This is a genomic window from Streptomyces sp. NPDC025833 (genome assembly GCF_055558055.1).
Window position 1 is genome coordinate 1 of record NZ_JBVHNF010000029.1, and the last position, 56,083, is coordinate 56,083.

The 56,083-nt window shown below is 71.9% G+C and carries 49 protein-coding genes and 5 pseudogenes (1 of these 54 cut by a window edge); 22 read left to right on the forward strand and 32 right to left on the reverse strand.

All coding sequences use genetic code 11. From position 1 onward, the window contains the following. Positions 1-976, forward strand: a 976-nt coding sequence (locus ACZ4K2_RS34710) for a cytochrome P450 (protein WP_467481145.1), incomplete at its 5' end; no start/stop codon positions are given. Positions 977-1,038: 62 nt separating this feature from the next. Here ACZ4K2_RS34710 and ACZ4K2_RS34715 read toward each other — a convergent pair. The 4 genes and pseudogenes from ACZ4K2_RS34715 to ACZ4K2_RS34730 form a co-directional block, all read right to left on the reverse strand. Then, positions 1,039-2,265 carry a cytochrome P450 gene (locus ACZ4K2_RS34715; RefSeq protein ID WP_467770000.1) on the reverse strand — a complete coding sequence of 409 codons (1,227 nt, stop codon included), beginning with the start codon at positions 2,263-2,265 and terminating at the stop codon, positions 1,039-1,041. Between the two features lie 241 nt (positions 2,266-2,506). Next, positions 2,507-2,690, reverse strand: a pseudogene (locus tag ACZ4K2_RS34720) (IS5/IS1182 family transposase); the annotation flags it as partial. A gap of 1,059 nt (positions 2,691-3,749) precedes the next feature. Then, positions 3,750-4,355 carry a hypothetical protein gene (locus ACZ4K2_RS34725; RefSeq protein ID WP_467480102.1) on the reverse strand — a complete coding sequence of 202 codons (606 nt, stop codon included), beginning with the start codon at positions 4,353-4,355 and terminating at the stop codon, positions 3,750-3,752. Between the two features lie 145 nt (positions 4,356-4,500). Continuing rightward, complete coding sequence (locus ACZ4K2_RS34730; protein ID WP_467480104.1) at positions 4,501-5,520, reverse strand: hypothetical protein; 1,020 nt, start codon at positions 5,518-5,520, stop codon at positions 4,501-4,503. A gap of 214 nt (positions 5,521-5,734) precedes the next feature. Between ACZ4K2_RS34730 and ACZ4K2_RS34735 the strand changes: the two are divergent. From ACZ4K2_RS34735 to ACZ4K2_RS34750, 4 genes and pseudogenes are all read left to right on the forward strand, one after another. Continuing rightward, positions 5,735-6,780 (forward strand): annotated as a pseudogene (locus tag ACZ4K2_RS34735) (S66 family peptidase). A gap of 78 nt (positions 6,781-6,858) precedes the next feature. Continuing rightward, positions 6,859-7,311 carry a hypothetical protein gene (locus ACZ4K2_RS34740; protein WP_467480106.1) on the forward strand — a complete coding sequence of 151 codons (453 nt, stop codon included), beginning with the start codon at positions 6,859-6,861 and terminating at the stop codon, positions 7,309-7,311. A gap of 204 nt (positions 7,312-7,515) precedes the next feature. Continuing rightward, on the forward strand, positions 7,516-8,187 hold the full coding sequence (locus ACZ4K2_RS34745; RefSeq protein ID WP_467480108.1) for a transposase family protein: 672 nt from the start codon (positions 7,516-7,518) through the stop codon (positions 8,185-8,187). A gap of 693 nt (positions 8,188-8,880) precedes the next feature. After that, positions 8,881-9,042: a hypothetical protein gene (locus tag ACZ4K2_RS34750; RefSeq protein ID WP_467480110.1), complete on the forward strand. Its 162-nt coding sequence runs from the start codon at positions 8,881-8,883 to the stop codon at positions 9,040-9,042. Between the two features lie 106 nt (positions 9,043-9,148). On the opposite strand, the gene ACZ4K2_RS34755 is transcribed toward ACZ4K2_RS34750, so the two are convergent. Both ACZ4K2_RS34755 and ACZ4K2_RS34760 read right to left on the reverse strand, forming a co-directional pair. Continuing rightward, on the reverse strand, positions 9,149-9,940 hold the full coding sequence (locus ACZ4K2_RS34755; protein ID WP_467480112.1) for an ABC transporter permease: 792 nt from the start codon (positions 9,938-9,940) through the stop codon (positions 9,149-9,151). Then, a complete protein-coding gene (locus ACZ4K2_RS34760; RefSeq protein WP_467480115.1) occupies positions 9,937-10,899 on the reverse strand; it encodes an ATP-binding cassette domain-containing protein in 963 nt (320 codons plus the stop codon). Before ACZ4K2_RS34760 ends, ACZ4K2_RS34755 begins: the two co-directional genes overlap by 4 nt. A 208-nt stretch (positions 10,900-11,107) precedes the next feature. Here ACZ4K2_RS34760 and ACZ4K2_RS34765 point away from each other — a divergent pair, with 208 nt between their 5' ends. Then, positions 11,108-11,842 carry a GbsR/MarR family transcriptional regulator gene (locus ACZ4K2_RS34765; protein WP_467480118.1) on the forward strand — a complete coding sequence of 245 codons (735 nt, stop codon included), beginning with the start codon at positions 11,108-11,110 and terminating at the stop codon, positions 11,840-11,842. Between the two features lie 325 nt (positions 11,843-12,167). Here the strand turns inward: ACZ4K2_RS34765 and ACZ4K2_RS34770 are convergent, their stop codons facing one another. Further along, positions 12,168-12,338 (reverse strand): DUF5670 family protein, encoded by a 171-nt coding sequence (locus ACZ4K2_RS34770; RefSeq protein WP_011113206.1) that lies wholly within the window; start codon positions 12,336-12,338, stop codon positions 12,168-12,170. Between the two features lie 1,499 nt (positions 12,339-13,837). On the opposite strand from ACZ4K2_RS34770, the gene ACZ4K2_RS34775 reads away from it, so the two are divergent. The 7 genes from ACZ4K2_RS34775 (at position 13,838) to ACZ4K2_RS34805 (ending at position 17,835) form a co-directional block, all read left to right on the forward strand. Beyond that, positions 13,838-14,056 (forward strand): hypothetical protein, encoded by a 219-nt coding sequence (locus ACZ4K2_RS34775; RefSeq protein WP_467480120.1) that lies wholly within the window; start codon positions 13,838-13,840, stop codon positions 14,054-14,056. Between the two features lie 10 nt (positions 14,057-14,066). After that, positions 14,067-14,300 (forward strand): hypothetical protein, encoded by a 234-nt coding sequence (locus ACZ4K2_RS34780; RefSeq protein ID WP_467480121.1) that lies wholly within the window; start codon positions 14,067-14,069, stop codon positions 14,298-14,300. Positions 14,301-14,307: 7 nt separating this feature from the next. Further along, a complete protein-coding gene (locus ACZ4K2_RS34785) occupies positions 14,308-14,643 on the forward strand; it encodes a hypothetical protein (RefSeq protein WP_467480124.1) in 336 nt (111 codons plus the stop codon). A 77-nt stretch (positions 14,644-14,720) separates the two neighbouring features. After that, positions 14,721-15,035 carry a hypothetical protein gene (locus tag ACZ4K2_RS34790; protein ID WP_467770001.1) on the forward strand — a complete coding sequence of 105 codons (315 nt, stop codon included), beginning with the start codon at positions 14,721-14,723 and terminating at the stop codon, positions 15,033-15,035. 1 nt (position 15,036) lies between these two features. Further along, positions 15,037-16,266: a GNAT family N-acetyltransferase gene (locus tag ACZ4K2_RS34795; protein ID WP_467480129.1), complete on the forward strand. Its 1,230-nt coding sequence runs from the start codon at positions 15,037-15,039 to the stop codon at positions 16,264-16,266. A gap of 585 nt (positions 16,267-16,851) precedes the next feature. Beyond that, positions 16,852-17,538: a hypothetical protein gene (locus tag ACZ4K2_RS34800; protein ID WP_467480133.1), complete on the forward strand. Its 687-nt coding sequence runs from the start codon at positions 16,852-16,854 to the stop codon at positions 17,536-17,538. Positions 17,539-17,598: 60 nt separating this feature from the next. Continuing rightward, on the forward strand, positions 17,599-17,835 hold the full coding sequence (locus ACZ4K2_RS34805; RefSeq protein WP_467480135.1) for a hypothetical protein: 237 nt from the start codon (positions 17,599-17,601) through the stop codon (positions 17,833-17,835). Positions 17,836-18,337: 502 nt separating this feature from the next. Here the strand turns inward: ACZ4K2_RS34805 and ACZ4K2_RS34810 are convergent. After that, positions 18,338-18,814, reverse strand: a pseudogene (locus ACZ4K2_RS34810) (transposase family protein); the annotation flags it as partial. Between the two features lie 71 nt (positions 18,815-18,885). Here ACZ4K2_RS34810 and ACZ4K2_RS34815 point away from each other — a divergent pair. The 3 genes from ACZ4K2_RS34815 (at position 18,886) to ACZ4K2_RS34825 (ending at position 21,704) form a co-directional block, all read left to right on the forward strand. Further along, entirely contained in the window at positions 18,886-19,269 is a 384-nt protein-coding gene (locus ACZ4K2_RS34815) for a hypothetical protein (protein WP_467480138.1), read from the forward strand. 1,422 nt (positions 19,270-20,691) lie between these two features. Continuing rightward, positions 20,692-21,237: a hypothetical protein gene (locus ACZ4K2_RS34820; protein ID WP_467480140.1), complete on the forward strand. Its 546-nt coding sequence runs from the start codon at positions 20,692-20,694 to the stop codon at positions 21,235-21,237. Continuing rightward, positions 21,234-21,704 (forward strand): helix-turn-helix transcriptional regulator, encoded by a 471-nt coding sequence (locus ACZ4K2_RS34825; protein ID WP_467480142.1) that lies wholly within the window; start codon positions 21,234-21,236, stop codon positions 21,702-21,704. The genes ACZ4K2_RS34820 and ACZ4K2_RS34825 overlap by 4 nt, the downstream gene beginning before the upstream one ends. Before the next feature lie 598 nt (positions 21,705-22,302). On the opposite strand, the gene ACZ4K2_RS34830 is transcribed toward ACZ4K2_RS34825, so the two are convergent. Continuing rightward, positions 22,303-22,629, reverse strand: coding sequence for a hypothetical protein (locus tag ACZ4K2_RS34830; RefSeq protein WP_467770002.1), 327 nt, complete (start codon positions 22,627-22,629; stop codon positions 22,303-22,305). Positions 22,630-22,932: 303 nt separating this feature from the next. On the opposite strand from ACZ4K2_RS34830, the gene ACZ4K2_RS34835 reads away from it, so the two are divergent. Further along, positions 22,933-23,655 carry a TniQ family protein gene (locus ACZ4K2_RS34835; RefSeq protein WP_467480144.1) on the forward strand — a complete coding sequence of 241 codons (723 nt, stop codon included), beginning with the start codon at positions 22,933-22,935 and terminating at the stop codon, positions 23,653-23,655. Positions 23,656-23,946: 291 nt separating this feature from the next. On the opposite strand, the gene ACZ4K2_RS34840 is transcribed toward ACZ4K2_RS34835, so the two are convergent. Both ACZ4K2_RS34840 and ACZ4K2_RS34845 read right to left on the reverse strand, forming a co-directional pair. After that, positions 23,947-24,756: a hypothetical protein gene (locus ACZ4K2_RS34840; RefSeq protein ID WP_467480146.1), complete on the reverse strand. Its 810-nt coding sequence runs from the start codon at positions 24,754-24,756 to the stop codon at positions 23,947-23,949. Positions 24,757-24,828: 72 nt separating this feature from the next. Next, on the reverse strand, positions 24,829-25,671 hold the full coding sequence (locus tag ACZ4K2_RS34845; protein ID WP_467480148.1) for a hypothetical protein: 843 nt from the start codon (positions 25,669-25,671) through the stop codon (positions 24,829-24,831). 756 nt (positions 25,672-26,427) lie between these two features. Between ACZ4K2_RS34845 and ACZ4K2_RS34850 the strand changes: the two genes are divergently transcribed. Together ACZ4K2_RS34850 and ACZ4K2_RS34855 are read left to right on the forward strand one after the other, a co-directional pair. Continuing rightward, positions 26,428-27,396: an ATP-dependent DNA ligase gene (locus ACZ4K2_RS34850; RefSeq protein WP_467480150.1), complete on the forward strand. Its 969-nt coding sequence runs from the start codon at positions 26,428-26,430 to the stop codon at positions 27,394-27,396. An 85-nt stretch (positions 27,397-27,481) separates the two neighbouring features. Beyond that, positions 27,482-27,667: a hypothetical protein gene (locus ACZ4K2_RS34855; RefSeq protein WP_467480152.1), complete on the forward strand. Its 186-nt coding sequence runs from the start codon at positions 27,482-27,484 to the stop codon at positions 27,665-27,667. A gap of 205 nt (positions 27,668-27,872) precedes the next feature. On the opposite strand, the pseudogene ACZ4K2_RS34860 reads toward ACZ4K2_RS34855, so the two are convergent. The 7 genes and pseudogenes from ACZ4K2_RS34860 to ACZ4K2_RS34890 form a co-directional block, all read right to left on the reverse strand. Continuing rightward, a pseudogene (locus ACZ4K2_RS34860) lies at positions 27,873-28,268 on the reverse strand (ankyrin repeat domain-containing protein); the annotation flags it as partial. A 70-nt stretch (positions 28,269-28,338) separates the two neighbouring features. Further along, positions 28,339-28,530: a hypothetical protein gene (locus tag ACZ4K2_RS34865; protein ID WP_161204315.1), complete on the reverse strand. Its 192-nt coding sequence runs from the start codon at positions 28,528-28,530 to the stop codon at positions 28,339-28,341. 276 nt (positions 28,531-28,806) lie between these two features. Beyond that, positions 28,807-29,256 carry a hypothetical protein gene (locus ACZ4K2_RS34870; RefSeq protein ID WP_467480154.1) on the reverse strand — a complete coding sequence of 150 codons (450 nt, stop codon included), beginning with the start codon at positions 29,254-29,256 and terminating at the stop codon, positions 28,807-28,809. Positions 29,257-29,287: 31 nt separating this feature from the next. After that, the gene (locus tag ACZ4K2_RS34875) at positions 29,288-30,220 is read right to left on the reverse strand and encodes a helix-turn-helix domain-containing protein (RefSeq protein ID WP_467480155.1); all 933 of its coding nucleotides are present in this window, start codon (positions 30,218-30,220) and stop codon (positions 29,288-29,290) included. A gap of 1,228 nt (positions 30,221-31,448) precedes the next feature. After that, a complete protein-coding gene (locus ACZ4K2_RS34880; RefSeq protein ID WP_467480156.1) occupies positions 31,449-31,640 on the reverse strand; it encodes a hypothetical protein in 192 nt (63 codons plus the stop codon). A gap of 1,122 nt (positions 31,641-32,762) precedes the next feature. Next, entirely contained in the window at positions 32,763-32,948 is a 186-nt protein-coding gene (locus tag ACZ4K2_RS34885; protein ID WP_467480159.1) for a hypothetical protein, read from the reverse strand. 330 nt (positions 32,949-33,278) lie between these two features. Then, a complete protein-coding gene (locus ACZ4K2_RS34890; RefSeq protein ID WP_467480160.1) occupies positions 33,279-33,956 on the reverse strand; it encodes an HNH endonuclease family protein in 678 nt (225 codons plus the stop codon). A 531-nt stretch (positions 33,957-34,487) separates the two neighbouring features. Here ACZ4K2_RS34890 and lexA point away from each other — a divergent pair. The 3 genes from lexA to ACZ4K2_RS34905 all read left to right on the forward strand — a co-directional run bounded on the left by lexA (position 34,488) and on the right by ACZ4K2_RS34905 (position 36,915). Beyond that, positions 34,488-35,180, forward strand: coding sequence for a transcriptional repressor LexA (gene lexA / locus ACZ4K2_RS34895; RefSeq protein ID WP_467480162.1), 693 nt, complete (start codon positions 34,488-34,490; stop codon positions 35,178-35,180). Positions 35,181-35,548: 368 nt separating this feature from the next. Continuing rightward, positions 35,549-35,752 carry a cold-shock protein gene (locus tag ACZ4K2_RS34900; RefSeq protein WP_467480164.1) on the forward strand — a complete coding sequence of 68 codons (204 nt, stop codon included), beginning with the start codon at positions 35,549-35,551 and terminating at the stop codon, positions 35,750-35,752. Between the two features lie 323 nt (positions 35,753-36,075). Beyond that, the gene (locus tag ACZ4K2_RS34905; protein ID WP_467480166.1) at positions 36,076-36,915 is read left to right on the forward strand and encodes a hypothetical protein; all 840 of its coding nucleotides are present in this window, start codon (positions 36,076-36,078) and stop codon (positions 36,913-36,915) included. A gap of 151 nt (positions 36,916-37,066) precedes the next feature. Here the strand turns inward: ACZ4K2_RS34905 and ACZ4K2_RS34910 are convergent, their stop codons facing one another. From ACZ4K2_RS34910 to ACZ4K2_RS34975, 14 genes and pseudogenes are all read right to left on the reverse strand, one after another. Beyond that, complete coding sequence (locus ACZ4K2_RS34910) at positions 37,067-38,851, reverse strand: MSCRAMM family protein (RefSeq protein ID WP_467480168.1); 1,785 nt, start codon at positions 38,849-38,851, stop codon at positions 37,067-37,069. Positions 38,852-38,976: 125 nt separating this feature from the next. Then, positions 38,977-39,117, reverse strand: a complete 141-nt coding sequence (locus ACZ4K2_RS34915; RefSeq protein WP_467480171.1) for a hypothetical protein — start codon at positions 39,115-39,117, stop codon at positions 38,977-38,979. Positions 39,118-39,661: 544 nt separating this feature from the next. Then, a complete protein-coding gene (locus ACZ4K2_RS34920; protein ID WP_467480173.1) occupies positions 39,662-39,871 on the reverse strand; it encodes a hypothetical protein in 210 nt (69 codons plus the stop codon). A gap of 851 nt (positions 39,872-40,722) precedes the next feature. Continuing rightward, positions 40,723-41,088 (reverse strand): hypothetical protein, encoded by a 366-nt coding sequence (locus ACZ4K2_RS34925; protein ID WP_467480175.1) that lies wholly within the window; start codon positions 41,086-41,088, stop codon positions 40,723-40,725. 296 nt (positions 41,089-41,384) lie between these two features. After that, complete coding sequence (locus ACZ4K2_RS34930) at positions 41,385-41,741, reverse strand: SH3 domain-containing protein (RefSeq protein WP_467480177.1); 357 nt, start codon at positions 41,739-41,741, stop codon at positions 41,385-41,387. Positions 41,742-42,000: 259 nt separating this feature from the next. Next, on the reverse strand, positions 42,001-42,240 hold the full coding sequence (locus tag ACZ4K2_RS34935) for a hypothetical protein (protein ID WP_467480179.1): 240 nt from the start codon (positions 42,238-42,240) through the stop codon (positions 42,001-42,003). Beyond that, the gene (locus ACZ4K2_RS34940) at positions 42,237-43,793 is read right to left on the reverse strand and encodes a hypothetical protein (RefSeq protein ID WP_467480182.1); all 1,557 of its coding nucleotides are present in this window, start codon (positions 43,791-43,793) and stop codon (positions 42,237-42,239) included. Before ACZ4K2_RS34940 ends, ACZ4K2_RS34935 begins: the two co-directional genes overlap by 4 nt. A gap of 333 nt (positions 43,794-44,126) precedes the next feature. Further along, complete coding sequence (locus tag ACZ4K2_RS34945; protein ID WP_467480184.1) at positions 44,127-44,312, reverse strand: hypothetical protein; 186 nt, start codon at positions 44,310-44,312, stop codon at positions 44,127-44,129. Positions 44,313-45,859: 1,547 nt separating this feature from the next. Continuing rightward, on the reverse strand, positions 45,860-46,726 hold the full coding sequence (vph, locus tag ACZ4K2_RS34950) for a viomycin phosphotransferase (RefSeq protein WP_467480207.1): 867 nt from the start codon (positions 46,724-46,726) through the stop codon (positions 45,860-45,862). 48 nt (positions 46,727-46,774) lie between these two features. Next, positions 46,775-48,022 (reverse strand): annotated as a pseudogene (locus ACZ4K2_RS34955) (DUF1173 family protein). 123 nt (positions 48,023-48,145) lie between these two features. Beyond that, positions 48,146-52,831, reverse strand: a complete 4,686-nt coding sequence (gene mobF, locus ACZ4K2_RS34960) for a MobF family relaxase (protein WP_467480186.1) — start codon at positions 52,829-52,831, stop codon at positions 48,146-48,148. A gap of 1,299 nt (positions 52,832-54,130) precedes the next feature. After that, positions 54,131-54,586 carry a hypothetical protein gene (locus ACZ4K2_RS34965; RefSeq protein ID WP_467480189.1) on the reverse strand — a complete coding sequence of 152 codons (456 nt, stop codon included), beginning with the start codon at positions 54,584-54,586 and terminating at the stop codon, positions 54,131-54,133. 205 nt (positions 54,587-54,791) lie between these two features. Continuing rightward, the gene (locus tag ACZ4K2_RS34970) at positions 54,792-55,298 is read right to left on the reverse strand and encodes a hypothetical protein (RefSeq protein ID WP_467480191.1); all 507 of its coding nucleotides are present in this window, start codon (positions 55,296-55,298) and stop codon (positions 54,792-54,794) included. A 646-nt stretch (positions 55,299-55,944) separates the two neighbouring features. Next, on the reverse strand, positions 55,945-56,083 hold the 3' portion of the coding sequence (locus ACZ4K2_RS34975) for a hypothetical protein (RefSeq protein WP_467480193.1). Its footprint extends 170 nt past the window's final position; the window shows 139 of its 309 coding nt (coding positions 171-309); its start codon lies beyond the right edge, outside the window — the gene reads right to left on this strand; the stop codon is at positions 55,945-55,947.

Sequence of the window (56,083 nt, forward strand, 5' to 3'; positions counted from 1 at the left end):
GTTGCTGCCATACGTCGGCTACCAGCCATCGGTGCTCTTCACCGAGGGCGCCGAGCACCAGCGCCGGGCGGGCGTGATCACCCAGGCGCTGGAAGCGGTGGACCAGTTCGAGCTGGCCCGCGAGTGCCAGCTGATCGCGGCGCGGCTGATCTCCTCCTTCGCCGGCAGTGGCCGGGCGGAACTGATGAGCATGTACGCGCACGCGCTGCCCGCCCGCGGCGTGCTGTGGATGTGCGGCATGCCGGCTGAGGACACAGACACCGAACGCCTCGTCGACGACCTGCGCATCTCCCTGGACGCCGGTGAAGGCGACGACCCGGTGGCCGCCTACACGCGCGTCAGCGAGCGCATCATGCGGCTGGTGCAGGAGAAGCGCGAGCGTCCCGGCCCCGACGTCACCTCCCGCATGCTGCTCCACCCCGCCGGGCTCAGCGACGAGGAGATCGTGCAGGATCTGATCTCCGTCATCGCCGCCGCGCAGCAGCCGACCGCGAACTGGATCTGCAACACGCTGCGTCTGCTGCTGACCGACGAGCGTTTCGCGGTCAACGTCGCCGGCGGGCGGATCAGCGTCGGAGAGGCGTTGAACGAGGTCCTGTGGCTGGACACACCCACACAGAACTTCATCGGCCGCTGGGCCGTGCGCGACACGCAGCTGGGCGGGCGTCGCATCCGGGAAGGGGACTGCCTCGTGCTGGGCCTGGCGGCGGCCAACACCGACCCGCAGATCTGGCCGGAGCCACAAGCCGGTTCCGGCAACTCCGCACACCTCTCCTTCAGCAACGGAGAGCACCGCTGTCCGTACCCGGCACCGCTCCTGGCGGACGTCATGGCCCGCACGGCGGTGGAGACGCTGCTCGAACACCTCCCTGACCTCGTACTGGCGGTGGAGCCTGGGGAACTGACCTGGCGTCCCTCGATCTGGATGCGTGGCCTGACGTCCCTGCCGGTGGAGTTCACCCCGTCCGTGAACTAGGCACCGCGAACCAGCCCCCTTCGCGCCCGGGCCGACCCCCGGGCGCGGAGGCAGCGATCCCGTCAGGCCGTGACCGGTGTGAAGCGCACGGGCAGCGTCTTCGGGCCCCGGGTGAAGACCCCCTGCTCGACGAGGTCGTGTCCGTCCGCGAGGCGCAGGTCGGGCATGGCGTCCAGCAACTGGTTCAGGCCCACCTCGACCTCCGCCTTGGCCAGGAGCGCGCCCACGCAAAAGTGCCGGCCGAGTGCGAAGGCGAGGTGGCCGGCAGCGGCCGAGAAGGCCGATGTCGTGGCAAGGTCGTCGCGGAAGATGTCGAACCGGTCGGGGGCGCGATAGCGCCGCTCGTCCCGGTTCGCCGCACCGATGAGACAGGTGACCGTGGCGCCCGCCGGTATGGTGCCCCCGGTGACCTCGACGTCGGTCGCCGACTGTCGCATGATCATCTGGACCGGCGGTGTGTAGCGGAGGGTCTCCGCGAAAGCGGCGGGTATCAGGCTCCGATCCGCGCGGACGGCCGCCAACTGGTCCGGGTTGTCGAGGAGGTTCGCCAGAATGCCGGCTATCGCCTTGTCGGTGGTCTCACCGCCCGCCGCGAGCAGCAGGCTGCAGAAGGCCTTGATGTCCTCGTCGCTCATGCGCACACCGTCCACCTCCGCGGCGCACAGGGCGGACAGCAGGTCGTCGCCCGGGCTGGCACGCCGTTCACGGATGACCGGAAGCATGTACTCGGCGAACTCCACGCGGGTGCGCTCACCGGCGGCGGCGACCCCGGGGTCGCCCGAGAGGTTGCCGAGGAAGGCGATGACGGCCGTGTACCAGCCGTGGAACCGGGCGTGGTCGGCCTTGTCCAGCCCCAGCATGTCCGCGATGACGTTGACCGGGAAACGGGTCGCGTAGTCGCTGACGATGTCGGCGGATCCGGAGTACCGGAAGGTGTCGATGAGCTCGCGCGAGTTGCGCTCGATGACCGGCAGGAACTTTTCCTGCAGATCGCTGCCGCGGAACGCAGGGGCGACCAGGGCCCTGCGTACCGCGTGTTCGCGGCCGCTGAGCTGGAGGATCGTCCTGCCGTGGACCGGTTCGAGCTGCCAAGTGTAGTTGTCGGTAGTGAACTCCGCTTTCTTGTCCTTGAAGACGCGTTCAACGTCCTCGTAGCGGGAGATGATGTAGCTCTGTGTGGCCTCATGCCAGATCAGGGGTTCTTTCTCCCGCATCACCGCATAGGCGGGGTAGGGGTTCGCGGCGAACTCGGGTGACAGGATGTCCGGGTGGTGGTGGGCAGCGGACACGGAACTCCTCAAGTCAGATGCGTGACCATCCCCACAAGGCTATGGATCTTCCAGCTCATCAAAGACGTCTGGGATCGGGAAACTCTGCTACCGCCGATTCGACTGGGGTCCAAGCGCGAGGCGTACCACGAAGCCGTCGAGCAAGCCCACGCTGACTTCGCCGCTCCCCAAGCCGCTGGCGACATCCCCCAGCCCCGCCCGGACGTCGCGACGCTCAACTCACGAGCATGATCGTTCTCACCTTCCAGGCCGGGAGTTCGGTCTGACCGCGCTCGCGGCGGTGCGGGATGACCAACCAGACCGGTGCCTCGGTAGCCGCCGTCTGCAAGGACCGGGGTCCTGCCGACAGCGTCCTTCGCGCCGGAAAGTCCCCACGCCTTATACCGCCTGGCGATGGTGGGGCGGGCCGCGGGCACAGGCAGGCGCGCGGCCCGCACGGCGGTCGTCCGGGGTGGAGTTGCCGGCCGGCTCAGCCGCAGGGCGCGCCGAGCGGCGAGCAGCGCGCGCCGGGCGGCGCCCGGCGCGGATCGGGGCCGGGATCGGACGGTGCGGCGGAGTGCCGCGCGCAGTACCGGCGGCGGGTGACGTACGGTCCCCCTGCCCGGCTCGACAGGACGGCCGCGGCCTGCGGTCCCGCGCTTCCTTCGCACGTTGCGCGGGACCGCACTGCCCCAGCGGCGCGCCACCGGGCAGGCATCCTCCGCCGCGGATTCCATGGATCTGTTTCCGCGAACGTGGTCAGTTCCGGGTCCGTGATGCTGCCTCCGCCCGTGTGCTCGGCCCACACCCGCTGGATCTCAGGCTTGATCTCCTCGGCCAGGAGCGGGCGACGGGAGCGCCCGGCAGGGCTGCGGACGCAGCCGGCCTGTGGACGGTGCCGGCCAGGCACGACACGGCCCGCGGACCGGATCGCGGGCCCAGTGGAGCAACGGGAACGCAGGGGACGGATACACGGCGCCGACGGGGCGAGCAGGGTGGTGCGGCAATCCGGCCGGGCAGCCCGGCCGACGGCGGCGAAGAGTCCGAAGTCGCACCGTCAGGAGCACGAACTCCTCGGCCCACGGGTGAACGGCGGCCCGGGGGGGCGGCGCGTGACAGGCCGGTACGACGAGGCAGCGGGACCGGAGCGCGGAACGACGGAGAGCGCGGAACGGTGGAGAACCAGGCACAGCGGACGGCGGCGCGCGGCGGGCCGGCCCTGGCTGTCAGAAGCGCGAGTTCTCCGGGCAGACACGCGGCCGGGTAGACGCGGCGGGACGCAGGGGGGAGTCGGCAGACGGCCGGCCGGCAGGGCTACCAGCGGGCGCGGATGGCCGCGTCGATCCGCTGCTGGATGTTCCTGGGCGGGTGATTGCGCCCCGCGCCGGTGGCGGTTGACGGAGTCGCGGTGACGCCGATCTCTGCCGCCACGGCCTTGGCCGTGCCCAACTGCTTGATCAGGAAGTTGATCTGGCCTGGTCTTGGGCGGGTCCTGGGTGAACGCTCTACAGATCTCCCTCGCACCCAGCGACGGAAGGCGGTGTGACATCGATGATCACTGCCGTGCCGACAACCGGTCTGCCCTCGTGCATGGTGATCACGTCGCCGGGCTGGACATGGCGCCACTGTTCGGGGCTGAGTGGCGCCAAGCGGACCGTCGCGCTTTCTCCCGGTGCCAGGCCGGGCGCGCCTTCCACCCACAGTCGCGCGACGTTCACTGCCTGCCCGCCGTCGGGGGCCTGGTTGCCGATATTCCAGAGCGGCCGCAGCTGCCCCTGCCCGGAAAAGGCGGTCTGGCGTCCGCCTCTCTCCGTGCTCAGCAGGCTCAGCCTGGCCCGGAGGCTGCCGTGCTGCGTCTCCCAGGCCCGCCACTCGCACCAGTCGGCGCTGTGCTCCAGCATCATCTGGCGGGCTGCGTCTTTGAGTAGCGACCAGAATTGCAAGGGAACCGGCTGCTCGTCCGCGATCTCCATCAGGAGGTCGAGGACAAGCTCCCACTCCTGGTGCCATTGATAGTCGCGCACGTCGTCGACCGTCACACCGTTTTCAGTCCGGGCACCCTCGGGGAGTAGATCAGTCGCTCGCCGAAGGAGCGTGAAGGCATCGTCCATGAGGAGCATTCTTCAAGGCCCCAGCGGCGGCTGCCTGCCGTGCCTTGCCAGCAGGCAGCCCGCGGGCGGCCTTGATCGGGGCCGTCCGCGCTGGATGGCGCCAAGGACTTCGGAGCGGCGTCGGCCCGGTGCTGCACGGCACGCCTCACGTGGTCGCAGGGTGCGAACGGACTTGCCAGGCCGGCACGAAGCGGCAGTGGTCCGGCTGCAGTTCCAGCTCGATTGCGCGGTCGAGCGCAGGGTCGGTGTGCCGGCGCAGGGTGGCCGCGGTGGAGGCGGTGTGGGTCCAGTAGGTGCCTGGCCGGTCAAGGACGAGGACGTGGTCGCTGTGTTCGGCCATCCCGGCTGGCAGGTGCGCGGCGGTAATGGGCTCTTCCGGGTGCTGAGTGATCACCCTGGAGGTGACCAGGACGGCCAGGTTGTACTCGGCTGCCAGGGCGTGAAGCTCGGCCATCGTCGCCGCGGTGTCGGGACCGTGGTTCGTGAGGTCGCTGAAGTGCAGGACTGAGTCGACGATCCATAGCCTGAGTTTTCGGTTGGTGCCGGCTGCGGACAGCAGGCCTCGGCGGAGGCTGTCGCGTGCGCTGTTGCGCGCTCGTGCGCCGTGAAGGGACAGGGGCAGGTCCTTCATCTCGGAGAGCACGGTGGTCTTGAAGGCGGCCCAGCCGCCACGTGGTTCCTGATGGCGGACATCGACGCCGTAGCGGGCGGCGAGAACCTTCTGTTGCAGGGAGCGGAAGGAGATCTCCCCGGAGGTGAACAGGGCGGCGGTACCGGCCTGGGCGTTGTGGAGAGCGATGTTCAGGGCCAGCGTCGACCGGCCGGCCGTCGGCAGTGACACCAAGCCCGTCACCGACCCGGGGGCAAGGGAGGCCAGTGCGTCCCCGCCGGTCCAGGGCAGGGCACTGTGCTCTGAGGATGGTTGCGCAGGGGTGCTCTGCGGCGCGACTTGTGTCCGGCTCGCTGCGGTGGTGGCTGCAGCGGTGACGCTATGGGCCAAGAGTTCGACGGCTGCCGCGCGTCCTGCGGCATCCAGCCGGGCGGGCAGCAGTCCGGCGGCGGCGGCCTCCCGGACACGGCGCAAGGCCTCCTGATAGCCGCATCCCACGGTGTGATGGAGGGTTTTGGCGATGCGCTGCTGGTGGGTGGTGTTCGGTTTCGTCATGACTGCTCCAGTGAGCCTCCGCCAACCTGAAGAAGCAGGTCAAAGGGCTGGTGTGGCGGCCCTTCGGGGTACTCGCGCTGGTCGTGGGCGGCATTCCATGAAGTAGATCGACCGTCAGGGGATGACTTCGGTTCCTGCTCAAGGTCGATGAACGGAGAATGCCCGCCTGAAATGAAGATGATCCGTAGTCGATCAGACCTCTAGCCTGACGGTCATGACTTCACCTGCATATCCTCCAAAGCCTGTGCCCGGTGACCGCATAGCGATCATCTCTCCTTCGTCCGGATTGCCCGAGCTCTTCCCTCTGCCGTACGAGCTGGGGCTCAAGCGGCTGCGTGAGGATTTCGGCCTCGAACCGGTGGAGTACCCGACCACTCGCAGAATGGGTTCCACGCCCAAGGAACGCGCCGATGACATCCACGCCGCGTTCGCCGATCGCTCGGTCAGGGCGGTGATGGCCAGTATCGGTGGCGACGACCAGATCACCGTGCTTCCGTTGCTGGACCGCGAGCTGATCCGCGGAAATCCCAAGCCCTTCTTCGGAACGAGCGACAACACCAACCTGCTGGTCTTCCTGCACAACCTGGGCATCGTTGCCTACCACGGCGCCTGCCTGATGACCGAGCTCGGCCGCCCCTACGCACTCCACCCCATGACCGCTGACTCGGTACGCGCGGCCTTGTTCACCTCGGGCCCGTACGAACTCCGCCCCGCCACGCGCTACCGCGACACCGACCGCGACTGGGCCGCCCCGGCCACCTTCGACAGGGAACCGGACTCGCAGCCCGCCGACGGCTGGATCTGGCACCAGCTCGACCAGCTCGTCGAGGGCCGCGCCTGGGGCGGCAATCTGGAAATCCTGTCATGGCTGCTGATGGCCGACCGCGAGATCGCACGCGACCCAGCCGCCTACGAGGGCGGCGTGCTGTTCTTGGAGACGTCGGAGGAGATGCCGAGGGGGAGGAGGTCTTCCGGATCTTGCGCAACATGGGAGAACGGGGCCTGCTGGCGCGCTTCCCGGCCCTGTTGATGGGCCGCGCCAAAGCGTGGTCCTTCCAGCAGCCGAACAAAGCGGAGGACAAGCTGCGCTACGCCGCTGAGCAGCGCGAAGCGGTGCTACGCGCACTGGCGACGTACGCCCCGCACACCATGGCTGTGTTCGATGTCGACTTCGGGCACACCGATCCCCAACTGGTGATCCCTTACGGCGGAACGGTCAGCGTGGACGGTCCCGCGCAGCGGATCACGGTGACGTACTAACGGCGCTGGAGATCCTCAGCTCACGGCAAAGCACCAGAAACAGGCCCTCGCCAGGAGGCACACAGTACGATCCGGTGCATGGATCCCGAATTACTGAAACGGATCACCGTTCGGCGCGCGGAGCTGGACGAACTCGAAGAACAGCTGGCCAAGGAGCTGGCGGACGTACGGGCCGAGCGCGACGAACTCGAGGTCGGCGAAAGGGTCCTTGAGTGCGTGAGCGAGCAGCTCGCCAACGAGCGTGCCTCGGTCATGCCGGTGCCCGGGCAAGTGGCTGGACGGGCCGTGATGCTGATCCCACACCGCGCGCCGGACGTGGAGGAGGCCATACTTCCGCCGGACTACCAGCGCATCCTCGCCGCTGTGCGGCAGGCCGCCGGACCGGTCATGGCCCGTCAGGTCGGCGAGATGCTGGGCGTGGACATCAGTGCGCGGGGCAAGCTGGAGCCGTTGCGCGGGAAGCTGGTCAGGTTGGTCGACCGCGGCTGGCTGCGGAAACTGCCCGACGGCAGGTTCACCACCCGCCTGTGATGCGGGCGTAACCACGGCGCCCCCGGCGGCCGTTGGAATTGTGTGACGCAAACCAATGAACACGCCGAAGACACTTGCCCGCTTGTCCACCAGTGCCGTCTACCGCTGTCCACGGGCACCGTCAACCACCTCGCCAGCCTGCTGCGGCGTCATCTGAAGGCGATTCGATCAAGGTGGCGGATCCTGCCGCCGGGGAAGATCACGGTGATCGTCTTGGCCGTGCTGCGCCACGACCAGCGCCTGGCCGACATGGCCGGCGGCAACAACGTGTCCGAGTCTACCGTCCGCCGCTGGCGCGACGAGCTGATCGGACTGCTCGCCGCCCAGGCCCCACGCCTGAACCGCGCCCTGAAGAAGGTCGCCAAGCAGGGCGGAGAGGTGGTCCTGATCGACGGCACCCTCATCCGAACCCAGCGCCGCACCGGCAAGGCCGACCGGCGGAACTACTCCGGCAAGCACCGCAGCCATGGCCTGCACTTCCTCGCCCTGACCGACGAGAACGGCCGTCTGATCTGGATATCCGCGGCCCGGCCCGGCCGCACCCACGACAACACCGCCGCCCGCCACGACCACATCCTGACCCACCTGCGCGCCGCCGGCCTCGGAGCGTTGGCCGACCTCGGCTTCCGCGGCCTGGACAACGACATCCTCGACCCCGTGATCGTCACCGGCTACATCGCCACTCGTACCCACAAGATCATCCCCGGCCAGAAGGAAGCCAACCGTGTCCTCGCCGTCGGACGGGCACCGGTCGAACACGGCTTCGCCCACCTCAAGAACTGGCAGATCCTCACCAAGCTCCGCACCGCTCCCGCCCGCGCCACCCGCCTCCTGCGCGCCCTGCTCGTCCTGACGAACCTCGAAATCAACCGCTGACGGATGATCTTCTCCGTGGACTCCCGCTCACGACCAGCATGAGTACCCCGAGGACCGGTCACACCAACCCTTTGACCTACTACTTCAAGTTGGCGAAGGCTCAGTGCACCGGCGGTGCCGTCCCACCACGGCGTGCCAGATGCACGGACGTCACGGCGCGTTCGCGAAGCACCATCCATCCTTTTCGTCTTCCGAGCGGCCGCTCAGGTTCGCTTGCGGCCGGGAGGTGGGTCCTGGCCGTGGCACGCGCGAGACGAGGCACGTGGGAATGGAGGATAGCCACCGCCGGGTGGACTGAAAAGACGGCATCGCGTCACCGCCGGTGGACCATGACGCCGTCCCTTCGGGTTCGGTATCTGTCCGACGCTTCCCGGCCTGCCGAGGTCACGGTGCGACGGCCGGGCTGGCTGTGGGCGTTAGCTAACGAGAGCGCCCCTGAAACCGGGGGGCGGACTCTGCGGCGCCACCTCGGACGCAGTACCGGCAGCCCCTTCTCGCCGGGCCCCTGCCCGCTACTGGCAGCTTTGTGTCCGGCGTGCGGGGAGGGCGCTGCGCTGGACACTTCAGGCCCGCGGTTGCTCCGCTCTCGTCTCGGCCCCGGTGTCCTAGCTCAGACACCAGCCGCAAAGTAGGTCGTGGGTAGCCGGACGAGTCCCGTTTCCGTGTCCGGGGCGCCGTCGTTGATCTGATCGAGTGATCGAGGCCAAAGGGGCGCTGTTCTGGTCGAACGTCAACTCGTACGGCACCTTCCGCCTGGACATGGACGCCCGGCTCGACCTGGGACCGGTTGCCGCCGTGCCCCGCCCCCGCACATCTGCCGGCGCTGCCGACCGATCACGCACGCAGCCACGATGAGGGACTTCCGGGTTTAATTGCCTTGGCGCCCGGTCCCGAGCCGGCCTCGAATCCGAGCGGACTCATCTCGACCGGCTAGGTGGTCAAGAATCGCCACCTAAGCCGCTCACTGCGTGGGCTCGCGGTTGTAGAGCTTCTTGGCCCACAGATAGCCGCCCAGGGCGATCAGGGCGCACCAGCCGATGGCGAGAATCGCGTTGTTGCCGATCGGGGTGCCCATCAGCAGCCCGCGCAGGGTCTCGATGAACGGGGTGAACGGCTGGTAGTCGGCGAACCATTGAAGCCCGGCGGGCATCGAGTCGGTGGGGACGAATCCACTGCCCATCATCGGCAGGATCATCAGTGGGGTCAGCATGTTGCTCGCGGCTGCGACGCTCTTGGCCATGATGGCCAGCGCGACCGACAGCCAGGTGAGCGCGAAGATGATCAGCACGAGCACGCCGATCACGCCGAGCCATTCACCGAAGTCCGCGGTGGGATCGAAGCCCACCAGTAGTGCGACGCCGGTGACGATGGCCATGCTCAGCAGGGTCTGGGCCAGGCTGCCCAGCACGTGGCCGGTGAGCACCGAGACCCGGGCGATGGCCATGGTGCGGAACCGGGCGACGATGCCCTCGGTCATGTCGAGGGCCACCGAGATCGCGGTGCCCTGGGCCGCGGTGGCCGCGGTCATCAGGATGACGCCGGGGACGACGTAGTTCACGTAGGTGTCCCGGCCGCCGGACGGGCCGCCGAGGCCACTGCCGAGGATGCCGCCGAGGACGTAGACGAACAGCAGCAGGAAGACCACCGGGACCCCGGCCGCGGTGAGGGTGAGTGTCGGGTAGCGCAGCAAGTGCCGCAACTGGCGGCGCAGCATGGTCATCGAATCGGTGAAGGCGTGGGTGGCGGTGCTCATCGGACGGGCTCCTGTTCCGCGACGGGGTTGCCTGTCAGCGCAAAGAAGACATCGTCGAGATCGGGGGTGTGGATCTGGAGTTCCTCCACGGTGAGCGAGGCGCCGTCGAGCCGGTCAAGGAGTGCGCGCAACGACCGGACGTCGCCCTGGCTGGCGACCTGGAGAGTGAGTGCCTCATCGTTGCGGGACACGACGTCCAGGATCTGGGCCGCGTGGTCGTGGTCGTGTGCGTCGGTGAATGTCAGGGTGATGTGGCCTCCGCCGACCTGCTGCTTGAGCTCCTCCGCCGAACCCTGGGCGACGATCTTTCCCTGGTGCAGCACCGCGATCCGGTCGGCGAGTTGGTCGGCTTCGTCGAGGTACTGGGTGGTGAGGAAGATCGTGACGCCTTCATCGGTCACCAGACGGCGGATGATTTCCCACATGGTCCGCCTGCTGCGCGGGTCGAGGCCGGTGGTCGGCTCGTCGAGGAAGATCACCCGCGGTCGGCCGACCAGCGTCATCGCGAGGTCCAGGCGGCGGCGCATCCCGCCGGAGTACGTCACCGCGGGCTTGCGGGCCGCGTCCACCAGGTCGAATCTCGCCAGCAGGCCGGTGGCGCACTGCCGCCGTTCCCGGCGGGGCAGGTGGTGCAGGTCGGCCATCAGCAGCAGGTTCTCCTCGCCGGTGAGGAAGCCGTCAACCGCGGAGAACTGGCCGGTGACGCCGATCGCGGCACGGACCGCGTCCGGATCACGGACCACGTCGTGGCCGGCGACCCGGATGTCGCCGGCGTCAGCTCGGATGAGCGTGGACAGGATTTGCACCATGGTGGTCTTGCCCGCGCCGTTCGGGCCGAGTAGGGCGAAGACCGATCCTGCGGGGATGTCAAGGTCGATGCCGCTCAGCACCACGTGGTCGCCGTACGCCTTGCGTACCGCGGCCGCCGAGAGGGCTGGGGGACCGAGATGGGTGGTCATGGGTTCCGCTTCCGTCGATGAACTTCAACTGACCTTCACGTCTCGGTAATAGTTGCGTTGCATGCACTAATTCGTCAATCGCACTAACGCGAAGCAATGATGTATATGCAGGTAGAGTAGGTGAATCGTTGCATGGCGGATGCCTGGTAATGCAACGGAGGGCGTTGCACTAAGCTGGTTCGGACGTCGACCAGTGGAGGACGCTCTGATGCCCGGCGACCGACTCACGCTCCAGGACCGTCAGCAGATCGCCGCGGGGCTGCGCGAGGGGCTGACCTACGCCGCCATCGGCCGCAGCGTCGGGCGGCCGACTTCGACCGTCACTCGCGAGGTGATGCGCAACGGCGGGCCGCGCGGCTACCGCGCCGAGGCGGCGCACCGAGCGGGCGCAGGGCACGTGCGTCAGCGCAGGACCGCCGCGCCGGCACTCTCAACGGGAAGGGCCGACTTCGGCGGGCGCGATCCGAGGATCGTGGACGAGGCGGGCGCGCAGAACGTGGAGCTGATGATTCAGGCCGGGCTCCCGCAGATGATGGCCAAGGTGCTCGCCGCGCTGTTCACCACCGACAGCGGCAGCCTCACCTCTGCGGACCTCGTGCGACGCCTGCGGGTCAGTCCCGCCTCCGTCTCCAAGGCCATCGGCTACTTGGAGAACCAGGCACTCATCAAGCGCGAGCGCGACCCCCGCAGCCGCGCCGAGCGCTACGTCATCGAAGACGACGCGGTGTTCACATCCATCATGGCTGGCGCGCGCAACCAGACCCGGATCGCCGAAGCCTGCGCGGCCGGAGCCCGGAAGCTTGGCGTCACCACCCCTGCCGGTGCCCGACTGGAGAACACGAGTCAGTTCCTCCGCCACGTTATCGACGACCTGGTCCGCTCGGCCGAGCACTGGCACAAGGTCTACTCCACCCGCCCTCGGCAGGCATCTGAAACCGACTGAGCGGGCCACGTTGGCCACAGGTCTCGCCGCATTGCTTCCGTCACGATTGACGGCCCTGTTCTCCCGAGGGGTCGACACCCTGACAGTTCCCCAACCGCAAGAGATGCGGGCAGCGGCCCCGCAGACAGGAGGCGCAGAGTTCCGCTGCTGGGCCTGCGGGGCCGGTGCATCACTCACCTACCCTGCGATGCGCCCGATACGCCCGATCCCTCCCAACGGCTCACAGCCCAGGAGACCGTGTCACGCGAGTGGGGCCCGGCCGCATCCGGCCGGGCCCCACTCGTCTCGCATGCGGCGCGTTCCTCACGCCGGGTGTGTCGGTCGTCTACCAGCGGTACCAGCGGCCCTTGCGGCCGCCGCTGTCCGCGGTGCGGACGACGAAGCCCAGCAGCCACACGACGAGCACGATCACCGCGATCCACCACAACGCCTTCAGAGCGAAACCCGCACCGAAGAGGATCAGAGCCAGAAGAAGAACCAGAAGCAGGGGAACCATTGTTATCAACCTCCTGACCAGCAGATGCCCTTACTTTTTTCCGACAACCCCACAAAGCAGGAGTTATTTCCGCGCGGCGCGGGGCATATGCGCGGGCGCCGAGCGCCAGGCCTGCTTCCCCCGGTGTCACTTCCTCACGCAGCACGGGCCGCCTCGTCATCGGCCTCCGCACCGGGCAGTCCACGGTCTAACGCTTCGCGATCGACGCCCAAGCGCGATAGCCGGTGCCGGCTCGTCCGCCGGTCCAGGTCACAGACCTCGATGCACGCGCCAGTGGCCCACGGCGGCCAGCCGTTCACGCCTCCTTCTTGCCGTGCTGGCCGTCGAACTCACGCAGCATCCGGGCCGGAGCGCGTGACGGGGGAACTTCTGCAACAGGGGCGGTCGACGTCACCGGACTCGCCCGGCGCCAGGCCGACCGGCCGTACCTGACGCATCAGACCGGCTTCACGCCCGCTGTCGCAGCCGCCGTCGCCCCTTCCTCGGCGCAGCAGGCCAGTGCCGCTTACCGCGCCCGCTACGAGCCCGCTACGACGAGGAGGGCTTCCTGCGTGCTGCGACCCGGGACGGCGCGCGGCCCTTCGCCGGGCGGGCCGCCCAGATCCAGGCCACGGCCGAACGGCTGCTGCGGGGCCAGGCCGCCCGTGCCCTGGCGATACCCGCAGGACGGATACACAGCGCCGGCGGGGAGACAGCGAACCGCCCCGGCGCAGCGGAGCCCGACGGGACGGCGAGCGGCGGCGCAAAGTCACACCACCGCCAGGAGGAGCGCGAGCTCCCGGCCGGGACGCGACGACACGGTCACCCGGCGCGGCCGGGAGCGGCGGCGGGCAGGGAGCGGCGTGCGCGGCCGGTCCTGGTGGGCGGGCGCGCGGCCCGGGACAGGGCGGGACCGCCCGGCGGTGGTGGGGCGGGCCGCGGGCACAGGCAGGCGCGCGGCCCGCACGGCGGTCGCCCCGGGGTGGAGTTGCCGGCCGGCTCAGCCGCAGGGCGCGCCGGGAGGCGAGCAGCGCGCGCTGCTCGCCGCCCGGCGCGGATCGGGGCCGGGATCGGACGGTGCGGCGGAGTGCCGCGCGCAGTACCGGCGGCGGGTGACGTACGGTCCCCCTGCCCGGCTCGACAGGACGGCCGCGGCCTGCGGTCCCGCGCTTCCTTCGCACGTTGCGCGGGACCGCACTGCCCCAGCGGCGCGCCACCGGGCGGGCATCCTCCGCCGCGGGTTCCATGGGCCGGGCGAGTGTGACCGGTGGCTGGTCTTCTCGCTCGTGTGCTGCAGGGAGGGGGATGCTCAGCCGCGCGCCGAGCCACTCCAGTTCCGCGGGGAGGGGCCGGGGCCGGTCCGGCGGGGCCGAACGTTCAGGGAAAGCGCTGTGTACCGCTCGAGAGGGCGGGGCGGCGAGCGCGGGCCAACGCGCCTGCCGGAGAGTCCTGAGCCGGGTTCGGGCTTGCGACCAGGAGCCGGCAGGCGGGGCGCACTGGCGGGGAAGTGGCCGGAGGGCATGCAGCCACCGATCCAGTCGCAGGGACCCGGGTTCGGAGAGGTGGTCGGCTGCCGGATGCCTGCTGAACTCGTGGACGTCTTCTTCACCGCTGTCAGGAACACTGAAGCGACTGGGGGCGTCGACCCGCACCGTCTCAACGAAGCGGCCGACGCCGTGCACGAGCTGATCGAGGCGTCTAACGCCCCTGTCCGGAAGAAGCGCACCGCCGAGAAGTGAGGAGGCAGTCATGCAGAGCAGAACCCACAAGCAGCAGATCGCACAAGAGCTGATCGACGGCGCTGCTGCGGTCCTGATGCTCGATGAACAGACCATCACCCCCGACCTCGGTCAAGCGGTGGCCAAGCTGCTGCGTTCCTCTGCCGTGTACGCCAACGCGGTCGGAGACGAGCCCCGCACGGTGAGGGACGCGCTGCTGCTGGCGCGTGCTGTGAAGGCCGCGGACCACGACACCGAGAAGTGACAACACGGTGAGCGACTGGCTGGCCGACTACCTGGACTGGAAAGCCGACCACCTCGAACCCTGGCTCCCACCCGAAAGGCACCCGACCATGAACACCCCGAGCGAACTTCGAGGCCGCGCAGCCGAGCTGGAGCAGCGCGTGCCGCCGGTCTACGCCGGTCCGCGTACCGACGACGAGCGGATGTGGCTGGAGAAGGCCACCGCCCTCCGCGCCGAAGCCGACCAGATTGAAGAGCAGGAAGACGACGAGCCGGCGCGCGCCCGGACGGGGGAACTTCTGCAACAGGGGCGGAAGTTCGCCTTGCGGAACAGTCCGCCAGTCCAGGAGAGCAGCCGGTCGTGAACGAGTCGTTGCAGGCAACACAGCCTTCTTACAGTGCCGTCGAGTTGAGTGGGCCGCCGGAGGCGGTCGCCCGGCTCATGGCTGCTCTCGCCACGGCGGGAGAGATCATCTTCGATCACCGCTCGGCGCCCGACGCACGCGGTGACGTGGTGTACAGGGCGAAGGTGGTCACCTACGAGGCGGCCGGCAAGGAGGCGGCGCCCGGGCAGGTCGAGGCGGTCGTGCAGAGCCGCCTGCGTCTGGACCCGGTGCGCCGGCCCGGTCTCGGGCAGGACGCCGGCGGGCGGCGGCTGGAGGAGGACGTCACGGCCGCGCTCGCCGCAGTGCAGGGCGTCGGTGAGGTGGCAGGGAGCAGGCTGGTGGCCGTGGTGCCCTCCGGGGGCGCTCACTAGCGTGGCTGCGGACGCGGAGGGTCTGCCCGAGGAGGGGCTGGCGCTGTGGCTGACGGAGTGGAAGGTCAGCGCAAGGATTCCGTGGCTGGGGCGTCATCTGGTGGCGTCGGTCGGCCCGAGCGTGGCGGGACAGCTCGACTTCTTCCTGCATCCCGACGGGCAGGCGGTGAAGGTGGCCATGTTGCGCGTGCATCCCGATTTCCAGCGGCGCGGTCTGGCCGGCGTGCTGATGGACGCGCTGTATGCGGCGCATCCCACGGCCTGGATCAACCACGGCGGGCGCACCGAGAGCGGTGCGCGCTGGTGGAACGGCTACCGGGAGCCGGCGCCGCAGCGCAACGTCCACAACCGGCCCCCCGAGGACCCCGAGGAGTGGGCGAGCTACTTCGACGCGGTGGATGTCGCCTCGGACAAGGCCCACAACGCGCACCAGAACAGGCACTACGGGCTGGACGGTCACCGAGACGCCGTCTACCGCTACGGCGAGCGTCTGGAGTCGGAAGCAGCCCTGCACGCCAGCGCCTACCGGCCGGTCACGCCGGTGCGGGTGGATCCGGGCGCTCAGCCCTTGCACGGTGCGGTCCGGCTGGTCCTGCCGCCTTCCGTCCACGAGTACGTGCACGACCGTACGCAGGACCCGGGCGCGCGGGCCGCGGCGCTGCTGGAACATCTCGGGCACGGCAACCTGCCGCGCGAGGCGTACTGGAACACCACCCGGCAGGCCGCGTTCGCCGACGCCCATCACGAGGAACTTTTCGAGCGCCAGCCGCCGGGGCCGCCCGTCACGCACGTGGTGTTCACCCTGGCTCCGTTGCCGCTCTCGGCCCTGCATGCGGCCCGCGCGCTGGCGACGAGCGTGGAACTCGAGCACCCCGGTGACGTGGCGGTCGACGTCACCGGGCTCGCCTGGCGCCAGGCCGACCGGCCGTACCTGACGCATCAGGCCGGCTTCACTCCCGCTGTCGCAGCCGCCGTCGCCCCTTCCTCGGCGCAGCAGGCCAGTGCCGCTTACCGCGCCCGCTACGACGAGGAGGGCTTCCTGCGTGCTACGGCCCGGGACGACGCGCGGCCCTTCGCCGACCGGGCCGCCCAGATCCAGGCCATGGCCGAACGGCTGCTGCGGGGCCAGGCCGCCCGTGCCCGGACACCACAGCCACCGCCACCGCAGTCAGCCGTGCCGCAGCCCCCCACCCCCGGACAGCGCCCGCACGGACCAGGCCGGCGCGCCTGAGAAACCGGCCCCGGGAACGCCGACCTTCACGGTGCATACACGGGAGTTCCGTTGGCCTCGTCCGCGCGCCGGGCGACAGCGGCCGCAAGCGCTCCCCAATCGGTGACCTCCGGGGCGGCCCGGAAGTACTGCTGCGCGGCGTCGAAGATCTACGCGCGGTCGACGTGCAGGATCACGCGGCGGCTCCGCCGGCACCGGTCGTGCCGAACGCCTCGTCGAAGGCCGGCCGCCGCGCGGTGAGGGATCCGCCCACGCAGGAAGGCCGAGTCCGACGAAGTCACGTCCAGGAAGCCGGCCACCAGGCAACCGGCGCGCGTCGTACGGGTCGGCAGCAGTGTGCGGACTGACCCTGGCGGTCTACCGTCCCTCGGTAGGCACCGCTGACCCACCGCGTAACCAACTCGGCTGCTTTGTCCGGCAGTTACGCCGCCGTCGTCCACGGCCGGCCTGGGGATAGGGACGGGGGGACGCGCTGCTCCCCGGGCCTGTGGACCGCACACGCGGTGCGCAGCAGGACTGTTCTGTCGGTGGTCGGTGGGGGCGCGTACCGTGAGCCGGCACACCGAACTCGCAGCAGGAATCGCCATGCCACTCACCGCGGAGCAGTCCGTTTCCGTCGCCGTGCCGGCCGCGCGGCAGCGTCGGCCGCGACGGTCGTCGGTCCGCCACGGCCAGGCCTCGTGCGCCGACTACGGCTGCACCCGCGCCGAGTGCCGCCAGGCAGCACTGCGCGCCCGCCGCCGGCGCAACCAGGATCGCGCACGCGGTCGATCCGCCCGTGTCCCACCACATGCCGCCGCCCGGTGGGCGGTCCGGCTGCGCGAACGGGGCATGTCCGCCCAGGACATCGCCGACCGGGCCGGCCTGTCCGTGACCCTGGTCCGCCGCGTGCTGCGCACCCCGGCAGACGGTCAGAGCGCCCGGGAGATCGCCCGCACCTCCGCCGACGCCATCCTCGGCATCCCCCTCCCCCACCGCCGCGCCCCCGGCTCCCCCGGCCTGACCGACTCCGTCGAGGCATCCCGGCTGCTGGCCGACCTGGCACGAGCCGGATGGCCCGCCACCGCACTCGCCCAACGCCTGGACGTCAACGCCCGCACCGTCGCCGAGGTCCGCGACACACGCCCCCGCCTCCACCTCGATCTGGCCCTGCGGATACGCCGCCTGCACCGCGATCTGATCAGCCTCGACCCGGTCGGCTACGGCATCCACCCCACCGACATCGCCCGCACTCGCGCCGCCGCCGCCCGACGCACTGCGAGGACCGTCTAACGGGTAGCTCCAACACGATGGCCAACCCTCGTCGGCTCCGAGCGCAGACAGGAGACGCACGTGACCGCCATACCCCAGGGCCGCGACTGGACCCGGATGAAGCGCGCCGATTTCGACGACTGCGCCCCGCTCAACCTGGTCGACGCGGCGGTGTGCCGGCCGGTGCCCGCCGTGCCCGACGAGTGCGGGACCCAACCACTGTTCGGGAAGGACCCGAAGCCTCCGCGTCCCCGCCGCCCCCGCACGCTGGCCCAGGCATCCGCCGAGGATTCCGAGAGCACTGACACCTTGTTCTGAAGCCGGCACGCCGCGCCCGTTGGGTGCGGGCATGACCGACCCCGTCCCGCTCACCGGCCGCCAGGCCGACCGGCTCATCACCGTTTCCCGGCACGGCCAGGACCTTGACGTTGCGGCCACGGAACTCGGCATCGACCTGCGCGCTGTGTGGGCCGGGGCCCGGTACCGACACCCGGCTGGCGGTCGCTCTCGCCGGCCGGGATCCCGACGTCCCCGAGGAACGCGGCCACACCCTGCGGGACTTGCGGCTACTTGATGGGGTGGGCGTCGAGCCAGCGGTCCAATTCGTGCGCCGACCCGAAGACGTCGTCCCGGTTGGTCGCCTGCGGGAGCGTCGCGGCGCCAGCCGGGGCGCCCAGGTCCCGGCCGGTGCGGGGGCGGGGTTGTACCGGCTCGCCGCCGGTAGAGCCCGCGCCTCACACCCTTTTCTCCTCGATGCGGTCAGCCCCACAGGGCGCCCCGTCGGCGGCGACGGCCGGGGCCCCGGGTCGCGGCGCCGGCGGGCCTTGCAGTCGTTGCGGTTCCCGGCGAGCGGCCGGCCGACCACGACGACCAGGCGGGTGTCGGCGTCGATGACGACCTGGTGGTTGGTGGAGTACCGGTAGTTCTTCGACCGCTCGGCGATGGTGTGGTCGCGGGTGGGGACCAGGGTGCCGTCCACAATGAGCACGGTGTCCTTGGCGAACCGCTTGCGGGGCTGGAGCGCGAGCATCGGTCCGAGGTGGTCGATGATCCGGCCCGCCGCCGACTTGGACACCCCGAACAGCGGGGCGAGCTGGCGCATGGTCAGGTTCGTGCGCCAGTACGCCGCGACCAGCAGTGCCCGGTTCTCCAGCGGAGGGCTCCATGGCCGGCCCCTGCGGACCGCATCCGCACCCTCGCGCCGCAGCACCGTCACCAGCTTCCCGAAGGCACGCGGGCTCAGCCCTGTGAAGGGGGCTATCCAGGAGGGCTCCGACGCCGTGATCACACCAGCCACATCAAGATCATCCCAGTTGCCGAGGCTGTCCCCTGTCCTCGATCCTGTGTGCTCGGCAAGCAGGAGGGCACATGGGGCTGGTTCTTTTCCCGGGCGATGGAGACAACAGCAGTCCGGATGTCTCCTGGTCCTACAGCGGCTTTGCCGCGTTCCGGCGGCGCCTGGCCGAGGCCGAGGGATTCGTCCTCTCCGAAATGTGGGGCTTCGGCGGCGAGCGCCTGTGGAGCGAGGTGTCCACCGCTCTGGAGCCACTCCTCGATCATCCAGATGCCGGCGGTGACGACCTCTCGCCCACCGAGTGCGCGTCCATACTGGTCCGGCTGGAGGCGATCACCGACCAGTGGGCACGGGAGGAAGGCGACCAGCTCCTCCAGCAACACATCGAGGACGCCCGCCAAATGGCGGGCGTCCTACGGCTCTGCATCGAGAAGGACGTCCCGCTGGCCTTCCTCTGAAGCCCGCCATAGGGGTCCTCCCACCAGACCCACGACGCGCAGCATCGTTACCCGCCACCCTTCCCACCGCTCACCGCAGCTCCGATCCCGTCCGCCGTCGACCCATACACCGTGGAGCAGGCGCGGTGCCTGGCGTCCAGATGGAGCGCGCCACTGTATGAACGACCTGGACGCCAGGTGCCGTGTCTGCTCGGCTCTGCCTGGGTCGGCGGTGGACGGGATCGGAGCACCCCGCACACGCCACTACGTGCCCGCAATCGGCGACGGCGCCCCCTCCATCCGGGTGCCGGCCGATCCCCCGCCGGAGGCTCCATCTTGACCGCGGGCCGCTCTATGCGGTGATCGACTCATGGCTCCCGGCCCTATCCACCTGTGGGCGCGCGTCGGCGCAACACGGGCGGAGCGGGCCGAAGGCAGGAGCGGCGCCCGCAGCGAAGCCGGGAGCGCGCCCGGCGGGGCGGAGCGCAGCCGGGGCATGATGGCAGCTTTGGATGCCACGGCCCCTCGTCTCACACATCGCCGCAGGCAGAGGGGCCGTTGCCGTTGATCAGAGCGCGAGCATCCGAGTCTCGTCACAGCTCCCGGGCACCTCTCCGCGTGGGCAGGGCGACACGTGCGCGGCGCAGGTCTCGGGGCGGGACAACCAGGCCCGGAAAAACAGCGGGGCACGGCAGGCATGCCGCGCCCCGGCTAGAAACGCGGGACCGGGTCTACAGAGGTCCGGGGCTGTGCAGGCGGCTGAACTCCCCTTCAGGGAGCAGTTGGCGGCCCAGAGTCCCTGTACGGGCGCTGGCCGCCGGGCTGTCCGTGCTGGCGGGTCCATCGTTTCCGAATGCACGCTCGCTCAGCCGCAGAACGGAAGCTCCGATATGGGCGTGCCGAATTGCAGCGCGCGGAGGTGTCGGAGCCGAACGGCCCCCCAGGGCCGGGCGGCGGAACCACGCACCGGCACCAGCCACGCCTCAATGCTTTTGAGCGTCACGGTCGGCACCACCCGAGACTCAGCAACGCTGATGCCGCCTACGGTCCGCACGAGGCCGCGGAGCCGCGCGCGAAGCCGCCTCAGCCCACGACCGGCAACCGAACCTCAGCAGTCGGCGGCCGTCGGCGGATGGATCCGTGGCCTCACCCGCCCGGGCGCAGCCCTCGCTGCTGTATGCAGGGGTTGGAGGGTGCGGCTCGGGCTGCGGGGGTGCGCCTCTAAAGATCAGATAGTCGCAACGCGCTGACCTGCGAAAACGCGGACGATGCATGCAACCAGGGTGCATGCATCGTGGTCGCGGGCGGTGAGATGCATGCACGTAGGTGAATAGATCGTTCCTGTCCAGGGACACGCCCGCCGCATGCATGGATCCCAGGCATAACATCGCAGATCTGCTATGTTATGCGGCGCCAACGATCATGAAGATGAAGGAGAGGCCCGTGGCCCAGCCCTTGAGGCGCAGCGCGGAGGCGTCACGGCTGGCTCCGGCTCCCCCGCCCTCGGATGCCGTCAACGGCATGGAGTCGGCGCGGGATCTGCTGAAGCGGTTCGAGAAGCTCGCCAAAAAAGGCGGCACCTTCAGCACGAACCCCGAGGTCAAGCCGTACGTCTTCTACGGAACCCAGCACCTGAGCATGGCCCAGGTGATCGAGGACAGCCTGTGGAAGTTCGACCTCAGCACGATGTCCCGCAACGTCCTGGACCACCTGAAGACCCATCACGACGACCAAGCTCTCGTGGAGATGACCCAGAGCGGCCTCGCGGCGAAGTTCGGGTGCTCGCAGTCGAAGGTGTCGCGCGCGATCGGACAGCTCAGCCGTCACAACTTCACCTGGAAGGAGCGGCGAGGGGTGTACCGGGTCCACCCGCTCTACGCTTACCGGTGGGGCAGCGTGAAGCAGCGGCGGCTGGTGAAGTCGCTGGAGAAGGTGCTCTTGGAGCACGAGATCGTCATTCCGACCGTGAGGAACGAGGTCACGCGATGAGCAGCACTGTCCCTGGTTTCCACAACCCGGAGATCTTCGAGGTCCTGCCGAACGCGTGCCTGTCGCCGACGGCCCGCGACGTGTTCGATGTCCTCACCGCCCGCCAGGAGCCCGGCGGCCTGGTCCGCATCCGGCAGCAGGAGATCGCCGAACGCCTCGGGCTGACCCAGCCCGTCGTCTCGCGCGCGATCGGCCAGCTGCGCGACAAGGGCATCCTGAGCGAGCGGCAGCGCAAGGGCACCGTGCTCATCCACCCGCTGCTGGCCGGCTACGAGTCGCTGACCCACATGGTCAACCACCTCAAGGACCCCGACACGTTCGTGTGGCCGCTGAACTTCCCCACCGGCGACATCCGGCCGCCACGGGCCCGAGACGCCCGCACCGGCACCGACTTCGACCCCGACCCGGACGGCGGCGAAGACGCCCCGGTTCCCGAGGCCCGGCCCACCCTTCGGCTGGCCGGCTGACCGCCGCCGACACCGCGCACCATCACGGCGCCCCCCCGACCGGGAGGCGCCGTCGCCGTTAACGCCCTTTGACCGAGCAGCGCACCGGTAGCACTGGCTAAACCGGATCGTTCTGGAGCAGCAGAGCAAACCGGCGCCGGCGACGACACGGTAACCTGGCGCGGCCGGGAGCGGCGGCGGGCAGGGAGCGGCGTGCGTGGCCGGTCCTGGCGGCCCCCGACCCTGCCGCACCCATGTGCTGCGCGGACCCATGTAGTCGACAGCGGGCCTTGGCCTTCGCTCGGGCGAGACGCCGCGACGAGGTCGCCTGGCGCACGACCGCAGCCGGACAGAGCGGAACGCTCGGGCGCAGCCACTTAACCCCTGATTTTACCCTTTTTGCAACCCGGGCGATGGGGAGATCTGTCCTCGCTCGGGGGACACAATGCGCCGGAACGTCAGCGAGACCGACGTATATGTCAGCGTGGCCGACCTATCGCCGCCGTCCACGCGGCATGGGCTCCGGGGAGAACAGCCAGGTGGTCGTCCCAGGATGCCGCGAGCGTGATGTCGAGCCGTCGTACTGGTCAGTTCGACCTGATTCTGTGACGGCTGTACGTCACGCTCGCTGCCGTGCGCGACGAGCCGCGCGGCGGCGCCACGCTCTGGACCGGCAGCGGCCGGAGCAGTACACCGCGTCCTGGCGGCGATCACCGCCGGCGAAAGTAAGCACGCCGCACTCCGGACAGGTCAGCAGCCTGACCATGCGGGTGTCACCGTTCCACTCCGCTTCGGCCAGCATCATCGCGAGGGTCATGATCCGGTCGGAGGCCTGCCGGGCCCGGTATGCCTGAGCCCGGCACACGTCGTCGCAGTACCGGCGCCTGACTGACGCGCTCCTCGGCAGCCGGGCCCCGCACAGGGCGCAGAAACGGATGCGGGCCACGACCTCAGCGTCGCTCGCCGGGGCCTCTTCCGCAGGCGCGTGCCGTCTGAGCGCGTGAACAGTCCGGTCTCGTCACAGCTCCCGGGCGCCTCTCCGCGTGGGCAGGGCGACGCGTGGGCGGCGCAGGCCCCGGGGCGGGACAGCCAGGCCCGGAAAACAGCGGGGCCCGGCAGGCATGCCACGCCCCGGCTAGGATGCGCGAGCGGGGTTGCGCTGGTCCGCCGCCTGTGGAGCCCCGCACTCTCCCCCTTCCCGGACGGCCGACGCGTGTGGGGCACCGGCCGATCGAGGACGTGAGATGTCATGACCGACCGCCGCACCCGGCAGTTCGACCGCGCCGTGCGCGAGTACCAGCGCACCCACCCCGGAACCAGCCTGACCGATGCCCGCGGGGCCGTCGCCGCTCTCGCCGCCGCCCGGCCGCAGGGCGGCCTGCCGGCCCGGGTCCCCGGCGCACCGCTGCCCCGCCCGGGAGAGGCGCTGGACGGCTACACGAAGCGGGTCGCCGCCGCGGCCGGCGTCCACCGGCACCGGGCCATGGAACTCCTCGCCCTGGCGCCCGGCTCCTCAGCCTCCCGGCGTCTGGCCGAGCTCACCCGCGGCCGACTGCCCGACGACGCCGTCCGGGCCCTCGTCGCGGCCACCGGCATGACCCCCGCACAGGCCCGGTCCCTCACCACCGCCCCGGCCCCCGTCCCCAGCGGCACGGCTCCAGCCGCCGCCTACGAGGCTCTCCGGCGCACCTCCCGGGAGGTCCTGAACAGCAAGGCGATCCGGCCTGGCGGGCGGGGCAAATCCCGCACGAGTTTCACGCTCGCCCTGGCCCTGGCGGTTCGTGACGAGCGAGTCCGCCTGATCGACACCGACCCGCCCCGCAGCCTCGACGGCTGGACGGAGCCGGCCGCCCGCCCTGTGCTCGTCGACCTGCCATGGCCGGTCGAGGGCAGCGCACCGCTCGCGGACCCCGACCTCGTCGACGAACTCCTGGAGGAGCTCGGTACCGCGCCCATCGCCCAGGCCGAGTAGTCCGCGACGTCCCCGGTCAGCGCGGAGCAGGGCCGGACGCCGGGTGGGGCGTGCCGGGGTGTCGGTGGGCGGCTGCGGCGTCGTCGTGACGCCATGGCCAGCGGGACGGCGTGGGAAGGGTGCACTCGGCCGCGCGCCCTCCCCGTCGCGCTCTGGCTGCCCGGAGAGCGCGCGGCAGGCCGGTGTTCCGGGTCCGGGCCGGTCGGCTGCTTCTCCCAGGGGTCGTGACCGGTCGGCTGCTCGTCGGTTGAGGAGGGTGGCGGGCGGCCGTTGCGTTCGGCCCGGGAGTTTCTATGTGCGGCCGGGGCTTGGGGGAAGGTGCGGCTGGTGGGCGGCGGACTGCTCCTGGCCGTGGTCGCGGGTGACCGGTTGCGCGGGACGCGGGGCGGGGTAGTCGGCGGCCCGCTGCCTGTGTTGTTCCTGTACTCGCGCGATGCGCCGTCCGAGGTCGTCGAGAACCGCTCCCTGCACCACCTCCGCCACCTCGATGACCCCCTCAGCGCTCACCGGGTCGTGTTCACCCGGAGTCCCCGGACGCTCCTGGCCGCCCTTCATCCCGGCGAACCCGTCCGTGAAGGACGGGTCGGTGGCAGCCTCGAACCTCCCGCGGATTGCGGGGCCCGGGTCGTTCGGAGGAACAGGTGGCCTCGGGGCGAGGGATCTCACCAGGAAGGGAAGGCCGGGAAGGGTGTTGAGCACGCGTTGGTCGCTCTCGGTCCAACCGGCCATGATGAAGCTGTCGGCCGTGCCGACCCGCGCAAGGAGCGCCTGGCGAGTACCGGGGTCGTGCAGGAGGTCGGCGTGAACGACCAGGACGCCACCGGTGTTGCGCTGCGGGTACCGCAGCGCCTCACCGACGGGCATGAGCGTATAGGTGAGGTCCGGGTGCGTCTCGTCGACGGTGGCGCGGAACTGTGGCAGCTGGTGACGGAAGTGGATCACCGTCAACGACGTGCCCGTGCGGGCGGCCAGCTGCGCTCCCGCAGCGACGGCGATCTGCATGCCGGGGGCGCCGAGGCTGTAGGAGACGAGACCTCCGCCGGAAGCCACCAGCGACTCGACCAGCTGCGCCGCCTCGGGGTGGTTGATCACATCGTTCATGAGAGTCCCTCCTGCAGCGAGGTCCGGATGACTCGCAGCCTGGCCTCGCAGTATGCCGATCTGGACGGATGATTAGGTACGGCCTGGCCCTGGTGGCTGGTGCTGCTGTGCGGCAGCCTGCTCTGCGCCGTGGTCGTGGCTGGCCGGGCGACAAAGACCGGGCGCGGGATGGTCGGTGATCCGCTGCTCCGTCTGTTTCCTCAGCTGCTGGATGCGCCGGCGGACGTCGTCCGGATCCGCATGCAGCACTTCGTCAGCGAACTTCTCTGCTTCCAGCCGGTCCTGTTCGGCCGGCCGGTTGAGCTGCCGGATGAACCGCTGCTTGCGCTGTTCGCTGGAGGGCGGGGTCCAACGAGGGGCAGCGCCCGCAGCGTGCAGGCGCCCGGCGGCGGACCGGGTGATGGCCTCACTGCGCTCGTCCGCCCCGGGACTGGGCGCGAGATTCTGCATGGCGGTCGGCAGCAGGTCGCCGGCCCGCAGGACGAGCCCGGGTGTGGCCAGGGAGTCGAGGGTGGTGTCGCTGTAGTCGTGGCGGGCCACCACAAGGTGGCTGGCGTGGCGGGCCATGGCGAGCAGCGGGCGGCGTACGTCCGTGGCGCGCAGGACGTCGGCGTGCACGGCCAGGACGCCGGTGATGCTGTCGGCCGGCTGGAGGGCCGCCTCGTCGGCGGAGATGACCGCGCAGTGGATGTCCGGCTGCAGCTCGCGCACGAAGGCCCGGGTTTCGGCGTGCAGGACGCGGGCTTCCACGATCGTCAGCGGGGCGCCGGTCCGGGCCGCCAGTTGTGCTGAGGCGGCGACGAGCGTCTCCCGGCCGCCGCAGCCGGTGTCGTAGGTGACGCGTCCTCCGCCGGCGGCCACCAGGGTCTCGACGGTCCTCGCGATCTGCGGATGGTTCAGCACGCTGGGCTCCATACGGACCTTCCCTTCGTGTGATCAGTGGTCGTGGGGAGGCCGCCGGGGCCCTGTGCGCGCTGTGCGGGCGGTGCTGCGCCTTTCGGTGTCAGTGGCGGGCGGTTCGTGGGCAGGGGCGCGGATGCTCGGGGCGTTGGACGGGGCTGGTGCGAGACAGGCAGGCGGCCCCGCGGGCGGCGCGGCCGGGCGGGGTGCTGTCCCGTCTGTGGCGTCGGCGTCCTGCTGGAGGCTGCGGCGCGGCGGCGTCGGTGCGCCCGGCCGTCATGCGGCAGTGTCGTGGGGTGCGCCGCAGCGCGGGCAGGGGCAGGGATGGTTTTCACAGGGGGCGTTCAGCGTCCGGCAGCGGGGACAGGTGCAGCGGGCCGCTTCGCCTGGTGAGCGGCGTGGCCCGGCGGCCGGCGGTATGGCGCAGGGCCAGGCACCGGGTGTGTGGCCGGCGGGCGGCGGGAGCGTTGCCACAGTGCGACGACCTGGGCCGTGGTGCGGGCCGGGCGGATGTGCAGGCGGATGAAGGCCGGCAGGTCGCCCTCCTTGCGCATGGCCGTGATGTCCTCGGTCTGGAAGTCCTCCATGGCGCACTCCCCCGTCTTCTCCGGCCTGTGTGGCCCGGTGCCTGGCCGAGTCAGTGTCGGCAGGGCGGACCGGGGGCCCGGGGTGCACGGCGCGGGGCGTTCCGTCCGGCGGGGCGCGGCGTCCGGTTTTCTCGTCGGGCTTCCCGTCAGGCGGTCCGGGCGGGGAGGGCGTAGGGGTTGAGGGGTGCAGCTGTCTCCTCGGCTGGAGCCGATGCTGGCCCGTTCGGTGAGCGTGTTGCCCGCGAGCGGGCGGCGGGTCGTGTTCGAGCCCAAGATGGACGGTTACCGGGTTGTCGTCTTCGCCGGGCCGGTCCCGTACCTGCAGTCGAGGCGGGGTGCGGCGTTGAACGGGGCGTTCCCGGAGATCGCCCGGGCGGCCGCTGCGCTCGGTGTCGAGGCGGTGGTGGACGCCGAGCTCGTCGTGAGTAGCAGTACCGGGTGCCTCGACTTCGCGGCCTTGCAGCAGCGCGCTCGCCGCCGGGGCGCCGGGGCCGAGCGGGCGGCCGTGGAGCAGCCGGCTCATCTGGTCGTGTTCGATCTCCTGGAAGCCGGAGGGGCTGTTCTGCTGGCCGAGCCGCTGTACCGGCGTCGGGCGGCGCTGGAGGAGCTGTTCGCGGGTCGTCGGCTGTCCGCGCCGTGGACGCTGTGCCCGCAGACCACCGACTGGGAAACCGCTCGTGCCTGGCTGGATCCGGCCTGGGGGGCGGTCGGAGTCGAAGGCGTCATGATCAAGGACCGTGCGTCCCGGTACCGGCCCGGTGCGCGGGGCTGGGACAAGCTGCGGGCCCGTACGACGGCCGAGGCCGTCATCGGTGCCGTCACCGGCACCGCCCGCTCCCCCACCAGTCTGCTGCTGGGCCGGTTCGATGGTGCGGGCCGCCTGCGGATGGTCGCCCGCACCACGCCGCTGCACCGCGCGGCGGCCGCCGAGCTGGGCGGGGTGCTTCGGCCCGCCGGCCCCGAGCATCCCTGGCACAGCCGGCAGTTCTCCGGCGGCTGGAACACCACCGGGCCACTGGTCTTCCAGCCGGTCGTCCCCGAGTGCGTTGCCGAGTTCGCGGCCGATACCGCCGTGGACGCGGGCCGCTACCGCCATCCGGTGCGCTACCTGCGTCTGCGAGACGACATGACCGTCGACGACATCCCGGGATGAGCGGAGCGCCGATGCCGCCCGGAAGAAGGGGGCAGCCGGTCGCATCCGCAAGGCTGCTGTCAGTGCCACCAGCGATGATGCCGGTATGACAACCACCATGCGCAGCTACGGCTTCACCTGGACCGACCCTGACGGCACCCCGCGCGCCTCCGCCGTCGCCTACGACAGGATTTCGGCCGACCGGCGGCAGGAGGAACTGCAGAAGGCCGGGGCCACCGACATCGAGAGAGTCGACGTGGGACCCGGTGAGCTGCCGGCCCCACGAGGCTGAGCTGGCCCCACTGCGCGGATGAAGACGATCCGCGTCCTCTTCGCCGTGCTCCGAGACGACACGTTCTATGAACCACAGCCGGGTGCCGCGGGCTGCGGGGACGAGGGCGAGAGCCCGTCCCTGGCGGAAGATGGGCAGCCACGTCGTGGTGGGTGATCCGTCCCGCCAGCGTCCGCGGGCTCACACCATGGGCGTTGTCCCGGTCGGGGTCGGCGCCGGCTTCCAGCAGCAGCCGGATCGTCGCACCCTCGCCCTGCGAGCAGAACACCGCCCTCAACAGCGGCGTATTGCCGTGACGGTCCGCGGCGTCGACCGCCGCCCCTGCGGACAGGAGGACCTCGACAGCCGATGGATCCTGGGCCTGAGCCGCGAAATGCAGCGGCGTCCAGCCCGCATCGTCGGCTGCCTCCACCGCGGCGCCTGCGGCCACGAACATCCGCAGGCCCTCCGTGTCCCCGTCGGCAGCCGCATAGTGCACCGCCGTCCGCCCCGATCCGTCATGCCGACCATCCTCACCCGGCTTCACCCCACAGATAACGCACAGGAAGCACGGCTCGGAGGGGATGAAGGCCGCGCAGACACCCTCACCGGGGCCCTGCACGCGGCAGGCCGGCTGAGAACTGCGTCTGGCCGCGCCCCTCCCGGACCGTGCGGGGCGGGTGCCCGGCTGTTCAGGGCCCGGGGTGGGCGGTGGCGGCCTTCAGCTTCCAGCCGCTGCCGCTGCAGGCTTCATGCAGGGGCGGGAACCGGTGCCCCTTCACGTCGGTGCTGTACCCGTGGCCCTGGCCGCAGTCGCATTCGTAGATCCCGGACTGGGGAACGATCTCGCCGGGGTGGTGCACCTTCTCGCTGCTCTCGCTCATGACGCCAGTGTCTGCAGCCGCTTGTTGCGCGAGGTCCTCGTGCACGTCGAACCGCGACCGAAGGCACCCGAACGGCGTCGAGCGCGATGAAAGCCATCGAAAGAGCCCTGGAGCCTGTCGGCACCGACCGGACCCCGCTCTCCCGCCCCGGCCGGCCGGACGGGCTGGCCGACGGACCCGGCCCGGGCCAGCCTGACCCGGATGACCGGGCCGTGCGGTCCGACAAGGTTGCCGTCCTCTGCGGGGCTGATTTGTTCAGCTGGCGCCGGCAGGTGCTCACCGGCGCCGCCGGGGAGCGTCGGATGTCGTCCGGCGTGCTCGGGGGGCTGCCTGCGGGTGCGGTGGGCTGGTGGGCGGGCGGTGGGCGGCGGCCAGGAGCGCGGTGACGCGGGCGGGGTCGGTGCCGGTGATGGTGGCGATGCGGTCGATGCTGAGGCGGAGATGGTCGTGGAGGAGGGCTGTGTCCTCGGCGGGGGTGGGGGTGCGGCCGGCGCGGTGGGCGACGGCCCGGGTGTGTTCTTCCCAGGCCCAGGCGGAGGGGCGCTCTTCGGTCATGATCCGGGTCCAGTTGCTGGCGATGAGGTCGAAGAGCTGAACGACGCTGAGCCGGGCTTCCTCCTGGGGGAGGCGGGCTGCGGCGTAGGCGTGGTAGGCGGGGCGGTGCAGGTCGTAGAAGGCGTAGAAGGCGGTGGTGAGTACGCCCGCGGCGGGCGGTGTGGGCTTCATCGTGCGTCCCCCCGGGTGGTGGGCGGGCAGATCAGGTGCCGGTGGCGGCGGAGTGGTTCTCGGTGGCGGCTTGGGCGCGGCGCCACAGGGGGCGGGTGATGGCGGGCAGGCCTTGCAGGGCGAGGGTGAGGCGGTCGATGACGGGCCAGTCGGGGACGCCGGGTCCGTGCAGTGCGCGGGTGAGGTCGTCGGCGGTGAGGGTGTGGTGGGCGGCGGCGAGGGTGACCTCAGCCTGTGGTGAGCCGAGTGCGTAGTGCAGGCCCTGGAGGTAGAGGCGCAGGTAGTGGACGGGGTCGTCGGTGTTGGAGGGGTGCACGGCGGCGGCTGCTTCCCACAGGGGTTTCATCCGCTCGGGGTCGGTCCCGCACAGCTCGCAGATGGTCTTGACGTGCTTCCAGGACAGGGGCCTGTGGCCGGAGAGCATGCGGGAGACGTAGGACTCGTGGACGTTCAGGCTCGCGGCGAGTTCGCGCTGGCGGCGGCCGGAGCCGTTCTTCATCCGGGTCAGTGCGCAGGCCAGGCGCTGGCCCGGGCGGCGCAGGGTCGGCGCGTCGGCGGTGGCCGCGTTGTGGGCGCTGGTGGCCGGCCGGGGCCGGCGGCGGGTATTCAGGGCTCGGTCGACGGCGTCGGGGTTGTACTTCTTGCGGAGCCGGTCCTCGGTGCGCTGGGCGATCGGTTCGAGGTCGGCGAGCGGCTTGCCCTGGGCGCGCTGGCGGACGACGACGGCCCCGATCGCTTCCTCCACCAGGGTCTGGAGGTTGGCGAGGTGCTGCAGGAGGTCGGTGTTGGGGGTGGTGGCGTTGTATGCGTCGAGCAGCAGGTTCTCGGAGACCACGGTGCAGTCCTCGGCGATGTCGCGGAGGGCTTCGGTGCAGCGGGTGGCGCGGGCGGGATCGGCGGACGGCAGGGTCCGGGCGGGGCGCGGGGCGCCGTCGGCCCTCTGGGTACGGGAACGGGTGGACACGAGCGGCCTCTTTCGGGGGTGCCGGGCGGGTATCTGTACCGGTCGTCCGGGCGCGGGCGGCCGGACGGGAGCGGGAGCCGGCCGGGCGCGGGCGCGGGCCCGCGCCCGGCCGGTGCCCGGGTCAGCGGCGACAGATCCGCTGGTGGACCAGCACAGACTGGTGAGCGGCCGTCAGAAAGAGGGCGACGAGGGGCAGTACACGCGGTGGCAGAGCGCCCGGGAGGGCGAGCAGGGGAAGGCAGATCGCGGCGATGGGCAGGCTCCCGCGGAGCGTGACAGCCTTGACATGCCATACCGGGGTTTGGGCCGGGCATGGCGGCGGGATGATACGTTCGCGACTCGTTTTCCGTGCAAGTGCAGGCGCGCTTACGGGAGGACGAGTTCGGCGTCGGCGTACAGGCATGAGGGATCTCCCCCTTGTTTGTCGGGGCTGGCGTTGAGAGCGACAGGACCCCGGCGCACGGGCGACCAACCAGGTGCCGGGGTCTTTGCCGATCCGGCGGAAGATGCCGGGAGCAGGACGCTACTACCTTGCGCAGTGCCGTGATGCCAGAAAGTAGCGTCATGGGCATGGGTGCCCGCCCCCGCACGCTCGACCACGCCGAAAGGGCATCGAGCACAAACGGCGGGAATTGATCAAAAACGGTCACCCAAAAAGGGCATGCCGGGTGAATGCACGAATCTGAGTACGCCCGCGCAGACTTTCGCGCCCCCCGGCCCCCGGCCGCGCGCCACTCGATCAGCCCGCCAAGATCCTCAAGCGTGTCAACAAAACCAGCGACACCCGGCACAGGCGCAGCCCGGCCAGCCCGGTCGGCGGCCCTCGAACGGCCCCGGGACGACGTCCAGGCCACGGCCGGGAGCGGAGCCTGGCAGTCGAGCCCCGGGGCTGTTCGGGTGCCCGGCCGGCCTGTTCAGTCAGCTGCCAACTGTTCTTACGGGCCAGCGGTGTGAGCAGCCCGCGTACGTAGTCACGTATGCGGCGGCGGAGCTCGGCCGAAGCGGTGCCCGATGTTCCGGAAGAGATCGTCCGGTTCAAGGTCCCATTGGCGCGGCGGCATACTCGGTGGTCACCCTTGGAGGCTGCCCTGCCACTGTCACTACCTGCGGCGTTGTCGCACGATCGAGGGGCGGTCCCCGTGAGACCGCCCCGGATCGTTCCGTGTCCCGCCAGACTCCAGCCGCCCAGCTAAACCCGCAGGTCAGACAGCAAAACCCTGCTGGGGCGCTAGTCCATGGAGACAGTGGAATACCCGAGGGCGACGACGACCACCACCATGACGACGAGCAGGGCCAGCACCGCCACCGCGAGGAAGCCGGTCACACCGGCGATCGCCGCCCAGCCCCACCGCGTGGCCCGCTCAGCCTGCCGGGTCGGGTCCCGGTAGTCCCCGTCGTCGTACCAGTCGTTGTCGCTCATGGCGCACCCCTCAAGGTTCACCGGGGGCGTGTGTCCCGCCCCACCCTCTGCAGGACGTCCGCCCTGCCACCCGAGGATTCCGGCCGGGTCGACGCCAGTCTAGACGCTCGCCCTGGTGCACGATCCGCACGATGTCCGGGCCGATCTGGCCAGGTGACGACGAGGGGCGGCGCATGCAAAGACGCTCGGCCGGGCGGACCGGTCGAGCGTCTTCATGAACTCCGCGCTGATGCGCCGCTCCCTGCTCGAGGAAGCGATCGACAGTCAACGGGCCTTCTCTGACTCCCCCTAAGGTGAGCGCATGACACCGTCCCCCTGGTCCAGCGCAGCCACGCCCTCCACCGGGCCGCTCGCGCCGGTCGGCTGGATCGATCACATCGACACTGACCCCATTCGCGCATTGGAGATGCTCGTTCTGGGATGGTTCCCCGCCGAGAAGGCCGTTGGGTGGAGCGGGCGTCGGGGTGCCAGTGGGCCATGCTCGGGACCTTAGGGGGCGGCACTGACATTGGTGCCGGGCGCTTTCCGGTGGCCGTGATCCCGGCACCGGCCGGCGTCCTGCTCGTCCCGGCGTTGGACGTCGGGAGCGTGGGCCGGATGCGGGCGGCGTGTGCGGCGCCGGGCAGGGCAGCGAGTTGCCCGCTCGCCGTCAAGGGCCGCGGCCCGCGCGCGGGGAGCTGTGGAGGAAGGTGAGGTGCCCGGCCGGAGGTCCGTCACTTCCTTCCGTCCGGGCGTCTGAAGCCTACGGGTCGGCAGGGCGACGGGAGCGTCGGTCCAGGCAGGTTGAGGTGCCGCGGGCGTCCGTCCGTTCCCGCACCCGGTAGCGGCGGCCGTAGGCCGTAACCGCCGGCCGTTGTCGGCGTTGAGCACGGCATCGCGTGCATGGAATCCGACCCCCGCGGATACGCGAGCGAGCCCGGACCGACTCGACTGGTCCGGGCTCGTGGGCTGTTCGGGACGTGGCTGCTGCAGGTTGAACTCGAGGTGGCCGATGTCCGTGAACCGGACACGTCCTCCAGCCGGCCGGGGCGGCGGCCTCCGTGACTGACAGCGCCGGGCAGGCGGGTGGGGGGCGGTCGCGTGCCCGTGCGCTGTTCTCGCAAGAGTGAGGGCGTCGTCCGGCTACAGGGCGCTGAAGGGCTGCTTCGGCGTGAAGACGTTCTGCGGGGTGCTCGGCTGGGAGGTGGACGTCGAGGGCAGGACGAGTGCCAGGTCGCGGCGTATCCGTTCGGCTTCGCCGCGGACCTGGACGGGGATGTCGCCGCGCTCGGCGACGAGGCGGTCGTAGACGGGAGTCTGCGAGAACACGGTGGGGGTCCCTTCGGTGGGCGGTTCGCCGGGCCCGCGCAGCATACGAGCCCGGCAATCACTCCCCTCGGCCCGGGCGGGGCATTCAGGCCAGGACAGCGTATGCAACGCCGCGCCTTGCGCCGGCCGGCTCGCTCGATGCGCGGCACTCCAGCCGTTCAGTTAAGAGCCGGCGGGAAGCCGTGGCGAGGATGCCCGGCCGGGCGGTGAAGGCTCGTTGGCCGCAGGCCCCAGCGACAGGCCGGTCGGCCGCGGGCCGCCGGCGGCAAGAGTGAAGCCAGGCTGAGGGGTGCTGCGTACGGCGCCCCGCCCAAGTCCGGGCGTCCGGGTTCATCGGGCGTGGGTGAGGGTGATGAGGGGGTCGTCGCAGCCGGTCTTGATGCGGTTGAGTGCGGCGAGTTCGGCCGCGTCCACGTTGAGGTTCCACCTGGTTTTCACGGTGACCCAGTCGGCGAGGTAGCGGCAGGTCGCCGAGGCGGCCGGTGGCATCCACTCGGCCGGGTCACGGTCTGCTTTGGACTGGTTGGTTCTGCCACGGACCGCGGCGAGGGAGCGCTCGTCGTCCAGGTCGTTGGCGTATGCCTGGCGCTCGGCCGCGCTCCAGGCGGCGGCGCCGGAGTCCCAGGCTTCTCCCAGGGGGACCATGTGGTCGATGTCGACGTCGAGCTTGTCGGTGAGGGTGGTCTCGTCGTACCAGGACCACCACCGGCCGGTGCCGGCGGTGATGGTGCACCGGCTGGTCACCTCGGGCATGGCGGTCGCCTCCGCGAGGAGGACCTCGTTGCGGGTGTTGCAGCCGTCGCGGTCGGCGTCGATCCAGTGTTTGAACTGCTCACGGCTGTAACCGTCGCGGCTGCCCTCGTCGTGGACGGGCAGGGCGGCGATCAGCGAGGACAGCGTTGCGGTCACCGTCTCCCCCGGCGCCGCAGCGGCCGGGGAGGCGACGGCGACGGAAGCGAGAACCGGCAGGGCGAGAGCTGCGGCCAGAGCCGCGCGGGGGCTGTGCATGGCCCCACACATAGCGGCAGCGCACCAGGCGGAATCCTGAAACCGGCTGCGCCTGGGCGGGATTCACCCGAAGCGCCCACGCCGGGGCGGCGGGCCCCGTGCCCACCAGCGTTGCGTGCGGCCTGGTAGCCGCCGCTCTCACCGTCCTGCCCGCCCCAGCCGTCGCCCGGGTGAGCCGCCGCGGCGGCGCCCCTTGTCTCCCGGGCGACGGCCTTCGCGTTGCCGGGCTGTTCGCACCGGCCTCGTGAATAGACGACGCAAAAGTTGCGTGTGGGGTTAATTTTTGCGTCTGGCGTTGATTTTGCGTGTCCGGGCGGCGCCGGGCCGGAGGCATCGACAGGGCCGGGCGGAGGGGGGGCGGTCCAGAAGCGAGCGGGACCCTTGAGCAGCGCGTCAGGCCTGGCCGGGGTGCGGAGTTAACCCTCGGGAGCCCTGTGCCGCACGGCCAGTTACCGCATCGGTGTTCCCTTTGTCGTGGTTCGCGGGTTACGGTCCCCCTCACGCAAGATCCCGTCACCGGGGGGAGCACCCATGCACGTCACCGAAACCGCCGGCCGGGCCGGGCGGCCGCCCGGCATCGTCACCGGTCCCGATGGGCTCACCACTCGGCAGACGGCCATCGTCCGCTTCATCGTGCACACCGTCGCCCGTCAGGGATACCCCCCGTCGATGCGTGAGATCGGCAAGGCTGTCCAGCTCAAGAGCACCTCGTCCGTCGCGCACCAACTCATGGCCTTGGAGCGCAAGGGCATCCTCTACCGCGATCCCCGCCGTCCCCGGGCCTACCGCGTCTGGCTCCACCACGGCCACGACCTCGGCGTCGGCGCGGGGCCGGCCGGGCCCGCGCCGGAGACGACGGATGTTCCTCTGGTCGGTCAGATCGCCGCGGGCGCGCCGATCCTGGCCGAGGAGTCGGTCGAGGACGTACTGTCCCTGCCCTGGCGTCTCGTCGGGGACGGCCGGCTGTTTGCTCTGAAGGTGCGGGGTGACAGCATGATCGAGGCCGCGATCTGCGACGGTGACTGGGTGACGGTCCGCCAGCAGGAATCGGCCGACTCCGGCGATATCGTTGCCGCGCTTCTGGATGGCGAGGCCACGGTCAAACGCCTGCGCCGCGAGGGCGGCCGCGTCTGGCTGATGCCGCACAACCCGGCCTACGAGCCGCTGCCCGCGGACGACGCCGCCATCCTCGGCAAGGTGGTCGCCGTGCTGCGCAGCCTCTGACCCATGACGCCCGCACCGCGCGGGCCGTCGTCACCCTCATCGGCGAGAGCTCGTCACGGTCGCAGGTCCCGGTGCCCGGTTCGGCGGGCTGGACGTGTGGGTGGGCGGGGCGCGATCCGCGGGAAGTGGCGTGCTTCGGCACGGTCTTCGCCGTGCCGGGGAGCGCCCGCCCTGCGGCGGGCCCGCCCCTTGCACACCACTGGGTCTCGGCTGGCCGCTGGCGTCGGGGGTCTGCGTCGATGTGTGGGGTGGGTGATCGTATGGCGGGGCTTCGGGTGGGGTAGAACGGTGCCGGGTGTGTTCCCGCATGGGAGGTCACCCTCTATTCCCATACGGCCGGCACCCCCGGCGTAATCGAAGGACGCAGTATGGCCAGCGGCACCGTGAAGTGGTTCAACTCCGAGAAGGGCTTCGGTTTCATCGCCCAGGACGGCGGCGGACCGGACGTCTTCGCCCACTACTCCAACATCGCCGGCAACGGCTACCGCGAGCTGGTCGAGGGCGAGTCGGTCACGTTCGACATCACCCAGGGCCAGAAGGGCCCCCAGGCCGAGAACATCGTCCGCGGCTGACGCTGGCCACAGGCCCCGGGTCTGCCGACGGTCGCGCCCTTTCCGGGGCGGCCCCGGGCGGCACACGCTGCCCGGGGCCGCCCCGTGCCGTGTCCCGTCGGCCCGCAGCCGGCGGGCTTCGTCCTGCCTCGGCGCAGCGGCTTCGCGTGCCCGCTCTGTGGCAGGCGTGGTGGTGGGTCTGTTTCGCCGGTGAGTGTGGAGAGCGGATCGTGAGCCGGTCTCCAACACTCACCGCAGGAGTGGTGATCACGCGGGAGAGTAACTGCCGCCTTCCGCAGTGAGTAGCATCCGGCAGCAACAGTCCAGGTAGAAGGAGTGCTGTCGTGGCCGACGAGCCCGCGAAGACCCCCATCCAGAACAAGTACGCGCAGCAGTACACGCACGACCTCGCGGCCGTCCGCAAGGAACGGGGCGAGGTCACCGTGCAGGTCGCCGCTCTCCAGGAACGCCTGCTCCAACTCCAGGCGGAGGAGAGCTGGTTGGTTCAGGCGCTGGGCAGTCTGCCCGCAGGTGCGAGCGCGTCCGAGGCCCAGCCGGCTGCTGCGGGCGAGCAGGACGACGCCCCCGCATCGGCCGCGGCGGTCGGCGAGGCGTCTCAGGACGTTTTGCAGCAGCGGCAGGACCAGTCCGTGCAGGGGGAGCAGCCGCGTCAGCGGGCCAAGAAGACGGCCGCGGCCAGGAAGGCGGGCGCGGCGAAGAAGCCCGCGGGCAAGAAGGCCGCCAAGAAGACCACTGCCAGGACGCCGGCGAAAAAGGCTGCCGGGAAGAAGGCGTCGGCCGAAGGGGTTCCGGCGCAGCGGGCCACGTCCCCGGACGTACCGGAGCAGGGGGCGGCCGAGAAGACGTCGGGGCCGCCGCTGTGGCAGCTCATCCTGGACGTGCTGCTGAAGACGCCGGGGCAGCCGTGCGTGGCCCGTGAGGTCCACGACCAGCTCGTGAAGGCTCACCCCGGCCGGAAGATGTCCGTCCAGACGGTGCGCAACGGCCTGGACGCGCTCGTCAAGAAGAGCCTCGCCGAGAAGTCGCACCAGCAGGGAAGCGCGATGTACACCGCGTACGCGAAGGCCGGGGCGGACGCCGCCCCCGCTGCGGACGGCGCCGAGGGCGGCGAGGCCGAGCAGGCTGCCGAAACCGCTGCCGAGAAGGTTCCGGCGGAGGTCTAGTTCTCCGCTACGACCCGCCCGGGGGCGCCCCGCGGTACTCGGGCCGCCGAGCCGCGCGGGCCTTCACCGCGCAGGAGAAAGGCGAAGGCGTCGGGCGGCTTATCCGGTGCGCTGCGGGCCGGGTGGGGGTGGTGGCCCGTCCGGCGGGTGGTCACTGGTTGTCGGGGGTGTGCGGGTGGCGGCGTCGGCGGGCTCCGGCCCAGACCGCGCCGCCGCCGGCGGCCACCAGGACGCCGACCGCGCCGGTCAGCCAGGCGGTGTGGGCCGAGCCGGTGTGGGCGAGCTGCGCGGTCGGCGTGACCGGCTGCTGCTGGGGTGCGGTCCGGATCAGTGTGGCGACCGGGGACGGTGCGGGGATGGGGGGCACTGGGATGGCCGGGGACGGTGGGGTGGCCGAAGGCGGTGTGGTGGCCGGCGGGCTGGCGGGGGTCCTGGAGTCGGCGAGGGTGAGGGTGACCTGCGCGCCGGGGGTGGCCGTGAAGCGCTGGGGCGCGGCGTCGGCCTGGTATCCGGCGGGTGCCGTGGTCTCGCTCGCCCAGTAGGTGTTGCCCGTCTTGGCTGTGATGTCGAGCGGGAGGGTGGCGGTGCCGTCGTTGCCGGTGGTCAGCCGGGCGATCTCCTTGCCTCTGGTGTGGTTGCCCGAGGCGTCGAGGGTGTCGGCGTTGATCGTGATGACGGCGCCGGGCAGGGGCTTGCCGGTGGCCTTGTCGGTCTTCTTCAGCAGGAGTTCGCCCTTTTTGAACGGGTCGATGAGGATGATCGGGTTGGCGGCCGCGGTCTTGCCCTCGGTGATGGTGAGGTCCTGGTCGGGGATGCGTTCGTGGAGGCGGCTGCCCGTGTCCGTCTCGCGCAGCCGGTAGGCGCCCGGCGTGAGGCCGTCGAAGGCCAGGGTGCCGTCGGCGCCGGTCTTGCCCTGGGCGACGGGCTGGCCGCTGCCGGGGTCGAGGAGTTGGAAGGCGGCGCCGGCCAGGAGGTCGCCGCCGGGGTCCTTCTTGTGGATGGTCACGCCCCCGGGGGCGGCGGTGACCTTGATGGCGGCGTCGGCGGTCGCGGTGGTGGTGTCGCCGGCGAGCAGCATCCGCTGTGCCCGGCTGTCGCGGGGGCTCAGGATCTTCAGCGCGGGGCCGGGCAGGCCGGTGGCGGTGGCGCGGACGGTGGTGGTGCCCTTGGCGTCGGCGGTGAACTCCCAGGTCGCGGTGCCGTCCTGGCCGGTGGTGACCTGACCCCTCTCGCCGTCCTGGCCGGAGGCGGCCAGGGTGACCTGCACGCCGGGCACCTTGGTGCCGGAGAGGCGGGCGGTGACGGAGACGGTGACCGCCACCTTCTTCCCGGCCGGGGTCTGGGTCACCTTCGGGGTGACGGTCAGCCGGTAGGGTCCGGCGAGCTTCCTCGCCTCGGCCAGGTAGCCCAGTGCCGTCGTCCGGGAGGCCGGGGGGACGACCGGGTAGCTCAGGCGCTGTGTGCCCCGGGCGCCGTCGATGCCGTAGGTGCCGCCGGCCAGCCACTCGTACACGACCGCATCGACCGCGGCGGCCTGGGCGGCGTCGCGGGTCTGGCCGTACTTGCCCACGATGTAGGAGACGTAGGCGAGATGGGCGTCGGGGACGGGGCGCCCGGTGACCGAGGAGGTCCAGTGCTCGACCGTCGCCGGTCCGCTGTAGCCGCCCGCCGCGTCGGGTCCCTTGCGCTCGGGGTCGGCGCAGAACGTCTCGTAGGTGCCGTACACCGTCATGCCGGGCGGCCCGTAGGCACCGATGTGGGAGGTCGCGGCGTGCCCGTCGCTGTCGGGGATCGCGTAGCCGGGCCCGAACGCGTCGTGGCCGGAAGCGGGCTGCGGGGCCGCGTCGGCGGGTGACCAGGCGAGGGCTCCCGCTACGACGGCGGCGATGACGGTGGCGGTCAGACGCGACGATGCGCGCCCGAGAGGTGCCTGCATGACGGGGGTGGGCTCCTTGGTCGGGGAAAGGGGGGCGGGACGGGTCCCGGATACGGCAGCGCCCGCCCGGGGGGATGGGTGGGAGGGGGCCCGGGCGGGCGCTTGTGTGGGGGCTGCCTGTGCCGTTACGGGTGCTCCGCCGGCGCGGTGAACGGGTGCTCGTCGAGGTCCTCGCCCGGCCGGCCGGAGGGGCGGAAGGCCGGGTGGGCGGAGGCCGGCGGACGGACGGCGGACAGCCGGGGGAACATGAACGGGCGCTGGTTCATCGCGAAGGCTCCTCGGTGAAGGTGGTGAAGCGTCGGCTGGACAGCAGTGATCTCAGCATGGGCCGCCACACACCGCCAGAGACAAAAGCGGGCGAAGCCCATCAATCCCCGGAGACGGGAGGGGAGTTGCTCCGCCGGTCTCGACAGCGGAACAAAACCCCTCCGACACCGTGATCGCGATCCGTGTGGCGGACCGGCCCGCACACGGGCAGCAGCGTGACGTCGGGGTGCGAGGTCGTGCGCTAAGGACTCTCTCTCCGGTCCGTTTGGGTCTTCGACCTGGGGTGATTGGGCGTCGGAGCCTTCGAGGGTTGCTGTTGTCGATCTTCGGAGAGCTGTTGCGGCGGTCGGGTTCCTGACGGACGAGCAGGCCCGGTACAGGTCGTTTGCGAGGCGCCCTCGCGGGCGGAGCCGGAGCGGTACTTCTTCCTGGACGACGCGGACCAGCAGCATCGCCCGTGTCCATGTCGGGCACGGGCGATGCTGCTGCCTCCAGGCGAACGGTCAGCAGAACACCCTGCAGTCGCTCACCGAGCTGTCCATGTCAGGAGTAGACCACGCCTCCGCTTCCGGCGACCTTGTAGTAGCCCGGTCCGAAGGAGGAGCAGTAGGCATACGACCACTTGTCACCGCTGGTGATCACCCCACGTGCCGTCTTCCTGGTGGACCCGTTGGTGCACGTGACCTTCGCGTAGTACGCCTGGCTCGTCGCACAGCGGGCGCCGTACGTGTAGTTGTCGGTGTCCCATTCCACGCAGCTGGCAAGCAATGACGACTGCGGCGCGGAGGCTGTTGCTGCCTGTGCGGGCGCAGCCAGAGCGCCAAGCGCGAGTGCTGCACCGAGTCCGACACCTAGGGCAGAACGAATGCGCACGATGTACTCCTTTTCAGCTGCTTACGGATTCAACCGGGTCGACCCCGACTGACGGCCTCAAGCATGGCGGGGGCAGAGAAGAAAACGAGGCGGGAAAGCTGTCCCGGACAGAGCATGGGCTGTCCGGCCTGGCCAGAGCCCTGTCCGGGAAGTGTCCGGGACAAGCCGCACCGGATCTCCCTCACGACATGGGGATGGATGCTCGCCGGCGAACCCGCGCCGACCGGACCCCGGGCCGTGGCCGGCCGGCCATGGCCGCCGCAATCACCGGCTCGCAGGTATCCGGCAGGTGCCGGGCCCACCCCCACAGCCAGTGCGGATCCTGGTAGACGGTGGCCGCGGCGTCCGTCTCGGCCAGACGGGGCCACGCGTGCGAGAGGAAGTCCAGTGCGGCCTTCCCGCAGTACTCACGGCTTCGCAGATGTCCGGCCGTCCGGCCGGCGCAGTTCTGTGTCCTCATACGCGACAGGACATCCGGTGCGCGCGCCGGCCGGGCCGCTCTGTTCGCTCCCGTTCCCGGGGGCGGGAGGGGAAGCCGCACCGCCCGGCGTGGGGTTCCGCCAGGTGATCCATCGCGGCGGCCCGGCGCGGTGGAGTGCCGCCCGTCGTGACAGTCGGGCGGATGTCGCGGGCTGCCTGCTCCCGGCAGTGTCCGGGTGCTGGAGACGTGCGTGCTCGCGTTCCGGCAGGGTCGTGCCGCGCGGGGCCGGCCCTCTGCGGGGTCTTGCGGGTCAGCAGCCCTGGGTGCCCTTGGGGACGTCCTTGTGCACGAAGGCCCAGTTGACCCAGCCCGTGGTGCCCTTCGCCAGGCCGTTGCGCGACTTGGCCTTCAGCGTGGCCTTGTACCAGAAGCAGTTGCCGAACCCGCCGGGACTGGTGGCGGTGACCCTGATCCTGTCACCGGTGGCCAGCAGTCCCTTGGCCGGCGTCTTGTAGCCCGGGGCGGTGTGGAAGCGGATGCCGGTACCGCCTCCGATGGTGGTGTCGTAGTCGCGGACGTTGTGCACGCCGTACGCCGAGGCGGGACTCACGGCCAGGGCGCCGACGGCGAGTGCCGCGGTCGTCAGGGTGGTCGCGACGCGGACGCGTGTCTTCATGGAGGTCTCTTTCGCGGGGCTTCGTGAACCGGGTGTTGTGTGGTCGCTTGTGGTGGGCCGCTGGCCTGGGAAGCGTTGCGGCGGTCCGTGGCCGGGCCCGGAGCGGGCTGGTTGTCGTCGGGCCGCGCCCGCCTGTTTTCCCGGGCTCCGCGCGGTCTCCGGCCCGGGGTGCAGGCGCTTCACCAGCAGTGTTGCCCTCTGCGGTGCCGGATCGGCCGCTGGACTTCGCCGGTGGCGGCGGGAGGGCGCTGGATCCGGGGTGCCGCGGTGCGGGGTGCGGGGTGCGGGCTTGAGCGTCAGCCCGCCAGGTTCACCAGGCCGTCGGCGCGCACCCAGCCGGTGGTGCCCTTCTTGATCCCGGACTTCGACCTGGTGATCTTGGTGTAGTCCCAGTTGCCCCTGCTGCACAGCACGGTGAGCTTGTCGCCGCGGTAGAGGTAGCCGAGGCTCTTGTAGCCGGTGGAGTTGCCGGAGCGGAGGTTCCAGGCGTTCTTGCCCACGGTGGCGGGCACGTTGGCCCAGTTGCGGGTGCACAGGCGGTTCTCGCCGACGGCGTGGGCGGCCGGGGCGGTGGTGACCGTCAGGGCTGCGGCGGCGGCCACCGCGAGGACGGCGGGGACTACGGCGACGCGAATGGCGATACGGCGGATCATCGAGGAGCCCTTTCGACGGACGGGGCGCGGAAGTGGTCTGGCCGCATCGATGCTGCGTACCGGGCGTGGCCGGTGCCGTGGCCGGCGGCCCGGCTCCCACGGCCTGCGACGGCGACTTGGGGTGCTGGTCCGCGAGGCGGGAGCAGCGCTGGTCTCGGGCATGCCGGGCGCGCGCAGCCCGGCTCCACCGAGCGCCCGCGCGGGCAGGGGTGGGTGTCCGGGGCCCGGGCGCCCAGCGGCATGAGCAGGGCGGGGGCGATCAGACCCACGCGTGCGGCAGGTGGAGTGCCGCTTCCAGCAGGGCGAGCGCGATGACGGCCAGCGGGCACCCTCCGGCCGGCCACCATCGGGCGCGGGCGAGGAGTGCGTGTGCGGCGGCGAGGGCGGCGCCGCACGCGAGTACGGCCATGACGGCCGCGGCGAGGTGGGGCAGAGCGCGCCGGATGAGCGGGCCGGCCGCGCCCAGCAGGCGGCGGACGGTGCTCGGGATGGAGGTCATCGCGTCATGCCGAGGGCGGTGGGGCCGGCGGTCAGGGCCTGGGTGTGGGCCGCGTCGTGGGCGGTGGGCGCCGCCGGGGCGGGTGCTGTCGGGGTGGCGGGGCGGGCCATGGCCTGCAGGCGGGCGCGGATGCGCTCCGCGTCGAAGGGGGCGGGGTCTGCGAGGTGCTCGAGGGCGGCGCGGGCGCGGGTCAGCAGGTCGCTTTCGGCTTCGGTGGTGGCGCTGCGGTGGGCGGGCACCGGCTGCTGGAGCTGGTAGTGGATCTGGCCGTCCAGTGCCTGCGCCGCGCGGTGCAGGGTGCCGAAGGCTTCGGTGACGCGGCGCCGGGTCTGCGCGGCCGCGACCGGTGCGAGCTCCGCGGGCACATTGCGCGGGGGCTGGGCGGGAAACGCCAGGCGGCCGAGCGCGTCGTGCAGGGAGTGCAGTTGGCCTTCGCGGGCGGCCAGGTAGGAGACCTGTGCGTGCAGCAGTTCCGGATCGGCGAAGAAGCGGGTGCTGTCCTCGCTGCCGGTGGCGGCGCGCTGCGCGGCCAGGTCTTCGGCGGCGTCGGCCGCGGTCGCCGAGTGTTCCCGCCACACGGTGGCCGGGCCGCTGGTGGACAGGGCGCGGGCGGGAGCCGGGAACGCGTCGAGGAGTTGCTGCGCCTGGCTCTCGCGGCCCGAGTGGGCGTCAGCGGTGTAGGCGCGGACGGCCGCGCGGGCGTGGGCCAGGTGTTCGGCGCGCGGCGCGTCGAGGACCGGGCCGGTGCCCGGCTGTGCGCGGTCGGCTCGCCGGTCGCGCCGGTAGTCGGTGAGGTCCGGTTCGAGGACGGCCCGCAGTTGCTGGGCGGACGCGTCGCGCAGGGCGATCTGGTCGAGCAGCCAGTCGGCGATGGGCGCGAGCGCCGGCACGTCGGCGGTCAGGGCTTTCACCGCGTGCCAGTCCTCGACCAGCTCGGTGCGGGTGCGGTGGGCGTGCTCCAGCCGGTCGAGGAGGCCGGTGATCCTCAGCCCGGTGCCGACCACCAGGTCGGCGGTGGGCTCGTCTACCTCTGCGGCCCGTTGCAGGGCCGCGGTGAGCACGGCAGGCGGCGGACAGTCGGCCAGGGCGCGCATGTGGCAGGTCCAGGCGGCACCCGCGGCGCTCCAGCCGGACTCGGGACCCTGCTGCACCTCGGCGTGCTTGCGGTGCAGCCAGTCGGCCAGTTGCTCGGTGAGGTGGGCGTCGTCGACGGCCGGGTCGCGCAGCAGCTCGGCGGCCAGTTCGCCGGGGGTGTACTCGCGCAGGCCGCCGGCCTCGGCCGTGAGGATGGCCAGGTGCGTCCTTGGGTTGTCCAGTTGCAGCCAGCGGCGCAGGGACTCGGCCCGCCCGTGGGCGACGTCCTGCACCACGATGCGGGTGAGGTCGGCGCCCGCGCGGGCGATCCCGCTCTCCCCCACCCGCGGGGCCTCGGCATCGTCGAAGCCGGCCGGCTCACCCCCGGCGGTCACCCACGCCAGGGCGTAAGCGTCTGGGCCTTGCCCGGCCAGCCACGTACGGAAGTCGTCAGGGAGGGGGGTGAGCTGCTCACTCATCAAGGGGGGCCTTCCGGCTCGGCGGTGGGAGTGCCGCGCGGCCCGTGGACGGCGGCTGGCGGCAGCCTGCCCCGCCGGTGATCACCACCGGCGGGCGCACCGGAAAAGGTCCGCCCTGCGGGACGGCAAGGGAGGCCAGCCGCAGGCTCCGCCCCGCGGAGCGGGACGGGGCCTGGGAAGAGGCGGCTGCCGGACGCGGCGCGCGGGTAGTGGCCCTCGGGCACCACCGCAGTCCCCGGTCCGGCCATCGCCTCCCCTTTGAGTCGGCATCCTCCTGGACGACTACGAGCTGGTGCGGGGCACCGTGACCGGCGCCCCGCACCGCTCCCCCGGTCAGTACTCCCGGCTGATGATCGACTTCATGAACGCGCCCAGGGCGACCGTCGCAAGGGCGCCGCCCACAAGCGGTTGGCCCTCGAGGGTCAGGTCTGCGGCCTGCACCAGTGCCAGACCGAGAAGGCCGGTGGCCGTGGGCGTGGGCCGACTGATCGACGCCCAAGCCGAGTCCTTCGAGGCCATGATCCGGTTGTGTCGTCCTGCCATGATGGGTATCTCCGTTGCTGTCGAATGCATTTTGCAGTGCACGGAGTTCGAGGGGGCCGCCCTGCCGGGGGCGGCCTCCTTCCGTGCGGCGGCGGCTTGCCGGAGTCCCATTACAGCGCAGACTCGACCCGAGGAAGAGTTGCCAGACACCGCTTCTCGAGGGCTTGAATGACAGTCTGGCGAGTAAGCCGAAGCCTGCGCTCCATGGAATCATCACGAGCGCTCTGACCAGCGGGTATACCTTTTAGAGACCCCATGTCGCCAAGCAAGGCGAGAAGCGTTTATCTCACATTCTCACCCGGAAAAAGTAGACGCGGTCGCGTTATTTTTTCTTGTTTCCTTCTGGCCGCCTCGGCCTACTGTTTCTTCAGCTTGGCTTGGTGAGGGTGGGCTCCCAACCACGCTCGGGACCGCTCGGTCCGGGAGGGGGCATCCGGTGCGCACGCCACCGCCACTCCCAGCTGCGGCCATCGGTCGCCCCAGTGGCCACCGCCTATCCGGTCCGGCGTTCTTGACCGCGCGTGCTGCGCGCACCGTATAGGCCGTGGCGCTGGTGGCTCGGTGGGCTCGTCCTAGCCCCGTTCGTCGGCGCCACGGCGGAGGCCGCCCGCCTGCCTGGCCGCCGGTCGCGGTGGGCCATTTCGAGGGGCTGGACGTCCGGTTCGTCCGCGCGCGGCGTGCACCATGGCGGGGTGTGCGGGATGAACGAGGCGCGCATCCCGCAGACCTCGTGAGGCGGCCACGTGCTCTCGTGTCCCCCTCTCGGCCGGACGTGCCGGACCCGGTCTGGCTGTTCAACATCCATGGACAGACCGAGATCGTGATGGTCACCCATGCGGCGGAGCTCGGCGGCCCGGCCGACCCGGCGCCGCAGGACGACGACCCTGTGCCCATCGGTCGCCAGCTGCTCCGCACCGCCATGTCCTGGTCCCCTCGGGTGACGGGCCGGACGAGCTGTGGATCGGTGGGCCTGACGTCGCCCGGGGTTACACCGGCCGTCCCGTCCTCACCACGGCGTCCTTCATTCCCGGCGCCGGCGAACGGTTCTACCGCACCGGTGACCTGGTGCGAGCCTTGCGCGCCGGTTCGCTCGTCCACGCGGGCCGCGCCGGCCGGCTCCAGGTGCGGGGGCGGGGTACGCGTCGAGCCCGCCGAGGAGGAGCGAGCGATGACGACCTGCCCGGGAGTCGCGGCCGCTGCTGTCTTCCCCGTGGGGGACGACCGCGGACTCCTGCCCCTGTACGCGTCTTCGTCCCTTCGGACAGCAGCTCCGCCACCGGGCGGGAGGTGGCGGAGCACTGCGCACGGCGGCTGCCGCGCGCCCTGCTGCCGTACCGGATCGCCGCGGTGACCGCGCTGCCGCTGCTGCGTAAGGGCAAGGTCGACCGGGCGGCACTCCTCCCCGTTTCGCCAACCGCCGCCCCCGGGTGGAGGCGTCCGTCGGGCTGTTGCTCACCGTGCGCCTTGGAGAGCCAGGCATGCGTCCGCCCCTCCGGCCGGGCCGGCGTCCGGCCCGGCGGTCTCTACCGGTAGTCGCTGAGGCCGTCGGCGAGTTCGTCCTCGTCGCTGTCGCGTTGCGCGGAGAGGGCCTGCTGGAGGGCGAAGGTGCCGCGGATCGCCGAGATCCGCTCGGCCGTTCCGTCGTCGGCCCAGCCGCCGAGGGCGAGCACCCGGCCCAGCAGTTCGTCGCCGTAGCTCGCCCCGATGGCGGCCAGGTCCTCGGCCGGGTCGCCGATGCCGGCCTCGTCCCAGTCGACGACGCCGCTCAACCGGGGCACTCCCTCTACTGTCTCCCACAGGACGTTCTCGGCGCCGAGGTCGCCGTGGACCACGGCGGAGGTGAGGTGCGGCAGGGCGTCGAGCGCGGCGAGTTCGTGCTCGGCGCGCTCCCGGCCTGCGGTGGACATCAGTGGGAACAGTTCAGTGCGCACCGCCGTGGCGAACTTCTGCCACTCGTCCGCGCGAGCCTTCGGCAGTGCGGCGCGCACCTTCTCCTCGTCACCCGCCGCCGCGAGCCCGCGCAGCAGGGTCACGTACTGCCGGACGACAGCCTGTGCCACTTCGGGGCGGCCGAGCATTTCCTCCTCCAGCGGCGCTCCGGGGATCCGGCTCAGCACCAGGTGAGGCGGTTGGTCCGTGCCCTGGGTGCCTCCCTCGGACAGCGGCTGCGGGGTGCGGAAGCCGAGGTCGGTCGCGGCCAGGGCGCGCAGCACGGCTGCCCGGCCGGGCAGCCGATCGGCGGCCGCCTGGGTGCGGGCAAGGCACACCACGCGATCCGAGCCGATCACCACCTGGTGGAACTGACCCTCGCGGACGGCGAGTTCGTCCACGGTGTCCTCGGGCAGCAGTCGGCTCAGCAGATCGCGGTGCGTCTCCGTGATTCCCATGATGAGTGCAGTCTCCCCTTTCCAGTCGTCGCGCCGGCGCGGTGGCCCGTGTCAGGGGTGGAGTGCGGGTGGGTGCCGGTCGGGATGGGTGAGGTCGGGGAGGGGGTGGGTGATGTCCCACTCGATGAGCCGGGCCTGCCGGCGCTGGTAGATCTCCCGCTTCGCGGCCTTGCGCTGTTCGTAGCTCTCGCGGCCGTGGATGCCGTAGACCTCGACGTAGGCCGGGGGCGTCACGTCGGTGAGGACGAAGTCGGGCAGGACGGCGTCGGCGCTGTCGTAGCTCAGGGGCTTGCCGAAGGCGCGGCCGTGGGCGGTGAGGGCGTCGGCCATGACGATCTCGTGGGAGGAGTCGGCGGGGATGAAGGTGTCGGTGGTGAGCATCGCGGCCAGGTCGACGGCGATGAGATGTCCCTTCGGAGTGCGCTCGACGACGAACAGGGCGATCCGTGTAGCGCCGTGCTCGGTGGCCGTCTTGCCGAGGGCATGGCGGTAGGAGCGGGTGGCTCTTGCGTGCAGGGCCGCGCGGGCGTAGAGCGGGGTGCGCTGGTGGGCCAGGCGGTAGGCGACGCCGTACGGGGTGGGGGTCACCTCCCTGATCTGTCCGAGGAGCAGGGCGCGCCGTTAGGTCGTTCCGTGGCGTCCCAGGCGTGCGCGGAAGGCGTCGAGGGCGGCGGTGTTGGTGTCGGCCGCGGCGGGGGTGAAGGGGAGTACGACGTAGAGCGCCTCGTCCATGGCGTGGCCGTTGATGGTGGTCTCGCGCAGTTGGTGGTGCAGCCGGGCGTGGCACGTGCGCCAGGTGAGGCGCCGGGTCTGCGGGTGGGCGGAGTTGAGGCGGGCCTGTTCCCAGAGCCAGTGCAGCAGTGCGAGCAGGCTGAGGGAGCGGCGTGAGCCTGCTGCGTCGTCCGTCTCCTGCGGTGTGGCGTCGCGGGTTTCGGGCTGTGCCAGGGAGGTGGTGAGGGGGGTGGTCAGGCGGATGAGGACGCCGGCGTCGGTCTCCTGGATGGCCTGGGCGTGGTAGCGGTCGCGGCCGCAGTGGCCGGGGCCGAGCTTGTGGAAGGGGCAGTGGGGGTGGTGGTGTTCGCCCTCCCCGGGCCAGCCCGCGACGTGGTAGCGGCCTGCCCGGGTGCAGCGGATGACCAGGCGCAGGGCGGGGCGGCGGCACAGGCACCAGGCGTGCCCGACCTCGGCGCGGGCGCGGGCGAACAGTGGAGCGGCCTGGGTGGAGTGCTCGCGCAGCCAGGTCAGGTGCAGGGTTTGTTCGGCCAGTTGGATGCGTGCGGGGTCTGCTGTGGGTGCCATGTCCGTCTCCCTTCGGCCCGGCCGAGTGGAAGGGCCGGGCCGGGCCGGGGCTGCTGTCTTCAGTGGCGGGGGTTGCCCGGTGCTCGTCGCGGGGTGCCGGAGGTGGCGCCCGCGGTGGGCGGGTCAGCGGGTCGCGGGCCGCTGGCCTGGGGGGCGGGTGTCGGGCGGGGGCTGGCGGTGCGGTGGTGAGGCCGGTGGCAGGAGGGCGGCGCGTTCGGCGGCGGTGCGGGCCCGTATCTGTTCCAGGCGGCGCTGAACGCGGGCGTGGGTGTAGAGGTCGATGGCGTCGGTGAGGTGGTCCCATTCGTCGCTGCCGAGGCCTGCGGGGCGCGGGCCGAGCACGTCGGGGCCGGCCCGGTGGTGGCGGCGCCGGTAGTCGCCGATGGCGGTGAGGAGCTTGGTGTAGGTGCGCTGCTCGTCTTCGTCGTCGCCGGGGGCGGTGATCTCCTCCATCCAGGCTTCGGGCGGGGCCTCACCGCCCAGAACGGCGGCCAGGGCGCGCCGCGCGGTGCGTGCGTGCAGGGCGCCGTGGGACAGGGGGGCGACGCCGAAGGGGTCGCGCAGGGCCGGGTGGTCGGGCAGCGGGCCGGTGGGCGGTGGTGTGTCGAGGTGGCTGAGGGCGGCTTCGATCATGACGGAAGCGGGGGCGTCGGGCGGCGGGAGGTGGAGCGGGCGGCGGCGTCCGGTCAGGGCGCGGACCCGGGCGTCCAGGTCGTCCCAGGCGGCTGCGTCCGTCTCGTCGGTGGGGCGCGGGCCCGGCCCGGGCACGCCGGTGATGGCGTGGCGGGTGCGCCACAGCTCCACGAGGGCTGCGGTCATGGCCCAGGCGTGGCGGCGGCGCGGGGCGTGGGCGGGTGGCGGCGGGCCGAGCGGGCGGGCCCAGGCGGGCGGGAAGCCGGCCAGGGTGTGGCCGCGGTCGGCGAGGGAGCGGGCCAGGATGCGGTGGCGTTCGGCGAGGTGGCCGGCCCAGTGCTCGGGGGTGTCGGGGTGGGCCAGGGCGTGCCGGTCGGCGGCCCAGTCGGGTATCTCACCGCGGTGGTGGGGGCGGTATGGGGGGTGATCGGGTAGGCGTTCGCGCCACCTGAGTTCGGCGTTGATCTTGCCGGTGGCGGCGTCGGCGCGGGCCAGCGAGGCCCGCGCGGTCTGTTGCCGCTGGGCGGTCACGGCGCGCCGCGTGGTCAGGGTGTCGCGGATGGCGGCTGTCGAGGTGGCGCCGGGGGCCGCGGTGGCCGTCGCGCGCTCGCGCTGGAATTCCTCGCGCGCGTTGTCGCGCCAGTGCAGGGCGCGGCGCAGCTGGGATTCGTGGGTGAGCGCGGTGATGACGTGTCGGGCTGTGTCCGAGAGCGGGGTCCGCGTCGTCTGGGCGCGGCGGATCTGTGTGCGGACCAGGGCGAGGTGGGCGGCGAGTGCGCTGCGGGAGAGGTCCCCCATCGGGCGGGTGTCCCAGGCGGGGTGGGTGTGGCCGGCGCGGGTGGTGACGGGTGCGGGCAGGTGGGTGAAGGCGGCGTCGGCGGCTGCGAGTGCCTCGCGGGCAGCGGCCCGGTGGGCGGCGGCGAGCCGGGTGAGGGTGTGCAACTGGGCCAGCGTGAGCGCGGCGAGCGGGCGGGGCCGGTCGTCGTGCTGGGCGTCGGCGGCGTCCCGCAGGCGCTCGCGCAGCCGCCAGGTCAGTACCGCGGCAGGGTCGTCGGCGTCGGCGAAGCCGCGCCGGGGCACGGTGTTTCCCAGCAGGCGGGGCAGGTCGAATCCGGTGCGCTCGGCGTCGTGCAGGGCTCGGATCAAGGCCGGGTAGGCATCGGCGGCCATGAACATCGCGGCCCGGTCGGCGCCGAGGGTGCGCTCGAGCAGGCCGGTCAGGCGGGCGGTGGTGGCCCGTTCGGCGACGTCGGCGAACTCGGCGGACAGCTGCCCGGGCGCGCTGATCTCGCGTTGCAGCGCGGCGATCGACTCGGTCGCGGAGAGCTGGGCGCGGCGCCGGGCGGCGATGTGGGTGAGGACGTCGTCGAGGTGGTCGCCGTCCTCGATGGCGACGTAGAGGCGGTTGGTGCGCGCGCCCCGGGTCAGCTGGACGTAGACGCCTTCGCGGTGGGAGCGGGCGGAGACCAGCGCGTGCGAGGTGTCCACGGTCATGCCCTGGGCGCGGTGGATGGTGGAGGCGTAACCGAGCTCGCACTGGGCGGCCACGTAGTCGGCGGGCAGACGGATGCGGCCGCGGTGCTGGGTGTGGCGGACCACCACGTCCCCGCCGGGCAGGATCTTCTGGACGGTCCAGGTGTCGCCGTTCTTCACGAAGTCCCGCCCGCGCACGGTCATGCGGCGACGGTTGAGGCGGGTGACGATGACGTCGCCCGCGTGCGCGCGCTGACCGGCGCGCAGCGCGGCGGCCGCGCTGGTGTCGACGGTGCCGGCGGCGATGTGCCAGGCCTGGGCGCGCAGGTTGAGCGCGGTCACGGTCGCGGTGTCGGCGGCCGTCATCAGCGAGGTGAGCCCCTTGTCCAGGTCCTTGGCCCAGGCGGTGAAGACCATGTCGCACATCGCCTCGTGGTCACCGGCGACGATCCGGCCCTTGTCCCGGTACCAGGTGAAAACCGCCCGGGGCTCCTCGCCGTCGCGCAGGACGAGGGAGGCGTCGGCTTCGCCGGGGGTGCGGAAGCGGTGCAGCTGGTCGAGTTCGGTCGCGCCGCCGCAGCGGGCGATGAGCCGGAGGGCTCCCCCGGCCTCGACGGCGGCGAGCTGCTGCGGGTCGCCGAGCAGGCGCACCACCGCCCCGGCGGCCGCGGCGTCGGTGAGGATGCGGTCGAGGACGAGGGTGCCGGCCATGCCCGCCTCGTCGATGAGGACGACGTCGCCGGGGCGCAGCTGGAAGTCCACGGCGACCGTCTTGCCGTGGGCGGCGCGGCCGCGCTGGTGCAGCCAGGAGTGCAGGGTGTGGGCGCGGCGGTCGAGGTCGCTGCCGAGGACTTTCGCCGCCCGGGAGGAGGGCGCGAGCGGGATCAGCCGGCCGCCGGCGGCGTCCACGGCGCGGGCCACCAGCTTCATCGCCGTCGTCTTTCCCGCGCCCGCAGGCCCGAGCCCGGCCAGCAGCAGATGTTCGGACAGGACGAAGGAGGAGGCCAGGGCACGTTGTCCGGCGTCCATCGGGCCGCGGTGCAGGGCAGCGGTACGGGCGAAGGTGCCCCGTCCGACCGGCGGGATGACGGGGGTGCGGGCGGCGGCCAGGAGCCGGTTCTCCGCGGCGAGCAGGGTGTGGGTGGTGTAGGTGGCTGAGCCGATGGGCCGGTAGACGCTGGTGCCGTCCGCCCGCTGGAGGTCGGGGTGCGGGGGGTTGATCTCGGGTGGGGTGATGTCCAGGCAGTCACGGTGGGCGAGGACCTTCTCGGTGATCTCCTCGGCCGCCCGGGGTGCGGCGGTGGCCCCGGCCAGGGTCCGCATCAGGTAGCGGCGTGCCTCGGCCAGGACGTGGCGGCGACGGAACGTCGTACGCCGCTCGGTGACCGCGGCGAGGACTTCCCCGGCCGCCGCGGTGATGTCGACCGCGGCGGGGGCGGGCCGGCGCAGGGCTGCGGCCTGGGCGGTGGCCAGCAGGTTGTCGACGGTCGCTTGGTCGGTGACGGCGACGGCGCGGCGCCGCCACGTGGCGAGCAGCTCGTCCAGCGAGCGCGCCTGGCGCTTGGCCGGGCGGGTGCGACTGCGTGCCTGCTCGAGCAGGGCGTAGCGGGCCGGGCCGTGCGGTTGTCGGCCGTGGCGTCGCCGGTAGTCGTCGAAGAGGGCGTCCGCGGTGGTCCGTACGGCGTGGCCGCGCTGCGCGAAGGCGGCGCGCAGCCGTGGGTCGATCCCGAGGAGGCGCATCACGGGCCGCTGGCCGGGCGTGACCTCAACCTGTTCGGCGGCAAGGCCCAGCCGCGAGCAGATCAGTTCCAGGGAGCGCTGGTTGAACAGTTCGCTGGCGGCGACGACATCGCGCAGCAGGAGCCGGGAGTCCAGGTTGCGCCAGCGGCCGTCGGGGCCTGTGACCCGGGGGGAGATGACCGCGTGCTCGTGCAGCATGGGGTCGCCGGCGCGGGATTCGTAGTGGAGGTAGACCGTGGCCACAAGGCCCGGTTCGGCGCGCTGCTGGGCCACGCCGCGCGGGCCGGTGCGTACGGCGAGCGCGTGGTGCTCGATCCACGTCAGGGTCTGCGAGCGGGCCTGGGCCAGGACCTCCAGCACGGTCCTGCGTACCTCGGGGCCGCCGAGGGCGAACAGCAGCGACAGCTCCTCGTTGGAGAAGGTGAGGTCGTAGCCGGTCACGGCGCGGCGCTGGGGGCCGGTCCGCGCGGTGAGGTACCGGCCGAGTTCGGCGCCGTCGGCGGGGGCCCGGTGGTACTCGGCGGTGAAGGCGTGCGCTGCGGTCCGCATCCGCACCTCCTTCGTCTCGGCCTTCGTCAGCGGGCGGCACAGCGCCTCGCTGACGTGCTGAAGGACCTGCTCGATCTCCTTGTCGAGCGGTGAGGATGCGGCGAGGTGCGGGAGGGCCGGTCCGAGCTTCGCCGCTCTCATGGCCCGCTTGGGGGTGGCCCCCTCGCTCAGTTCGCGGGCCGCGATCGCCTGGGCGTCGGGGTGCATGCCGAGCCCGAACAGGGCCCGCATCTGGGCGTCGCTCACGATGCCGGACAGTCCCAGAGCCGCGGCGGCCTGTCCGTGCCACACGCCGGGCGGCACCCCCGGCACGGCGGAGGACACCGTCGGCTTGGTGCCCTGGGCGCCGTCGCCGAGGGCGATGCCCAGCCGGTAGTAGCGCTCCTGCCCCGCCGTGATCCCCTTTACCGTCATCCCCACCACGCCAGAAGATCACCGCCGTACAGGCCGGCGCGGGCGCTGTCCGGTGCTGGACCCCGCCCCTCCCAGGCCCCTGGATGCGACGTTCGCACGCGTCCCGCCGGGAGGGAAACCGGGCCCGGAGCCCGGTGCGGCGTCAAAAGTGCCAGAGGTGCGCGGCGACCGGCCTGTCACCGGCCGGGGACCACACGCCCCCCACCGTCACCGGCCCTTCATCACCGACCCGGGACCCGCAGCACCCACACCACCGGCACCCACCAGCACCCACCGGCAACCGGACTCGGCAGCCCGTGTCCACACAGGCCGCCTCCGCCCTGGAGGGTGCCCCTCCCCCGGCTGACGAGGTGCCCCTCGCCCCGGTCGACGGCCGCCCGGGCCGCGGCCGTCCCGTGAGCGGGACCGGGCGCGGCGACGGGGGTGCTACGGCCTGGGACGCGGGTGGTTCGCGTGGTGTGGGGGGCTGGCGGGCGGCTGAGACTGGCCGGGCGGGGCCCGCGACGGGCGGGCCCGGGTCGGCCGGGAGGTGGCTGTGGTGGCGGCGAGTGGGGCCAGGGGCAAGGGGAAGGCCGGCGGGGTGCTGGCGCGGCGGAAGGCGGCGTTGGAGCGTGCCGCTTTGCGGGTGGCGGAGCAGCGGCGGGAGGCGGCTCAGGCGGAGGCGGAGCGGCTGCGTAAGGAGGCGGCGTTCGATGAGTTGGTGGCTGACTTCGAGTTGGCGGTGGAGGACGAGCGGGCGGTGGTTGCCGAGGTGGAGGAGGAGCTGGCGCGGGTGCGGGAGCGGGGGCGGGTGCGGATTGAGGCGGCGCGGGTGGAGGCGGCGCGGGTGGTGTTGGCGATGGGTGAGGCCGGGGAGACGGTGGCTGGGTGTGGGCAGCGGTTGGGGGTGGGGGTGGAGCGGGTGAAGGAGTTGCGGCGGTTGGGGCGTGAGGCGCTGGCCGGGGAGGGTGCGGGGTCGGGCAGGGGGAGCGCGGGCGGGGAGCGGGTGGCCGCGGGTGGGCGGCGGGAGGGCGTGCGTGCGGCGGGGGCGGGGCCGGTAGCCGGTCCCCCGGTAGCCGCGACCCCGGTGGCGGCTCCGCCGGCTCCTGCGGTGCCTGCGGTCGCTTCTGGGACTGCACCGGCCGCTCCGGTCGCGCCGGTTGCCCGGCCGTCGCAGGTGTCGGGTCCGGCGGGCGGGGACGGGGGTGGGGTGCGGTCGGGGTGGCCGGAGGCGTCACGGTGAGTGGGGTGCGGGCATGCGGCGGCCCCGGCTACCGCGGGGCGGTGGCCGGGGCCGGGAGTGGGGCGGGGCGGGGCGGGTCAGGCGGGGGGTTGCTGGTTTGCCCAGGGGGCGGCGGGCCGCTGGGGCGCGGCCGGCTGCGGGGTGGCGTGGGCGGGGGCCTGGTAGGCGGCGGGCGCGGCGGGTTGCTGCTGCCATGCGGCGGCCGTGGCCGGGGCTGTGGGTGTGGCGGGGTGGGGGGCGTGGGGCTGGTGTGGGGGGACGTGGCCGGTGAAGCGGCCGGGGTCGACGTCCTTGAGGTAGACGGTGATGGTGGCGTGGTCGCGGACGAAGATGCGTTCGTGGATGCCGGGCGGGGTGAGGATCCACCAGGTGGTGTTGTCGCGGCGCTGGGTGCGGCGGATGAGCGGCGGGGGGAGGGTGACCTCCTCGGTGATGTCGGTGTCCGGGTTGGTCTCGGGGACCGTGATGTGGTCGACGGTGCTGAAGAGACCGGCGAACTGGGCGAGTTCGTTGATGGTGGTGTCGTGTTTCACGGTGCTCCCCCCTTCTGGTGGTGGCCTGGGCCTGCGGGTTCGCTTGGGACGGTAGGCGGCCGGAGGCGCGGGTGGGGCGGGTGTGGGGTGCGGGGTGCCGGGGGGCGGGATACGGGTCGGGGTGGCGGGAGCGCGGGACGGGAAACACGGGGGCGGCCCCGCGCCGGGACGGGTGTCCGGGGTGCGGGGCCGCAAGAGGGTGGGGCTACTTGGTGGTCATGGTGAGAGCCATGCCCTCGTCGTCGTGGGAGATGTGGAGCAGGAAGCGCGTGGCGTGGTCGGGGGCGGTGCGCAGCAGGTTGATCAGGGTCTGGCCGTCGGGGAGCGGCTGTGTCAGGTCGAGGGTTTCGTGGAGGTCTTCGCTGCCGAGGACGGTGGAGGGGTCGGTGTCCGGCCCCCAGTTGTCGGCGTGGACGATGTGGTGCCAGTTGCCGTCGGGGTCGCGGGTGTTGGGGGTGTTGTCGATGCCGTTGCTCATGAGGAAGGTGCCGTCGCCCTTGATCCACCACAGGCGGGGGCGGGCGTCGGGGTCGCCGGGGCCGAGGGCGTGCTTGCGGGCGGTGACGGCGAGCTCGGCGATGGAGCGGACCTTGTCGAGTGGGAAGGCGAGTGTGCAGTTGGGCGGGGCGGGGGGCTGGTAGTCCTCGCCGAGGACTTCGCGGAGCAGGTCGTCGAAGTGCTCGGGGGTGGTGGGGGCGGTGGGGTCGGTCATGTCGGGTCCCTCGCATCGGTCGGTGTGGGTGGGCACGCGGGGCCGCCGGCGGCGCGGGGGCCGGGGCGGGTGTGACGGGTCCGACAGTGGGGCGGCGGGGAGTTAGCGTGACAAGGCCGGGCCCTTGCCCTCCTGGAGCGGGGGGCGGGGGCGGGGTGGGGCGGTGCTAGTCGTCTGTCTTCGGGTTGGGGGGTTTCGGCGAGGGCGGTGCGGTCGGCGCAGGTGCCGCACTCTCCGTCGTGGCCTTCGTCGTCGGCGGTGCTCTCGCCGCAGTCCTCGTTGCGGCACAGGTCGTCCAGGATCGCGGTGGCGACGGCGTCGGGCGAGGGTGGGCAGGTCGTTGCCGTCGAACTCGGCGCACGGGGTGGCCCACCGCTCGTGCTGGAGCTGGAGGGTGCCCTCGACCAGTAGGTGCCGGTGTGGCGGGTCTTGGCGGCTGCGGTCCGGTGCGGGGTGCGGGCCGGGGGTGCCCCGGCACCGTGGGGGCGGGGTACGCGGGCGGCCCCGTGCCGGGGCGGGTGTCCGGGCACGGGGCCGTTGCGAGGGGGCCGGGTGTGGTGGTGGGCGGGGCGCAGCGCGGGCGTCTTCTTCGGCCGCGATCCGCTTCCGGGGGGGGGTGAGCGCGGCCGCGGGCGGGGGTGGGGGGTTACGGCTGGGTGTCGTTCTTGGTGAGCGATACCCGGGGCTGTCCGTTTGTCCGGGGGGCCTGGGGGGTGGGGCGGTGCTTGGGGGTGAGGGCCAGCACGAGGTAGAGGCCGGACAGGCCTGCGGAGAGGGGGTAGAGG

Bases quoted from the DNA above. Each gene is read 5' to 3' on its own strand.
- ACZ4K2_RS34765 (WP_467480118.1), top strand. From the start codon at position 11,108: ATGCCCGGCGACCGACTCACGCTCCAGGACCGTCAGCAGATCGCCGCG.
- ACZ4K2_RS34900 (WP_467480164.1), top strand. From the start codon at position 35,549: ATGGCCAGCGGCACCGTGAAGTGGTTCAACTCCGAGAAGGGCTTCGGT.
- ACZ4K2_RS34725 (WP_467480102.1), bottom strand. From the start codon at position 4,355: ATGGACGATGCCTTCACGCTCCTTCGGCGAGCGACTGATCTACTCCCC.
- ACZ4K2_RS34780 (WP_467480121.1), top strand. From the start codon at position 14,067: ATGCAGAGCAGAACCCACAAGCAGCAGATCGCACAAGAGCTGATCGAC.
- ACZ4K2_RS34845 (WP_467480148.1), bottom strand. From the start codon at position 25,671: ATGGAGCCCAGCGTGCTGAACCATCCGCAGATCGCGAGGACCGTCGAG.
- ACZ4K2_RS34970 (WP_467480191.1), bottom strand. From the start codon at position 55,298: ATGACCGACCCCACCGCCCCCACCACCCCCGAGCACTTCGACGACCTG.
- ACZ4K2_RS34865 (WP_161204315.1), bottom strand. From the start codon at position 28,530: ATGAGCGAGAGCAGCGAGAAGGTGCACCACCCCGGCGAGATCGTTCCC.
- ACZ4K2_RS34880 (WP_467480156.1), bottom strand. From the start codon at position 31,640: ATGAGCGACAACGACTGGTACGACGACGGGGACTACCGGGACCCGACC.
- ACZ4K2_RS34870 (WP_467480154.1), bottom strand. From the start codon at position 29,256: ATGAAGCCCACACCGCCCGCCGCGGGCGTACTCACCACCGCCTTCTAC.
- ACZ4K2_RS34855 (WP_467480152.1), top strand. From the start codon at position 27,482: ATGACAACCACCATGCGCAGCTACGGCTTCACCTGGACCGACCCTGAC.
- ACZ4K2_RS34730 (WP_467480104.1), bottom strand. From the start codon at position 5,520: ATGACGAAACCGAACACCACCCACCAGCAGCGCATCGCCAAAACCCTC.
- ACZ4K2_RS34890 (WP_467480160.1), bottom strand. From the start codon at position 33,956: ATGCACAGCCCCCGCGCGGCTCTGGCCGCAGCTCTCGCCCTGCCGGTT.
- ACZ4K2_RS34770 (WP_011113206.1), bottom strand. From the start codon at position 12,338: ATGGTTCCCCTGCTTCTGGTTCTTCTTCTGGCTCTGATCCTCTTCGGT.
- ACZ4K2_RS34815 (WP_467480138.1), top strand. From the start codon at position 18,886: ATGGGGCTGGTTCTTTTCCCGGGCGATGGAGACAACAGCAGTCCGGAT.
- ACZ4K2_RS34840 (WP_467480146.1), bottom strand. From the start codon at position 24,756: ATGAACGATGTGATCAACCACCCCGAGGCGGCGCAGCTGGTCGAGTCG.
- ACZ4K2_RS34940 (WP_467480182.1), bottom strand. From the start codon at position 43,793: ATGAGTGAGCAGCTCACCCCCCTCCCTGACGACTTCCGTACGTGGCTG.
- ACZ4K2_RS34775 (WP_467480120.1), top strand. From the start codon at position 13,838: ATGCAGCCACCGATCCAGTCGCAGGGACCCGGGTTCGGAGAGGTGGTC.
- ACZ4K2_RS34825 (WP_467480142.1), top strand. From the start codon at position 21,234: ATGAGCAGCACTGTCCCTGGTTTCCACAACCCGGAGATCTTCGAGGTC.
- ACZ4K2_RS34740 (WP_467480106.1), top strand. From the start codon at position 6,859: ATGGATCCCGAATTACTGAAACGGATCACCGTTCGGCGCGCGGAGCTG.
- ACZ4K2_RS34835 (WP_467480144.1), top strand. From the start codon at position 22,933: ATGACCGACCGCCGCACCCGGCAGTTCGACCGCGCCGTGCGCGAGTAC.
- ACZ4K2_RS34760 (WP_467480115.1), bottom strand. From the start codon at position 10,899: ATGACCACCCATCTCGGTCCCCCAGCCCTCTCGGCGGCCGCGGTACGC.
- lexA (WP_467480162.1), top strand. From the start codon at position 34,488: ATGCACGTCACCGAAACCGCCGGCCGGGCCGGGCGGCCGCCCGGCATC.
- ACZ4K2_RS34755 (WP_467480112.1), bottom strand. From the start codon at position 9,940: ATGAGCACCGCCACCCACGCCTTCACCGATTCGATGACCATGCTGCGC.
- ACZ4K2_RS34925 (WP_467480175.1), bottom strand. From the start codon at position 41,088: ATGAAGACACGCGTCCGCGTCGCGACCACCCTGACGACCGCGGCACTC.
- ACZ4K2_RS34930 (WP_467480177.1), bottom strand. From the start codon at position 41,741: ATGATCCGCCGTATCGCCATTCGCGTCGCCGTAGTCCCCGCCGTCCTC.
- ACZ4K2_RS34945 (WP_467480184.1), bottom strand. From the start codon at position 44,312: ATGGCCTCGAAGGACTCGGCTTGGGCGTCGATCAGTCGGCCCACGCCC.
- ACZ4K2_RS34800 (WP_467480133.1), top strand. From the start codon at position 16,852: ATGCCACTCACCGCGGAGCAGTCCGTTTCCGTCGCCGTGCCGGCCGCG.
- ACZ4K2_RS34910 (WP_467480168.1), bottom strand. From the start codon at position 38,851: ATGCAGGCACCTCTCGGGCGCGCATCGTCGCGTCTGACCGCCACCGTC.
- ACZ4K2_RS34790 (WP_467770001.1), top strand. From the start codon at position 14,721: ATGGCTGCTCTCGCCACGGCGGGAGAGATCATCTTCGATCACCGCTCG.
- ACZ4K2_RS34915 (WP_467480171.1), bottom strand. From the start codon at position 39,117: ATGAACCAGCGCCCGTTCATGTTCCCCCGGCTGTCCGCCGTCCGTCCG.
- mobF (WP_467480186.1), bottom strand. From the start codon at position 52,831: ATGACGGTAAAGGGGATCACGGCGGGGCAGGAGCGCTACTACCGGCTG.
- ACZ4K2_RS34935 (WP_467480179.1), bottom strand. From the start codon at position 42,240: ATGACCTCCATCCCGAGCACCGTCCGCCGCCTGCTGGGCGCGGCCGGC.